Source organism: Coprococcus sp. BIOML-A2, from assembly GCF_009875795.1.
Lineage (GTDB): Bacteria > Bacillota > Clostridia > Lachnospirales > Lachnospiraceae > Coprococcus > Coprococcus aceti.
Genome location: NZ_WWSI01000009.1, coordinates 1 through 57671 on the forward strand (window position 1 = coordinate 1; position 57671 = coordinate 57671).

General features: G+C 45.2%; 50 protein-coding genes and 1 riboswitch (1 of these 51 running past the window's edge). Of the genes, 47 read left to right on the forward strand and 3 right to left on the reverse strand.

Features of this window, described 5'->3' with window-relative positions:
• The first annotated feature begins 242 nt into the window (after window positions 1-242).
• The 35 genes from GT575_RS13880 (at window position 243) to GT575_RS14045 (ending at window position 43195) form a co-directional block, all read left to right on the forward strand.
• Window positions 243-1289 (forward strand): Fic family protein, encoded by a 1047-nt coding sequence (locus GT575_RS13880; RefSeq protein ID WP_161172244.1) that lies wholly within the window; start codon window positions 243-245, stop codon window positions 1287-1289.
• A gap of 149 nt (window positions 1290-1438) precedes the next feature.
• Window positions 1439-2506: a lysylphosphatidylglycerol synthase transmembrane domain-containing protein gene (locus GT575_RS13885; protein WP_022216924.1), complete on the forward strand. Its 1068-nt coding sequence runs from the start codon at window positions 1439-1441 to the stop codon at window positions 2504-2506.
• Between the two features lie 101 nt (window positions 2507-2607).
• Window positions 2608-5301 carry a translation factor GTPase family protein gene (locus GT575_RS13890; protein WP_161172245.1) on the forward strand — a complete coding sequence of 898 codons (2694 nt, stop codon included), beginning with the start codon at window positions 2608-2610 and terminating at the stop codon, window positions 5299-5301.
• A 336-nt stretch (window positions 5302-5637) separates the two neighbouring features.
• Window positions 5638-7125, forward strand: a complete 1488-nt coding sequence (gene glpK / locus GT575_RS13895) for a glycerol kinase GlpK (RefSeq protein WP_161172246.1) — start codon at window positions 5638-5640, stop codon at window positions 7123-7125.
• Between the two features lie 58 nt (window positions 7126-7183).
• A complete protein-coding gene (locus GT575_RS13900; protein WP_055273877.1) occupies window positions 7184-8149 on the forward strand; it encodes an ROK family protein in 966 nt (321 codons plus the stop codon).
• Window positions 8150-8248: 99 nt separating this feature from the next.
• The gene (locus GT575_RS13905) at window positions 8249-9667 is read left to right on the forward strand and encodes a glycoside hydrolase family 1 protein (RefSeq protein WP_022216919.1); all 1419 of its coding nucleotides are present in this window, start codon (window positions 8249-8251) and stop codon (window positions 9665-9667) included.
• A gap of 422 nt (window positions 9668-10089) precedes the next feature.
• Window positions 10090-11064 (forward strand): aldolase catalytic domain-containing protein, encoded by a 975-nt coding sequence (locus tag GT575_RS13910; protein WP_015534020.1) that lies wholly within the window; start codon window positions 10090-10092, stop codon window positions 11062-11064.
• A 297-nt stretch (window positions 11065-11361) separates the two neighbouring features.
• Window positions 11362-12318 (forward strand): Gfo/Idh/MocA family protein, encoded by a 957-nt coding sequence (locus GT575_RS13915; protein WP_117874817.1) that lies wholly within the window; start codon window positions 11362-11364, stop codon window positions 12316-12318.
• Window positions 12315-13064: a lysophospholipid acyltransferase family protein gene (locus GT575_RS13920; protein WP_055147142.1), complete on the forward strand. Its 750-nt coding sequence runs from the start codon at window positions 12315-12317 to the stop codon at window positions 13062-13064. Before GT575_RS13915 ends, GT575_RS13920 begins: the two co-directional genes overlap by 4 nt.
• On the forward strand, window positions 13039-13923 hold the full coding sequence (locus GT575_RS13925; RefSeq protein ID WP_055147145.1) for a diacylglycerol/lipid kinase family protein: 885 nt from the start codon (window positions 13039-13041) through the stop codon (window positions 13921-13923). The genes GT575_RS13920 and GT575_RS13925 overlap by 26 nt, the downstream gene beginning before the upstream one ends.
• Before the next feature lie 105 nt (window positions 13924-14028).
• Window positions 14029-14547, forward strand: coding sequence for a pyridoxamine 5'-phosphate oxidase family protein (locus GT575_RS13930; RefSeq protein ID WP_015534017.1), 519 nt, complete (start codon window positions 14029-14031; stop codon window positions 14545-14547).
• Between the two features lie 145 nt (window positions 14548-14692).
• Window positions 14693-16369, forward strand: coding sequence for a glutamate--tRNA ligase (gene gltX, locus GT575_RS13935; protein WP_015534016.1), 1677 nt, complete (start codon window positions 14693-14695; stop codon window positions 16367-16369).
• Between the two features lie 245 nt (window positions 16370-16614).
• A complete protein-coding gene (gene argJ / locus GT575_RS13940) occupies window positions 16615-17859 on the forward strand; it encodes a bifunctional glutamate N-acetyltransferase/amino-acid acetyltransferase ArgJ (protein WP_161172247.1) in 1245 nt (414 codons plus the stop codon).
• Between the two features lie 29 nt (window positions 17860-17888).
• Complete coding sequence (locus GT575_RS13945; protein ID WP_055147151.1) at window positions 17889-18956, forward strand: macro domain-containing protein; 1068 nt, start codon at window positions 17889-17891, stop codon at window positions 18954-18956.
• A 198-nt stretch (window positions 18957-19154) separates the two neighbouring features.
• Window positions 19155-19832, forward strand: coding sequence for a vWA domain-containing protein (locus GT575_RS13950; RefSeq protein WP_161172248.1), 678 nt, complete (start codon window positions 19155-19157; stop codon window positions 19830-19832).
• Window positions 19833-19999: 167 nt separating this feature from the next.
• A complete protein-coding gene (locus GT575_RS13955) occupies window positions 20000-22768 on the forward strand; it encodes a glycoside hydrolase family 3 protein (RefSeq protein WP_161172249.1) in 2769 nt (922 codons plus the stop codon).
• A gap of 73 nt (window positions 22769-22841) precedes the next feature.
• Window positions 22842-22925: riboswitch (NiCo riboswitch) on the forward strand.
• Window positions 22926-23100: 175 nt separating this feature from the next.
• Window positions 23101-24033, forward strand: a complete 933-nt coding sequence (locus GT575_RS13960; protein ID WP_015534011.1) for a cation diffusion facilitator family transporter — start codon at window positions 23101-23103, stop codon at window positions 24031-24033.
• A gap of 396 nt (window positions 24034-24429) precedes the next feature.
• Entirely contained in the window at window positions 24430-25179 is a 750-nt protein-coding gene (locus GT575_RS13965) for a DeoR/GlpR family DNA-binding transcription regulator (RefSeq protein WP_015534010.1), read from the forward strand.
• Complete coding sequence (gene pfkB, locus GT575_RS13970) at window positions 25179-26081, forward strand: 1-phosphofructokinase (protein ID WP_161172250.1); 903 nt, start codon at window positions 25179-25181, stop codon at window positions 26079-26081. The genes GT575_RS13965 and pfkB overlap by 1 nt, the downstream gene beginning before the upstream one ends.
• 103 nt (window positions 26082-26184) lie before the next feature.
• Window positions 26185-28251 (forward strand): PTS fructose transporter subunit IIABC, encoded by a 2067-nt coding sequence (locus tag GT575_RS13975; RefSeq protein WP_161172251.1) that lies wholly within the window; start codon window positions 26185-26187, stop codon window positions 28249-28251.
• Between the two features lie 401 nt (window positions 28252-28652).
• Window positions 28653-28916, forward strand: coding sequence for an HPr family phosphocarrier protein (locus GT575_RS13980; protein WP_022216909.1), 264 nt, complete (start codon window positions 28653-28655; stop codon window positions 28914-28916).
• 135 nt (window positions 28917-29051) lie between these two features.
• Window positions 29052-30755 carry a phosphoenolpyruvate--protein phosphotransferase gene (ptsP, locus tag GT575_RS13985; RefSeq protein WP_117874804.1) on the forward strand — a complete coding sequence of 568 codons (1704 nt, stop codon included), beginning with the start codon at window positions 29052-29054 and terminating at the stop codon, window positions 30753-30755.
• A gap of 309 nt (window positions 30756-31064) precedes the next feature.
• Window positions 31065-31370, forward strand: coding sequence for a hypothetical protein (locus GT575_RS13990; protein WP_022216907.1), 306 nt, complete (start codon window positions 31065-31067; stop codon window positions 31368-31370).
• A gap of 234 nt (window positions 31371-31604) precedes the next feature.
• The gene (locus GT575_RS13995) at window positions 31605-32492 is read left to right on the forward strand and encodes a sulfide/dihydroorotate dehydrogenase-like FAD/NAD-binding protein (RefSeq protein WP_117551339.1); all 888 of its coding nucleotides are present in this window, start codon (window positions 31605-31607) and stop codon (window positions 32490-32492) included.
• The gene (gene gltA, locus GT575_RS14000) at window positions 32492-33892 is read left to right on the forward strand and encodes an NADPH-dependent glutamate synthase (protein WP_161172252.1); all 1401 of its coding nucleotides are present in this window, start codon (window positions 32492-32494) and stop codon (window positions 33890-33892) included. The genes GT575_RS13995 and gltA overlap by 1 nt, the downstream gene beginning before the upstream one ends.
• Window positions 33893-33975: 83 nt before the next feature.
• A complete protein-coding gene (locus tag GT575_RS14005) occupies window positions 33976-34335 on the forward strand; it encodes a hypothetical protein (RefSeq protein ID WP_004851321.1) in 360 nt (119 codons plus the stop codon).
• Between the two features lie 175 nt (window positions 34336-34510).
• On the forward strand, window positions 34511-35326 hold the full coding sequence (locus GT575_RS14010; protein ID WP_055147172.1) for a Cof-type HAD-IIB family hydrolase: 816 nt from the start codon (window positions 34511-34513) through the stop codon (window positions 35324-35326).
• A gap of 247 nt (window positions 35327-35573) precedes the next feature.
• Window positions 35574-36068 carry an Lrp/AsnC family transcriptional regulator gene (locus tag GT575_RS14015; protein ID WP_015534003.1) on the forward strand — a complete coding sequence of 165 codons (495 nt, stop codon included), beginning with the start codon at window positions 35574-35576 and terminating at the stop codon, window positions 36066-36068.
• A gap of 248 nt (window positions 36069-36316) precedes the next feature.
• Window positions 36317-37678 (forward strand): NADP-specific glutamate dehydrogenase, encoded by a 1362-nt coding sequence (gene gdhA / locus GT575_RS14020; RefSeq protein WP_022216903.1) that lies wholly within the window; start codon window positions 36317-36319, stop codon window positions 37676-37678.
• 316 nt (window positions 37679-37994) lie between these two features.
• On the forward strand, window positions 37995-38681 hold the full coding sequence (locus tag GT575_RS14025) for a polyphosphate polymerase domain-containing protein (protein ID WP_161172253.1): 687 nt from the start codon (window positions 37995-37997) through the stop codon (window positions 38679-38681).
• A 93-nt stretch (window positions 38682-38774) separates the two neighbouring features.
• A complete protein-coding gene (locus tag GT575_RS14030; protein ID WP_055224592.1) occupies window positions 38775-39455 on the forward strand; it encodes a DUF4956 domain-containing protein in 681 nt (226 codons plus the stop codon).
• 42 nt (window positions 39456-39497) lie between these two features.
• Complete coding sequence (locus GT575_RS14035) at window positions 39498-41063, forward strand: carbohydrate-binding domain-containing protein (RefSeq protein ID WP_243147911.1); 1566 nt, start codon at window positions 39498-39500, stop codon at window positions 41061-41063.
• Between the two features lie 3 nt (window positions 41064-41066).
• A complete protein-coding gene (locus GT575_RS15255) occupies window positions 41067-41420 on the forward strand; it encodes a hypothetical protein (RefSeq protein WP_243147912.1) in 354 nt (117 codons plus the stop codon).
• Window positions 41421-41564: 144 nt separating this feature from the next.
• The gene (locus tag GT575_RS14040) at window positions 41565-42095 is read left to right on the forward strand and encodes a histidine phosphatase family protein (RefSeq protein ID WP_022216900.1); all 531 of its coding nucleotides are present in this window, start codon (window positions 41565-41567) and stop codon (window positions 42093-42095) included.
• Between the two features lie 23 nt (window positions 42096-42118).
• Window positions 42119-43195, forward strand: a complete 1077-nt coding sequence (locus GT575_RS14045) for a putative manganese transporter (RefSeq protein ID WP_161172254.1) — start codon at window positions 42119-42121, stop codon at window positions 43193-43195.
• Window positions 43196-43312: 117 nt separating this feature from the next.
• Here the strand turns inward: GT575_RS14045 and GT575_RS14050 are convergent, their stop codons facing one another.
• Both GT575_RS14050 and GT575_RS14055 read right to left on the reverse strand, forming a co-directional pair.
• A complete protein-coding gene (locus tag GT575_RS14050) occupies window positions 43313-43561 on the reverse strand; it encodes a hypothetical protein (protein WP_015533997.1) in 249 nt (82 codons plus the stop codon).
• A 114-nt stretch (window positions 43562-43675) separates the two neighbouring features.
• Window positions 43676-44404, reverse strand: a complete 729-nt coding sequence (locus tag GT575_RS14055; protein WP_055147186.1) for an SDR family NAD(P)-dependent oxidoreductase — start codon at window positions 44402-44404, stop codon at window positions 43676-43678.
• A gap of 148 nt (window positions 44405-44552) precedes the next feature.
• On the opposite strand from GT575_RS14055, the gene GT575_RS14060 reads away from it, so the two are divergent.
• The 8 genes from GT575_RS14060 (at window position 44553) to guaA (ending at window position 54323) form a co-directional block, all read left to right on the forward strand.
• Complete coding sequence (locus tag GT575_RS14060; RefSeq protein WP_055147189.1) at window positions 44553-45143, forward strand: LytR C-terminal domain-containing protein; 591 nt, start codon at window positions 44553-44555, stop codon at window positions 45141-45143.
• Window positions 45144-45586: 443 nt separating this feature from the next.
• On the forward strand, window positions 45587-46699 hold the full coding sequence (locus tag GT575_RS14065) for an ABC transporter ATP-binding protein (protein WP_004851294.1): 1113 nt from the start codon (window positions 45587-45589) through the stop codon (window positions 46697-46699).
• Window positions 46700-46895: 196 nt separating this feature from the next.
• A complete protein-coding gene (locus GT575_RS14070) occupies window positions 46896-47984 on the forward strand; it encodes a PucR family transcriptional regulator (RefSeq protein WP_055224350.1) in 1089 nt (362 codons plus the stop codon).
• Between the two features lie 236 nt (window positions 47985-48220).
• Window positions 48221-48907: a cell division ATP-binding protein FtsE gene (gene ftsE / locus GT575_RS14075; protein ID WP_022216898.1), complete on the forward strand. Its 687-nt coding sequence runs from the start codon at window positions 48221-48223 to the stop codon at window positions 48905-48907.
• Window positions 48897-49805: a permease-like cell division protein FtsX gene (ftsX, locus tag GT575_RS14080; RefSeq protein WP_015533994.1), complete on the forward strand. Its 909-nt coding sequence runs from the start codon at window positions 48897-48899 to the stop codon at window positions 49803-49805. The genes ftsE and ftsX overlap by 11 nt, the downstream gene beginning before the upstream one ends.
• Before the next feature lie 183 nt (window positions 49806-49988).
• On the forward strand, window positions 49989-51224 hold the full coding sequence (locus GT575_RS14085; protein ID WP_161172255.1) for a murein hydrolase activator EnvC family protein: 1236 nt from the start codon (window positions 49989-49991) through the stop codon (window positions 51222-51224).
• A 64-nt stretch (window positions 51225-51288) separates the two neighbouring features.
• Complete coding sequence (locus tag GT575_RS14090) at window positions 51289-52521, forward strand: S41 family peptidase (protein WP_055147201.1); 1233 nt, start codon at window positions 51289-51291, stop codon at window positions 52519-52521.
• 260 nt (window positions 52522-52781) lie between these two features.
• Window positions 52782-54323, forward strand: a complete 1542-nt coding sequence (guaA, locus tag GT575_RS14095) for a glutamine-hydrolyzing GMP synthase (protein WP_161172256.1) — start codon at window positions 52782-52784, stop codon at window positions 54321-54323.
• Between the two features lie 225 nt (window positions 54324-54548).
• Here guaA and GT575_RS14100 read toward each other — a convergent pair whose 3' ends face one another.
• The gene (locus GT575_RS14100; protein WP_015540712.1) at window positions 54549-55085 is read right to left on the reverse strand and encodes a helix-turn-helix domain-containing protein; all 537 of its coding nucleotides are present in this window, start codon (window positions 55083-55085) and stop codon (window positions 54549-54551) included.
• Window positions 55086-55419: 334 nt separating this feature from the next.
• Between GT575_RS14100 and GT575_RS14105 the strand changes: the two genes are divergently transcribed.
• The 4 genes in view from GT575_RS14105 to GT575_RS14120 are tightly spaced (each overlapping or abutting the next) and all read left to right on the forward strand, a layout consistent with a single transcriptional unit that may run on beyond the window.
• Complete coding sequence (locus tag GT575_RS14105; protein WP_015540713.1) at window positions 55420-55608, forward strand: hypothetical protein; 189 nt, start codon at window positions 55420-55422, stop codon at window positions 55606-55608.
• Window positions 55608-56699: a site-specific integrase gene (locus GT575_RS14110; protein WP_117739262.1), complete on the forward strand. Its 1092-nt coding sequence runs from the start codon at window positions 55608-55610 to the stop codon at window positions 56697-56699. Before GT575_RS14105 ends, GT575_RS14110 begins: the two co-directional genes overlap by 1 nt.
• Complete coding sequence (locus GT575_RS14115) at window positions 56689-57024, forward strand: plasmid mobilization protein (RefSeq protein WP_015540715.1); 336 nt, start codon at window positions 56689-56691, stop codon at window positions 57022-57024. The genes GT575_RS14110 and GT575_RS14115 overlap by 11 nt, the downstream gene beginning before the upstream one ends.
• On the forward strand, window positions 57014-57671 hold the 5' portion of the coding sequence (locus tag GT575_RS14120) for a helicase RepA family protein (protein WP_117845757.1). The gene runs 485 nt beyond the window's last position; 658 of the gene's 1143 nt are visible here — the first part of the coding sequence; it begins with the start codon at window positions 57014-57016; its stop codon lies beyond the right edge, outside the window. The genes GT575_RS14115 and GT575_RS14120 overlap by 11 nt, the downstream gene beginning before the upstream one ends.

A 57671-nucleotide genomic window follows, 5' to 3' on the forward strand; every position in this document is an offset into this window, starting at 1 on the left:
CCGCACATTTTGTACGGTCGTTCATCAGCACCTCATTTTAGATATTTAACCTGTCTACTTGACAGGGGGCATATCATTTTGATGTGGTGGCTTTTTTTGAAAGTACCCTTAATTAGCTGCATAAATAGTATACAATTGGATAACCTTAAAACTGATAGAACTTTGAGGGGAAATGCCCTTAATTGGGTTGACTTTCCCTTAAAATGTGCTAATATTTAAGGGAAAAGGAGCAAATTAAGGGAATGAGAACTTTTAATTACAGTAAAATAAAAGAAGAAAAATGGGATTCTGAAGTGCTTGGACTCATAGCTGCAATATATAGATATGCAGGTAAACAGGAACTGTATTTAAGACAGCGTCCGGATGAACTGGATAAGCTTGTTGAGATAGCAAAGATCCAGAGCACGGAGGCGTCCAATGCCATAGAGGGTATAGTCACAACAAATACAAGAATAAAGCAGTTGGTTGAGGAGAAGACCACACCGAAGAACAGAGCCGAGGAAGAGATAGCAGGTTACAGGGATGTGCTGGGGGTTATACATGAAAGCTTTGATGCAATACCTATAACTCAGAATTATATACTTCAGCTGCATAAGATGTTGTACAGTCATATGAATAACCCATTTGCAGGAAGAACAAAGACGGTGCAGAATTATATCAGCGCAACTTATCCTGATGGGAAAACGGAAGTCCTGTTCACGCCGATGGCTCCATTTGAGACACCGGAAGCGCTGGACAGGATATGTGGAGAATACAACAGGGTGATCGGTAATTTCGAGGTGGAGCCGCTGATCGTCATTCCTGTTTTCATACATGATTTTCTGTGCATACACCCGTTTAATGATGGCAATGGCAGAATGAGCAGACTGCTCACAACGCTTCTGCTATATAGAAGTGGATTCTATGTTGGAAAGTATATTTCTCTTGAGGCAAAGATAGCGGGGAATAAGGAGTTATATTATGAGTCGCTTGGGAAAGTCCAGGCAGGCTGGCACGAGGGCACAGAGGACGTGATCCCGTTTATAAAGTATCTCCTTGGAACGATACTTGCTGCTTATAAGGATTTTGAGGAGCGCTTTGAAATCGTAGAGGAAAAATTACCTGCAATTGAGATGGTAAGAAAAGCAATACTGCTGAAAATAGGAAAGTTTACAAAGCAGGATATAATGGAACTTTGTCCGACTCTCAGCATCAGTTCGGTAGAGGGAGCACTCAGAAAACTCGTAAAAGAGGGCGATATAGGCAGAGGCGGTACAGGTAAGTCTACCTATTATGTCAGAATGAAATAACATATGCTTGTATTTTTTCCATTAGCTTGTTAATCTATTGTACGAAACATGAGATCAGCCGCTAATTGCCGGTGCATTTGAGATGGTGGGCAGATTGGGATAAGACTGATCTGAATGAATTGATATTAGGGGAAAAGGGATATAAGACTATGAAAAAACTATCAGATAGACAGAAAACACTTATAAAATGGTTGTGTGTGCTGGTGCTGGTCGGACTTATCATATATGTGTTCCGTGACATGGCAGGCCCTATAATGTCGCAGCTTGTAAAGACAAGTCCTGTGGTCGTGGCAGCTATTCTCGGAGCGACGCTTTTATACGGAGTGATAGAGAGCTGCATAACGTTTATCCTCATGCGACAGGTGGAGAACAATATGACATTTTTCGATGCAAATATTATGACGTATTTTGTGTCATTTTACAGGGTGTCAACGCTTGGGAGCGGTACCATAGTGGCATCCACATTGTTCATGAAACACTGCAGAATACAGCCGTCGAAAGCGCTTGGTCTGTACTCTATTGATTATGCGATACACAAGATGACCATATGTGTTATGGCGGTGGCATTGTTTCTTGCGAACAGAGAATATATGCTTGGAGTATTTGGCAAATACAGTTCATATGTTGTCCTCGGCGTTATAGCGACCATACTCATAACGATGGCGATAGTGCTTTTTGCGTGCTGGCCGCCGTTTCACAGATTCCTCAGATGGCTTCTTGAAAAAGCTGATGCTTTGTTTAAAGGACGATTTGCAAAGCAGATTGACAGTTTAAGTGGGCAGACAGCTATGATGGAGGATGCCACCAGGGTTGTACTTAAGAAACCGTGGCTTATAGTGGTAGTCATGCTGCTTGATATATGCAAGTTCGCGTGTTGGTTTGCCATACCTTATATAGTGTGTCACAACTTGTGTGATATGAATATTGTCACGTCAATAGGTATAACAGCCATGAGTGTCATGCTGGCGGCAGTCATTCCTATGCCGGGAGGAATCGGATCAAGTGAGCTTGTTATGACAGCGATCTATTCGGGACTTGTTGGTTCTGCTGCAGCCGGAGCCATGGCACTTCTCTATAGATTTGCCACATTCATGTTCCCTTTTATCATAGGTGCATTTACAGCCATATTCTTCAAGAGGTTCAAGAGATATAAGGCGGCGCAGAATGAAAAACAGGGAATCCCGGATGGTGATAGCATGGCGGATACAGACTCATAGCTGAACCGATAAATGAGTTTATAAAGAACCGATATATATCAATGGTCAGCAAGATGCATGGCAGGTGATATATATCGGCTGGTGAAGGGAAAAAGATACATATGAAGAACATAGTCGCGGGCATACTGGCCCACGTTGATTCGGGTAAGACCACCCTGTCGGAGGCGATGCTATATCAGGCAGGACAGATAAGAAAGCTTGGGCGGGTGGATCATCAGGATACATATCTAGATACGGACAGTCAGGAAAAGGACAGGGGGATCACGATATTTTCCAAGCAGGCAGAGCTTGCATATGCTGATATGCATATAGCTTTGCTTGACACTCCGGGACATGTGGATTTCGGAACAGAGATGGAAAGAACATTGCAGGTTCTTGATTATGTGGTTCTGGTCATCAACGGTATGGACGGAGTGCAGAGCCACACGGAGACCCTGTGGAAGCTGCTTGAGAGATATGGGATTCCTGTATTTATATTTGTCAATAAGATGGACATGACTGGCTATGACAGAGATTACCTCATGGACAATATCAGACACAGACTGAGTGATGGCTGTGTCGATTTTTTATGTGAAGATTCAGGAGAGCAGATCGCCATGTGCGATGAGGCCATGCTTGAACATTTTCTTGAGACTGGGGCAAATGATGAACAGGACGTGGTAAATGCCATTGCGGGCAGAAAGCTGTTCCCATGTTACTTTGGCTCTGCACTCAAGAATGAGGGCGTGTCAGAGCTTCTTGACGGCATGAACAGATATGTAGTGGAACCTGTGCGCGGGGAAGAATTTGGCGCCAGAGTGTTCAAGATAGGACGTGACGATAAGGGCGAGAGACTTACCTACATGAAGGTCACTGGAGGAGTGTTGAAGCTCAAGGATGTGCTGACGCTCAGAAACAGTCAGGGGGAGGAGAGCCATGAGAAGGTCAACCAGATAAGGGTGTACTCCGGTGCAAAGTACGACATGGTAACCCAGGTTCCCGCCGGATGTGTCTGTGCTGTTCCGGGACTGGTGAATACCTACGGCAGACAGGGAATCGGTGCCTGCCCGGATGGAGAGCTCCCAAGTCTGGAGCCGGTTCTCAGCTATAAGGTCATGTACCCGACTGATGTGGATGCGGTCACGATGGTGTCAAAGCTCAGATTGCTTGAGGAAGAGGATCCCCAGCTTCAGGTGCAGTGGAATGAGACTGCAGGAGAGATATACATCAAGGTCATGGGGCAGGTACAGCTTGAGGTAGTGGCTCAGATGGTAAGAGACAGGTTTGGAATTGCCATCACATACGGACAGGGCAGGATATCATACAAGGAGACGATCGCGGCTCCAGTCATGGGTGTAGGACATTTTGAACCGCTCAGGCACTACGCAGAGGTACATTTGTTGCTTGAACCTATGGAAAATGGCAGTGGAATGTGCTTTGACAGCATTTGCAGCGAGGATGTACTGGATAAGAACTGGCAGAGACTGATACTCACCCATCTTCAGGAGCGTGAGTTCAGGGGAGTGCTTACGGGATCGCCAATCACGGATATGAAGATAAGCATCACTGCGGGGCGCGCACATCAGAAGCACACTGAGGGTGGAGATTTCAGACAGGCGACATACAGGGCGGTGAGACAGGGCCTTATGATGGCGGAAAGTATCTTGCTGGAACCTGTGTATGCATTTAAAATAGAGGTACCACAGGAGTATGCCGGAAGGGTTCTTGCAGACATAGTGAAGATGAGCGGAACTATGGATGGTCAGGAGATATCCGGTGAGACGACAGTCATCACGGGACATGCCCCGGTATATACCATGAGAGAGTATTACAGTGAACTCACAGCATTTTCCAGAGGTACAGGCAGGCTTCAGGTGGATATAGACGGCTATCAGCCGTGCCACAACACCGAAGAGGTTCTGGCTGAGAGACACTATGATCCTGAGCTTGACAGGTTTAATCCATCTTCATCGGTATTCTGTGCCCATGGTGCAGGCTATCTGGTGGACTGGTATGATGTGTATGAGAACATGCATGTGAAGGAGGATCCGGGATTTGAGATCTCGGGCCAGCTTGGCTACACGGAAGATGGCTATGCTATGGATATTCCGGTGAACAGGCCGGGAAAGAGTGTATCGGAGATGTCCATAACAGATGAGGAGCTCAGCGAGATATTTGCAAGGACATTTGGCGGAGATTACAAGGACAAGGATGTGGCACTGAACGGAAGATTCAGGAGAACTACATCTGAGTATAAAGTAAATGGACAGTATAATAAGAGTCAGTCCAGAGACAGACAGCCTGGGAATGGGCCTCTTGTGGGCAGCAGACCAGCCGATAGAGGGATAGCAACACCTGGAGCATTCAAGCGCAGAAAGAGTGGCGAGGACTATGTCATAGTGGATGGCTACAACGTCATATTTGCGTGGGATACACTTCGGGAACTGTCGGAGCACAACATAGACTCCGCCAGAGGTAAGCTCATGGACATACTGTCAAACTATCAGGGATATATGAACTGTAAGTTAATAGTGGTATTTGACGGCTACAAGGTGAAGGACAACAAGGGCGAGAGATTCCCTTATGATGATATAGAGGTGGTGTACACCAAGGAGGGTGAGACCGCGGATGCGCATATAGAAAAGCTCACACATGAGCTTGCGAGAAAGCACAAGGTCACTGTGGTCACATCGGACGGACTGGAGCAGATAGTCACCATGGGCCAGGGTGCAATCCGCATGTCCTCAAGAGACTTCAAACTAGAGGTCGAGAGAGTGAACGAACATTTGAGAGAGAATTATCTGAAAATCGATTGAGAAAATTTGATCAAAACAATTAAGCTGAACTATTTGATTCTGGCTTATTTGATAGATACTTAAAAGGAAGAAGGTTAAAAGGTTTGTCAGGGCAAAATTGCCCGACGGACCATACATAATTACGGAGAACAGCGAGGCTTAACAGTGTATATAAACCAAGCTGATGGGTATGCCTTCGCAGGGGCATTTGAGCCCGCCGGTCCTTAGATGGTGCGCTAAGCAGCATCTTAGTACCGCTGCAGGGCGAAACGAGCGGGAGCGTCCCCTGAGAAGGCATACCCATCAGTTTGGTTGCAAAACACTAGAACCGAGCGTCCGTGTTAATAGGAGGGCAATTTGGCAGATTATATAATGGCGCTGGATCAGGGAACGACCAGCTCAAGGGCGATAATATTTGATAAGGAAGGCAGGATATGCTCAGTGAAACAGAAGGAGTTCACCCAGCATTTCCCGAATAACGGATGGGTGGAGCATGACCCTATGGAGATATGGGCAACCCAGATGTCGGTGATGATGGAGGCGAGGGAGACCATGGGAATCCGCACCGAGGACATAGCCGCAATAGGAATTACCAACCAGAGAGAGACAACCATAGTGTGGGATCGAAAGACCGGCAATCCGGTGTACCATGCCATAGTGTGGCAGTGCAGGAGAACTGCGGACAGGATAGAGCAGCTTAAGGCTGAAGAATATGACAAGGTGATAAGAGAGAAAACGGGACTGATAGTAGATCCGTATTTCTCTGCAACGAAGATAGAGTGGATACTTGATAATGTGCCTGGAGCCAGGGAACGCGCAGAGGCGGGGGAGCTGATGTTCGGAACCGTTGACACATGGCTTATATACAAGCTCACAGGCGGAAGAGTTCACGCAACGGACTACACAAACGCGTCGCGTACCATGCTTTTCAACATTCATACACTGGAGTGGGACAAGGAATTGCTTGCAAAGTTCAACATCCCGGAGAGCATGCTTCCGGCAGTGAGAAATTCCAGTGAGATATACGGATACACGGACAGGGAGATATTTGGCGGTGAGGTGCCTATAGCGGGAGTTGCCGGAGATCAGCAGGCTGCGCTGTTCGGACAGTGCTGCTTTGAGGCCGGTGATGTGAAGAACACCTACGGAACAGGTTGTTTCCTCCTCATGAATACGGGGGATAAGGCAGTTGACTCGCAGCAGGGACTTCTCACCACTATAGCCATAGGACTTGACGGAAAAGTCAGCTATGCGCTTGAGGGAAGTGTGTTTGTGGCTGGAGCAGCCATCAAGTGGCTCAGGGATGAGATGAAGCTCATAGACAATGCAGCGGACACTGAGCGCATTGCTCTGTCTGTGCCGGACAGTAATGGTGTATATGTGGTACCTGCATTTACGGGACTTGGCGCTCCTTACTGGGATGCGTACGCCAGAGGGGCAGTGTTCGGCCTTACAAGGGGAACAAATAAGGCGCACTTTGTCAGGGCGACAGTCGAATCGCTGGCATATGAGACATCGGATGTTCTTGCGGCTATGGAGATGGATGCAGGACTTCCTATCACAAGCCTTCGAGTGGACGGCGGCGCCAGCGCCAACAACTTCCTGATGCAGTTCCAGGCAGATATAGAGAATGCCGAGATAGTGCGGCCTGTGATCACGGAGACAACGGCTCTGGGTGTTGCATATCTGGCTGGACTTGCTGTTGGCTACTATGACAGTCTGGATGAGATCAAGGGCTACTGGAAGGCCGACAGAAGATTTGAGCCGGGGATAACCGAAGATAAGAGGGAGACGCTCCTTGCAGGCTGGAAGGACGCAGTGGAGAGAACGAGAGTGACAAGGTGAATATAAAAATATATATAGAAAGAAAAAGCAATGGGTAATGAGAAAACAGGAGGGACTTATGTATTTAGTATTTGATGTAGGGGCAACATTTATAAAGTATGCGTTAATGGACGATGAGGGCAATATATCGGGAAAGGGTAAGACTCCAACCGACAGATATGCCGAGGCTGGAACTCCGGCATTTGTGGCGCAGATCAAGAAGGTGTATGACGAGAAGGTACTGGACTGTGACATAACAGGAATTGCCATGGGGCTTCCTGGACAGATAGATGTCGAGCGCGGCATAGTGTACGGCGGTGGCGGGATCAAGTATCTTGATGGTGCACATCTTGGTGATCTCATATCAGAGGCATGCGGCGGTGTGTCTGTAGCCCTTGAGAACGATGGCAAATGTGCGGCTCTCGCAGAGTTGTGGCTGGGCAATGCCAGTACGGCTACAAATGCAGTAGTCGTTGTCGTGGGTACAGGAATCGGCGGTGGAATAATCATTGATAGAAAGATCCACAGAGGCAAGAGACTTCTGGCAGGTGAATTGTCATATGCCCTCATGAACATGACAAGGGAAGAAGCTGATAATGTCAGATGCTGTGAAGAGCTGACTGTTGAGGAGACATTTGAATATAACCCGTTCATGGTAACCTCAACATGTACTGCAAGCTCCATTACATACAAGGCATCCAAGATAATGCATATGAAGCCAGAAGAGGTGACCGGTGAGATGGTATATCAATGGATAGATGAGGGCAATCAGGAGATCATAGATATGGTTGAGGACTCATACTTCTCCATAGCAAAGCTCTGCTGTAACCTGTACATGACGATAGATCCGGATGTCATACTTATCGGAGGTGGAATGAGTGCCAATCCGAACTTTGTTCCGGGGGTTAAGAAGTATGTGGACAAGATAAGAAAGATTACAAAGACCTACGATGGCATGGTTATCGACACATGCAAGTTCCGCAATGATTCGAATCTTCTTGGCGCGTTGTACAACTATAAGCAGAAGTATGAGGGCGTGAAATAAAATCGCAATAAAACAAACGTAAGATGGAGATGAACTGGAACAGATGGTTCATCTCTTTTATAAATACTATTGAAAATGTAAATCCATGGAGGGAAAATTATGATAATCACAAAGAAACATGGACTTCCGGAGAATTTCCTCTGGGGAGCATCAACAAGCGCATATCAGGTTGAGGGCGCCAATCTGTCACACGGCAAGGGCCCAAGTGTGCAGGACATCAAGACAGTTCCAGCGGGAACAAGTGAGCTGGATGTGTGTGCTGATTTTTATCACAGATATGCAGAGGACATAGCCCTCATGGCTGAGATGGGATTCAAGACATTCAGATTCTCCATCGCGTGGAGCAGAGTCCTCCCAGAGGGAACCGGCAGAGTCAACCAGGAGGGAATTGACTTCTACAACAACGTGATAAATGAGTGCCTCAAGTACGGAATCGAGCCGCTTGTCACAATGTTCCATTTTGATCTTCCTGCGGCTCTTGAGAAAAAAGGTGGCTGGTCGAGAAGAGAGAGTGTTGACGAGTTTGTTGAATTTGCAAAGCTTCTCTACACAAATTATGGCGACAGAGTAAAGTACTGGCTGACGATCAATGAGCAGAACATGCTCACACTTGTGGGTGACGTGATTGGAACCTGCAACATGGAGGGCGTGACAAATAAATACAAGAAGCTTTATCAGGAGAATCACCACATGCTCCTTGCCCAGGCAAAGGCCATGAAGCTTCTCCATGAGATGTGTCCTGGTGCAAAGATTGGTCCTGCACCGAATATTTCACTGGTATATCCTGCCACATGCAAGCCGAAGGATGTCCTGGCGGCACAGAACTTCAACGCGATAAGAAACTGGCTTTACCTTGATATGGCAGTGTATGGAAGATACAACGACCTAGTGTGGAAGTTCCTTGAGGAGCATGATGCCATTCCAGTCATCGAGGACGGAGATATGGATATCATGGAGCAGGCAAATCCTGATTTTATAGGTTTCAATTATTATAATACTGCAACGGTTGAGTGGGATGACAGTCCGGTTGCTGTGACGGACTCAGAAAAAAAGGACCAGCAATCAGCTGGTATTGAGCCGGGGGTATACAAGGCGTATCCAAATCCAAATCTTCTTCGCACAGAGTTTGGCTGGGAGATAGACCCTGACGGCTTTAGGGCAACTATAAGAGAGATGTACAGCAGATATCACCTTCCTATGATCGTGACAGAGAATGGTCTTGGCGCATATGACAAGCTCACAGAGGACGGCAAGGTACACGACGACTATCGTATAGAATACTTAAGAAAGCATATAGAGCAGATCAAGCTGGCAGCAGATGAGGGCGCAGAGATGATGGGTTACTGCCCATGGTCAGCAATCGACCTCGTGTCAACTCACGAAGGAATCACCAAGAGATACGGCTTTATATATGTCAACAGAGATGAGTTTGACATGAAGGATCTTGCGAGATACAGAAAGGATTCCTTCTACTGGTACAAGAAGGTCATCGAGACTAACGGCGAGGATCTGAGCTAAAAATTATCCAGAAATCAACAATTTAGGCCTAAAAGATACAAAGTTCCAGAAAGTTGTATCTTTTGGGCTATATTTCGCTTGTTTAGGATAAAATTATCCTAAGACTTTGATTTCCCTGCGAAAAAGGATAAAAACAGAATCACCAAAGATTGCATTTTTGAATAAAGTCCTTGCATTAATTTATTTATGTGCTATACTAAATAAAGCCACTAACATACACCAACGCGTTAAAGTGACGTAAGTTTAAATTGAGAAAACTGAGGAGAAATATCTATAGGATACAAACTGGAAGACAGAGGTGTAGTAAATAGAATCAAACTGGAAAACAGCTTTGCAGTAAATAGACTCAGAAATATCAGAGAGAAAAACCAAAAGAGAAAAAGAGAAAATCAAAACAAAAAAACAAGAAGGAGGACACTATTATGATAGGCGGAGATCTGATCACCTACAGACCTGACATTCAGGTACTTGACGCAACAATAAGAGATGGAGGACTTGTCAACGATTTCTATTTTACTGACGAGTTTATAAGAGCCCTCTATGAAGCGAACATCAAGGCGGGGGTTGATTATATGGAATTCGGCTATAAGGCCTCCAAGGAAATGTTTGATGTGAACAAATTCGGCAAATGGAAGTTCTGCAACGAGGAGGATATAAGAGCCATCGTTGGAGAGAACAATACAGATCTGAAAATTTCAGTTATGGCTGATGTCGGAAGATGCGACTACAAGAAGGATATCATCGACAGAGCCGACAGTGTTATCGATCTGGTGAGGGTGGCGACATACATCAACACCATGCCTGCAGCCATCGAGATGATTGAGGATGCACATGCAAAGGGATACGAGACTACATGCAATATCATGGCAGTTTCAAAGGATCAGGAGTCGGATATCGATCTTGCCCTTGAGCTGCTTGGTAAGAGCAATGTAGATGGAATATACATTGTTGACAGCTACGGCTCACTGTACCCTGAGCAGATCAAGAAACTCGCGGAGAAATATGTCGCAGTTGGAGAGAAGTATGGCAAGAAGATAGGAATACATGCACACGACAACTTAAAGCTTGCCTATGCCAACACTGTTGAGGCAATGAGGAGTGGTGCGAGCATGCTCGATGGAACTGTAAGCTGTATGGGCAGGGGCGCAGGAAATTGTGCGCTTGAGCTTCTTCTTGGATTCCTCAGAAATCCAAAGTACAACCTGTACCACATCTTGAAGTTCATAGAGCAGTACATGGTTCCGCTCAAGGCAAAGGGAGATGCAGTATGGGGCTATGATGTGCCATACATGCTGACCGGAATGCTGAATCAGCATCCAAGGGAAGCCATCGATTTCATCAAGAATGAGAGACATGATTATGCAGATATGTACAGCTACCTTATGTACAGAGAGTAACATGCGGATTGTGGAACAACATATTTTACACTGTAGAATATGTGTAGCCGATAGAGATGCATAGTACAACATATATAGTGGGTTGGGTGCTTATTATGGTGCTCAAGATAAAGGGGAGGACTCCTGGTGTCAGTTATCGCTGGCATCAGGAGTTTTTCTTCTATTTTCCCGTCTGTGTGTTATAATCTGATATGTAGTGTCAAAATATGTCGAAAACAAAAAGAGATGTACTTTTGAAGATATATATGCAGTGTCAGCGCTGGAAAACAGATAGAAAAAACGGGAGGATGACAGCATATGAACATAGGAATATTAGGCGCAGGCAAGATTGCCGGTGTCATGGCAGATACGATAAATAAGATGGATGATGTGGAGCTGTATGCGGTAGGTTCAAGAACTTTGGAAAAGGCAAATGCATTTGCCAGGGAATTTGATATAGATAAGGCTTATGGAAGTTATGAAGAACTGGTAAGTGATGACGCGATAGATCTTATATATATTGCAACGCCGCATTCACATCACTATGAGCATATGAAGCTCTGCATAGAACATGGAAGAAATGTACTCTGCGAGAAAGCATTTACCTACGATGCTGCGCAGGCTGAGGAGATCGCAGCTCTGGCAGCGGAGAAGAAGGTGTATGTGGCTGAGGCAATATGGACGCGGTATATGCCGTCCAGACAGATAATAAATGAAATTCTTGAATCAGGTGTGATAGGGGATATCAGGACAATGACCTGCAATCTGTCCTATCCGATATCAAAGATAGAGCGCCTGATCAGACCAGAGCTGGCAGGGGGTGCCCTTTTAGACGTGGGAGTTTACGGGCTGAACTTCATTGTCATGCATATGGGAAAGGATATCTCGGATATTGAGTCCTCTGTTATGATGCACGAGACTGGAGTAGACGGACAGGAGAGTATAACCGTCAAATACAGAGACGGCAGGATGGCAGTGACAACCCACAGCATGTACGGAAGATCAGACAGAAAAGGCATCTTTTACGGTGAGAAGGGATACATGATAGTCCAGAATATAAATAATCCACAGTGGATAGATGTATTTGACTGCGAGGACAGACTGATAAGACATGTGGATGTGCCAAAGCAGATAAGCGGCTACGAGTACGAGGTCATGGAAAGCCTTGATATGATCAGACAGGGACAGTTCCAGAGTAAATCGATGCCTTTGTCAGAGTCTATATATATGATGAAGCTTATGGATGACATTAGAAAAGGGTGGAATAAAAAGTGATAATTATATATATACTTGGCGGAATCATAGCCATATTTCTGATGTACATACTTTTTCTCTTCGTGTGCAGTCTGTTCGTGAGAACTGACAGGCAGTATACGGAGGACAGCAGGTTCTACAGGCATCTGCTGTATGGTGCCACCGGATTTGCCATGTGGTTTCTAAGAGTGAAAATGCATGTGACTGGCATGGAGAAGATTCCAGTGGATGTCAAACCACTCTTTGTGGGAAATCATCTGTCAAATTATGATCCGCTGATAGAATGGCATGTATTTAAGAAGTGGGATGTGGCATTTGTATCCAAGCCGGAGAATTTTAAGATACCGATATTCGGCAGGATCATCAGAAGATGCTGCTTTATGCCGATAGACAGATCAGATCCGGGTAAGGCATTGTCTACGATCAAGACGGCTACCGAGATTCTCCAGAAGGGAGATATGGCAGTTGGAGTATACCCGGAGGGAACGAGAAACAGACAGGGCGGACTTCTGCCATTTCACACGGGTGTTTTCAGGATAGCCCAGAAAGCGCATGCGCCGATAGTCGTCATGGCGATACACGGAACGGAGAATATCTACAGGAATGTGCTGAGGCGCAGATCTGACGTCTATATAGATGTGGTGGATGTGATACCTGCCGATGAGGTAAAAGCAATGAAGAAGAATGAGATCAGCGACAGGGTGAGACTTGTCCTTGAGAAAGATGAAAAGGGTAAAAACTATGGGAAAGAAGTACATTTTATATAATTCACTGGCGGGCAACGGCAAATGTATGTATGACGTGCAGGCACTTGCAGATACATATCCTGATGCGATACTCAAGAAGATGACAGAGATCGCTTCATATGCGGAGTTCATGGGATCGCTTGCAGAGGATGACGAGGTTATCCTGTGCGGCGGTGACGGAACGCTGAACATATTTGTGAATGACATAAAGGACATGGATGTGAAGAATACCATCTACTATTATGCCTCCGGAAGCGGCAATGACTTTGCAAAGGACATAGGACATAACAGTCATGACACTCCGGATTACCAGATAAATCAGTACATACAGCATCTGCCGGAGGTGACGATCAACGGCAAAAAGTGGCTGTTCATGAACAATGTTGGATTCGGAATAGACGGTTACTGCTGTGAGGAGGGCGACCGCCAGAGGACAAAGAATGAGAAAACTCATAAGAACAAGCCTGTGAACTACACGGCTATAGCTATCAAAGGCCTGCTCTACGCATTCAAACCGAGAAATGCTGTGGTGAAAGTGGATGGAGTCCGTCATGAATATAAAAATGCCTGGCTCGTGCCAACCATGAATGGCAGATATTATGGCGGCGGAATGATGGCTACCCCCGGGCAGGACAGACTGAATCCGGAGCATACAGTTTCGGTTATGGTGTTCCACGGCAAGGGCAAGCTTGGAACCCTTATGATTTTTCCTTCTATATTCAAGGGGGAGCATGTCAAGTACGAAAAGCATGTTGATATATTCAACGCAAAAGAGGTTGAGGTTGAATTTGATCGTCCGACACCACTTCAGATAGACGGTGAGACGATACTTGGAGTTACATCATACAAAGTTAAAGCGTGGAGCCTGGATCAGAAATAAAAAAGTTTTGAAAATCCGAATAATATAAAGTTCAAAAAACTTGCAAATATGCTGACGTCATTTATACTATTTTAATAGATTGTACGCTGAAAAAGGAGGTATTGTATGCGGGAGATGCGGAGAAGTGACAGGATGATAACAGATCGTGAAGAGATAGTGGATGTACTTGATTCGTGTAAGGTGTTCCGGATGGCGGTTCACGATGAAGAGGGAATGTACATAGTTCCGCTGAATTTCGGTTATACCTACGAGGAGGATGTTCTGAAGCTTTATTTCCACTCTGCCGGTGAGGGCAGGAAGGTGGATGCTCTGGCAGCGGATCCGAAGGTGGCCATAGAGATGGACACAGATCACTATCTGGTTGAGGGACCAAATGCCTGCAGCTTTGGTTATCTCTACAGCAGTATCATGGGAAATGGCACAGCCAGAAAGCTGACAGATCCTGAGGAAAAGTGCGAGGCACTCAACTGCCTTATGAATCATCAGCTTGCGAGAAATACCGAGAATATGAGATCGTTTGACAAGGTAGAAAAGAAGAAGTATAACTACTCAGACCAGATGCTGGCAGCGGTAAATGTGTATGAGATAGTTGTGGAAAATTTTACGTGTAAGTCAAGGCGATAAGTATATGGAATCTATGCAATTGCCATTGTGGTTTAAGGAATTGACGTAAAACATAATACAAATTATAATCAGACAGGATATAATGAAGCGATCATCAAGCAGACTCTTGATGATAAGTGATATAGCAGAAAGGTGAAAACAGGAGATGGATTACAACAAATTAGCGGATTTGATATTTGCAGATATAACAGATACAGTGGATGACCTTGAGAAGAGATTTCCGGAGAGAGATCTTCCAGAGGGAGCAAGGGTAACAAGATTTGCGCCAAGCCCTACAGGATATATGCACATCGGTGGACTGTATGCAGCCATGATCTCAAGAAAGCTTGCAAAGCAGAGTGGCGGCGTGTTCTACCTCAGAATAGAGGACACTGACAGAAAGAGAGAGCTTGAGGACGGTGTAAATGAGATCATCAATTCGCTGAAGAAGTTTGACCTTGGATTTGACGAGGGACCATTTGAGGGCGGTGAGACTATATATGGTCCATATAAGCAGAGTGAGAGAAAAGAGATATATCAGACATGTGTCAAGAAGCTTATGCAGGAGGGATATGCATATCCTGACTTCACAACAGCCGAGGAGCTTGATGAGATCAGGGCAAAGCAGGAGGCTGCAAAGGTTGACATAGGATATTACGGCGAGTATGCAGTAGGAAGAAATCTGACATATGAGCAGATAGAGGAGAAGCTTGCAGCGGGCGAGCCATATGTTGTGAGACTCAAGAGTCCGGGCGAGGCAGGAAAGACTGTTATCTACAGCGATCCTATCAGGGGCAAGATTGAGATGCCTGAGAATATCATGGATGTGGTACTTCTGAAGTCAGACGGAATACCTACATACCATTTTGCACATGCAGTTGACGATCATTTCATGAGGACAAATCTTGTCATCAGAGGTGACGAGTGGCTTGCATCATATCCACTTCACAAGCAGCTCTTTGATCTGTGTGGATTTGCGCTTCCAAAGTATGCGCACATCGCACCTATCATGAAGCTTGAGGTTACAGTGGACGAGGAGGGCGAGCACCAGAGAAAGAGAAAGCTCAGCAAGAGAAAGGACCCGGAGGCTGCGGTTGGATTCTATGCAGAGCAGGGATTCCCATCAGTCAGCGTGCTTGAGTACCTTATGACAATAGCAAACTCCAACTACGAAGAGTGGCATGCAGCACATGCAGACAAGACAATAGACGACTTTACATTATCACTCAAGAAGATGCCTGTCAGCGGCGCACTTTTTGACATGGTGAAGCTCAATGATGTCAGCAAGGAGATGATCTCAAAGCTCACAGCCGAGGAGTGTTACGACCTCATCATGGAGTGGGCAAAGGAGCATGACGAGAACATATACACATTTGGCACACAGGATAAGGACGGCTTCATGAAGACCATCAATCTGTGGAAGATGTCAGGCAAGAAGGTCCGCAAGGATGTCGGCAAATGGTCAGATCTGCGCGCTATGTTCGGTTATCTGTACACTCCCGAGGACGAGCTGGATCTCCAGTATGAGATAGACGAGAAGTACACACCGGAGATGATCACAGAGGTTATCGAGGAGTACAAGAAGGATCTCTTCCTTGACTCAGAAGACTGGTTCTCAAGCATGAAGGTCATGGGCGAGAAGATCGGCTACTGTCCAAATGTCAAGGAGTACAAGCAGAATCCTGACGGATACAAGGGTAGCATCACAGATGTATGTACCATAGTAAGAGTTGCCATAACAGGCAAGCAGAACTCACCTGACCTGTTCACCATCATGAACGTGATAGGAAAAGACAAGACCGTGGGCAGACTGGACAAGTTCCTTGCGTGGGTGAATAGATAGGATGTATCAATTGGATGTGCACATTAAGTTGACATAGTCTGTATCGTGTTTGACATAACCATGCAGGAGCGCTCCCGCTCAACTCAGGCTGCAGCGGCACTAGCGCTCGCAGGCTCACTGAGAGCCGGCGCCTTCGTATGTCCTGCATCAGTTAATGTCAAAACGATTACAGATTGTACTATATACTTGTGCACATCCAATTGATGAAGATTGGTTAAAATATATTTAGAAGGGATTGGATTACTATGAACAAGAAGATATATGACGGTTATACATATGTAGACGGTGGCGTGTGCGCGGCCAAGGGTTTCACGGCAAATGGACTTAACTGTGGACTGAACCCTGATAAGAACAAGAATGATCTCGGAATGGTATTTTCAGAGGTGCCATGTGTGGCAGCAGGCGTGTATACACAGAACAAGGTGAAGGGCGCGCCGGTTACAGTTACCAAGGAGCACCTGAAGAAGTCTGGCAACAAGGCACAGGCAGTCATTGTGAACTCCAAGAATGCCAACACATGCAACGCAGATGGAATAGAGAAGGCTGAGAAGATATCCCAGCTTGCAGCGGATGCCCTGGGTATAGATGTGAACCTTGTCATCAATGCTTCAACAGGCGTCATCGGACAGATCATCCCTATCGAGCCATTTGAGGAGCATATGAAAGAACTTGCAGACGGTCTCTCGGCAGACGGCAACGACAAGGCGGCAAATGCTATCATGACGACAGATACAGTGGATAAGCAGGTTGCTGTTCAGTTTGATATAGACGGTGTGACATGTACTTTAGGCGGTATGGCAAAGGGAAGCGGAATGATCCATCCAAACATGGCGACAACGCTTAACTTCATCACATCAGATATAGCGATCACATCAGAGCTGATCCAGAAGGCTCTTTCAGAGATCGTAAAGGTGACATATAACTGCCTCTCCGTAGACGGAGATCAGTCCACAAATGACACCCTTACAGTCATGGCAAATGGCCTTGCTGGCAACAAGCTCATCGACACGGAGAACGAAGCTTATGAGAAGTTCAAGAAGGCCCTCTATATAGTTATGGAGTGCATGACCATGATGCTTGCATCAGACGGCGAGGGCGCAACCAAGATGATCGAGTGTACAGTTGCAGGGGTACCTGATCTTGACACAGCCATCATCGTGGCAAAGAGCGTTATCCGTTCCCCACTTACAAAGTGTGCTATGTTCGGCGAGGATGCCAACTGGGGACGTATTCTCTGTGCCATCGGATATGCGGAGGCTGACTTTGATATAGACAAGGTTGCAGTAGATCTCGAGTCGGAATTTGGCGTGGTTCCAGTATGCCGCAACGGCGCAGGCGTACCATTCTCAGAGGAGAAGGCAGCCAAGGTATTGAGCTCAGATGAAATCCACATCAACATAGATCTCGGAATCGGCGATGTTACAGCCAAGGCATGGGGCTGTGACCTGACATATGATTACGTGAAGATCAATGGGGATTATCGTTCATAATATATCAAACAAATCAGGGAGACAGCCGAATGCCATTTAAGATTATTAGAAGTGATATAACAAAAGTTCATGCAGATGCAGTAGTAAATACGGCAAATCCGCACGTTGCCGTGGGAGCTGGCGTGGACTCTGCAATATATGCGGCTGCGGGGCGTGACAGGCTTCTGAAGGCAAGGGCAAAGGTTGGAACTCTGGCGGCTGGAGAGGTTGGAATCACAAAAGCATTTGATCTTCCGGCGAGATACATCATTCATTCAAGCGGACCTGCCTGGGTGGATGGAAGACATCAGGAGCCGGAGCTTCTCAGAAGGTGTTATGACAAAGCATTAGTTATGGCATATGCACACAGATGCAAGTCGATTGCATTTCCACTGATGGCTACGGGCTCTTACGGCTTTCCTAAAGAGCTTGGAATTCAGATCGCAATTGATGCATTTACATCATTTCTGCAGGAGCATGAGATGGACATCACGCTTGTGGTGTTTGATGATCATTCATATCATGTATCAGGAAAATGGTATGATGATGTGAAGAGTTTAATAGATGACGAATATGTTGCTGAAAAAAATCTGAGTGAATATCGTACTTTGTCATCGTATGATGAATGCCAAGACACTGCAAGGTTCGATGAAGAATATCTTTGCGGTCAACATAGACCTCAGTTTATGGAATATGGAACACTGGCACAGTCAGGTAAGAGTTCGGGAATACATGAAAACAACTCAAATGGTTCTTTGGACGACATGCTTAAGGGCATATATACGGACAGCTTTGAAAAACATCTGCAGCAGTTAATCAACAAAAAGAAACTTAAGAATTCAGAGGTCTACACTGCGGCAAATATAAGCAAGCAGTATTTCTCAAAGCTCCTGAAGGGCAGGATAAAGCCGTCGAAGGAAAAAGTTCTGTCACTGGCAGTCGGGCTTCGCCTGAATCTTGATGAGACTGTTGACTTCCTGGGGCTTGCCGGATACGCACTCTCACCGATCTCTCAGACGGACAAGATCGTGGAGTATCATATAGTACATAAAGAATACAGCGTCATAAAGATCAATATAGTTCTGTTCGACTATGGACTTGCCTCGCTGTCAGAATAAAACAAAGTAAAATGAGAAGGTCGCCTGCGGGGTGACCTTTTTGTTTGTTATACAGGTTATTATTAACTCATATTAAGGGAAAGCAGAGTGGACATGCCAAGGTTAATTTCTAAAACGCACGTGCATGCAGATTGTTTACACATTTGCATTTCCTGATACATAAAAACACTAAGATAAAAGAATGTGAGGTTGATGATTATGAAAAAAGGACTTACGGAGATAGTATTTATTCTGGACAGAAGTGGTTCAATGCACGGACTTGAGGCTGACACGATAGGTGGATTCAATTCAATGATGGAAAAGCAGAAGAAAGATAGCGGTGATGATGGAGAGGCGTACGTTTCGACTGTGCTCTTTGACGACTTCAGCAGAGTACTGCACGACAGGATTCCTATTGAGAATGTACCAGAGATGACGGACAATGACTATTACGTGGGTGGCTGCACAGCACTGCTTGATGCGCTTGGAGATGCGATTCACCATATCGGCAATATCCACAAGTATGCAAGAAAAGAGGATGTGCCTGAGAAGACATTGTTCGTGATAATCACAGACGGAATGGAGAACGCCAGCCGGAATTACAGCTATGAGATGATACAGAAGATGGTTAAGCGCCAGCAGAAAAAGTATGGCTGGGAATTCATCTTCATCGGAGCAAATATCGATGCTGTCATGGAGGCAGGACGCTTTGGAATAAGACCGGAGCGGGCGGTGAATTATGTGTGCGACGAGGCTGGAACAGAGAATGTGTATGGAGCTGTAGGGAATGCGGTGCATGCGATGCGCTCATCCGAGCCGATGGCGGGGGCTGCCGCCCTCGATGACAGGGAATGGAGTACAAAGCTTGATGAGGATTATATAAAGCGTGGCAGATGACAAACAACTATATCTTCCGTTTCCGGCAGTATGAATGGGGAGCAAACTGTCTGACTCACTTGCGTTTTGCACAGCAAAAAGTAAAAGTTTTCCATATCAAAGTTTACTTGTATGATGTACAATATCACCATATGGAATTGAGCAAAGATATATTGGGAGGTAGACAGATGGAAGATAGAGTACTTGACTGGGAGGTCTATGAGAAGACAGCCCGTGAGATGGCTGCAGAGGGACTGGTTCTGTTAAAGAACGACAACAAAGCTCTGCCACTTAAGCAGGGAGAGACGGTTTCTGTATTTGGACGTATGCAGAACCATTATTATAAGAGTGGAACCGGTTCAGGTGGCATGGTGAATGTTGCCAGAGTGGTAGGAATCCTTGATGCACTTAATGAGTGCAAGGATGTAAATGTCAATCAGAAGCTGGCAGAGACTTATGCCGCATGGGATGAGGAACATCCTGTGGAGCTGGGACTTGGCTGGGGACAGGAGCCGTGGTCACAGGCGGAGATGCCGGTTACAGATGAGCTCGTGCAGGAGGCTGCCGGCGAGTCGGATTCGGCCATAGTGATAATCGCTAGGACGGCAGGTGAGGACAAGGACAATACACTTGAAAAAGGAGCATTTATGCTCACTGATATAGAGACTGATATGCTTAGACTTGTCAGAGAGAATTTCCAGAAGATGGTCGTTCTCTTGAATGTCGGCGGTCTTATAGATATGTCATTTCTTGACACGATTTCCCCAGATGCCTGCATGTATGTATGGCAGGGTGGAATGGTCGGAGGATATGGAGTGGCTGATGTCCTCGTAGGAGATGTCAGCCCTTCAGGAAAACTCACAGACACGATAGCCTACGATATCAAGGCTTATCCTGCGTATGACAATTTCGGCGGCGAAGAGAGAAACTTCTACGCTGAGGATATCTATGTGGGATACCGTTACTTTGAGACATTTGCAAAGGATAAGGTCAGATATCCGTTTGGATACGGATTGTCATACACAGACTTCAAGATCGGCGTAAAACATGCAAGTCTGGATTTTGAAAAAGGCGTGGCGAATATCTGTGTCAAAGTCACAAATATAGGAAAGAGACTTGGCAAGGAGGTTGTCCAGGTGTACGGTGAGATGCCACAGGGCAGGCTTGGCAAGCCATCCAGAGTGCTCATTGATTTTTCGAAGACAAAGGAGCTTGTTCCGGGACTCAGCGATGAGCTGAAGTTTGAGATCCCGCTTGACCGTATGGCATCATTTGACGATTCGGGAGTCACGGGCCATAGAAACTGTTATGTGCTTGAAGCTGGAGACTACACTATCCATGTAGGAAACAGCATAAGAAATACAACAGAGTGTCTGCTCTTTGAACTTGCCGAGACAGTGGAGCTTCAGAAACTTCAGGAGGCACTTGCACCATATGAGAAGTTTGACCGCATGAAACCATTCTGTGATGAGAACGGCAGGATGCTTATAGAGTATGAGGAGACACCTCTAGTCACTGTTGATATGTATGACAGGAGAGAGCAGGAGCTGCCGGAGGAGATACCGGTTACCGGTGACAAGGGAATTATGCTTCTTGATGTAAGGGAAGGCAAGGCCACCATGGATGAGTTTATAGCGCAGTTTGATGATGAGGATCTGGCATGCTTTGTCCGCGGCGAGGGAATGGGAAGTTCTCTTGTGACGGCGGGAACAGCGTCAGCATTTGCCGGGGTATCGCCCAATTTGATCGCACATAAGATTCCGTCGGTGTGCTGTGATGACGGACCATCGGGAATGAGACTCGACTCAGGTATGAAGGCATTCTCACTTCCAAATGGCACTCTGTGCGGATCTTCATTCAACCGGGAACTGAATACAAGGCTTTACGCACTTCTCGGACTTGAGATGACAGCAAATAAGGTTGAGGTTCTTCTCGGACCGGGAATGAATATCCACCGTCACCCGCTTAATGGACGAAACTTTGAGTATTTCTCCGAGGATCCATACCTTACGGGTTCCATTGCAACTGCACAGTTAGAGGGACTTAAGTCCAGCGGCGTGTCCGGAACGATCAAGCATTTCTGCGGAAATAATCAGGAGTATCACCGCCATACAACTGACTCGATCATCTCCCAGAGGGCACTCAGGGAGATATATCTGAAGGGATTTGAGATAGCTGTCAAGTCGGGATATGCCGACTCTGTTATGACAACATATGGTCTGGTAAATGGTCTCTACACCGCAGGAAGTTATGATCTGAATACCACGATACTCAGAAATGAGTGGGGATTTACAGGCGTGGTCATGACAGATTGGTGGGCATCCATCAACCGCAGGGGTATGGAGCCGGATGCAAATGACTTTGCGACTATGATACAGGCACAGAATGACATGTATATGTGCTGCCCGGACGGCTCGAAGAACATGGGCGGAGATAATGTCATAGAGGCACTTCAGGACGGACGTATATTGAGAGCTGAGCTTCAGAGAATTGCAAAGAATGTGTGTAACTTTGCCATGAATACGAATGCATTTAAGCGTCTTGTGGGAGAGCCTGTAGAGGTAGAGATAATAAACCGTCCAAAGCAGGCGGACGATTTTTCAATTGATGATGTGGAATACATCAATGTCGACAGAGACATACTTATAGATCTGACAGAGAAGGCCAGCACCGCCGACACGAATTATGTCATAGCACTTGATGTTGAACATCCGGGAGAGTATGAGGTGAGCCTGAGGGGAAGCTCGACACTCGAAAAGCTTGCCCAGCTGCCGTGTACCCTGTTTTTCAACGGATTCCCTGTGAGCAATTTCACATTTAACGGAACTGACGGCAAGGATGTTGTGATCAGGAAAGAGGTCAAATTTTACGGCAGATTCAATGTGCTCCGACTGTATGTGAAATCGAATGGACTTGATCTCAAGGATATTAAGTTTAGTTTTGAAAAAGAATTTTGATCTGAAAATAAATATTGACATAGACTGCCATAGATGGTAACCTAAATTAACTCTTTGCACTGCATATAAATCTACAGTACAAACTGAGCAGACCATTGGTGTAAGCCAAGGAGTCGGGCCATCATGGCAGTGGAATCTTTACATCCACGGGACAGTAGTTACTAATACTGAGTCGTGGGTGTTTTTTTATACTCTTTTAGACATTCTATAAAATCTCCCACATATATTTAGTGATAAGAGCTTTCTGAAATTTATTGATCGCACAGCATCGGTCTTTTGATTAAGGTGATTATCAATAGACTGGTGTTCATTAGGAAAGGATGGCTGATTATATGGAAAGCGCAAACAAAATAAACACGATGGCGGCATCTGCCGTATCAGAGGATGAGTTTAAAAAGGTTGCAAATAAAGTATCGTTTATAACGATAGTACAGAACGTACTGTTGTCAGTATTCAAATTATTTGCGGGAATATTTGCACATTCAAATGCAATGATAAGTGATGCGGTACATTCAGCATCAGACGTGTTCAGCACCATAATAGTCATAATTGGGGTGAAGCTGGCGTCGAAGGAATCCGACAAGGAGCATCCTTACGGCCATGAGAGGCTTGAGTGTGTGGCAGCGATCGTGTTGTCTATAGTGCTGCTGTATACCGGTATCAAGATCGGCTCGCAGGCGGTTAAGGACATAATCGGTGGCAATTACCAAAGCCTGCAGAAACCGGGGATGCTGGCACTGGTGGCGGCTGTTGTATCCATTGTCACAAAGGAGATAATGTACTGGTACACAAGACACTATGCGAAGAAGATAGATTCAAGCGCACTTATGGCAGATGCATGGCATCACCGATCAGATGCGCTGTCATCGGTCGGCGCGCTTGTCGGTATCGGTGGTGCGATGATGGGATTCCCGGTTATGGATTCCATTGCAAGTATTGTTATCTTTGTATTCATAGCTAAGGCGGCATACGATATCTTCAAGGATGCCATGGATAAGATGGTGGATCACTCATGCGATGAAGAGACAGAGAAAGAGATGAGGGATTTTGTGCTCGCCCAGAAAGAAGTTCTCAGTGTTGATCTTCTTCACACAAGGATATTTGGCAACAAAATATATGTAGATGTGGAGATAGGTGTAAACGGTTCGTATACATTAAGACATGCGCATGAGATAGCGGAAGAGGTCCATGAGGGAATAGAGAAGAATTTTCCAAAGGTAAAGCATGTGATGGTGCATGTCAATCCTGCGGATGTGGCAGAATAATCATAGATTGATAACGCAGAGTAAGGCACGGATCAGATTTGGTCTGTGTCTTATTTTTGTGTGTTGGAAGCTGCAAAACGAGTACCAAACCTGCAAATAGTCAAAAACAATCAAAATAATTCAGAAATCTTCAAAAATATGCAGAATAATGATTGACAATCTTCATTTACGATGATATTATGCATATAGATTGATTGAAAGTGACTGAAATCAAGTGAAAACCACCTTGAAACAATCACAAATAATTGAAAACAGTCAAAAAATATGTTATCCTAAAGAAAAGTTAAAAGCACCGGATGCAGATATATGCATTCTGAAAAGCCACGAAAAAAGAAAATACACAAACACGAAAACACATATACAGGAGACATACTTAAAAGACAGGAGGCAATTATTATGATGACCGAGGATAGATACACAGCGATTTTAGATGCACTGAAAGAGAGAAAGTCTATGACAGTTGCAGAGTTCACGGAGATCACGGGAGCGTCAGAATCTACTATAAGAAGAGATTTGATAGCTCTGGACGATATGGGTAAGATCAAGAGATTCCATGGTGGTGCCAAGGCGATCGAGCATGAATATATCACCAATGAGGCACCGGTTTCAGCCAAGGCACAGCTCAACGTCGAAGAGAAAAGTGCCATTGCAAAATATGCGGCAACGATGATCAATGATGAAGATTTCATATTTATAGATGCAGGAACCAGCACGGAGCTCATGATCGACTATATCGGCGAAACAAATGCCACATTTGTCACCAATGGAATAGCACATGCCAAGCGGCTTCTCAAGAAGAACCTCAGAACGTATATGATAGGCGGACTTGTAAAGCCGATCACAGAGGCGATCATCGGAGCCGAGGCAGTCAATTCCATGAAAAAGTTCAATTTCACAAAGTGCTTTCTTGGAACGAATGGAATCCATATGGATTACGGATTCACAACGGTTGATGTGGAAGAAGCTATGGTGAAGATGGAAGCGGTGAACAGATCTTATGCGAGCATAGTCCTTGCTGACAGCAGCAAGTTCGACAAGGTGACGGCAGTGACATTTGCAGCAATCGAAAAAGCCTGTATTATCACGGACAGACTTGTAAATGATAAGTACATAGACGCCACAGTTGTAAAGGAGGTACTCAGATAATGATTTATACGGTGACATTCAATCCGGCGCTCGATTATGTTGTCAAGATGGACAGCCTTGAGCTTGGAATGGTGAACAGAAGTAAGTCAGAAGCTATATTCTATGGCGGCAAAGGTATCAATGTCTCCACCGTACTTAAGAACATAGGAGTTGATTCCGTAGCTCTCGGTTTTGTTGCCGGATTTACCGGTAAGGAGATTGAGGACGGAGTCAAGGCCATGGGAGTTAAGACAGATTTTATCCAGCTGAAGAATGGTCTCAGCAGGATAAATGTCAAGATCAAGGCAGAACAGGAGACGGAGATCAACGGACAGGGACCCGACATTAAGAAAGATGAGCTTCAGCAGATGTTTGACAAGCTGGACAAGCTCCAGTCGGGAGATTGCCTGATACTTGCGGGAACCATCCCTGCTTCACTTCCATCTGACATATACGAGCAGATCATGGAGAAGCTTATGAACAGGAACATCGACATCGTGGTGGATGCGACAAAGGATCTTCTGCTCAATGTATTGAAGTTTCGTCCATTCCTCATCAAGCCAAATAATCATGAGCTTGGCGAGATGTTCGGAGTAGTCTTAAAGAGCGACGACGAGATCGTTGAGTATGCGAAGAAGCTTCAGGTCATGGGTGCACGAAATGTACTCATATCCATGGCAGGGGATGGAGCAATACTTATCACAGAGACAGGAGAGGTTCACAAGATCGGAGTTCCAAAGGGAACAGTTGTGAACTCAGTAGGGGCAGGTGATTCTATGGTGGCAGGTTTTACAGCAAGCTACCTGAAGGATCACGATTACATGGAAGCGCTGAAGAGAGGAACAGCAACCGGAAGTGCCACAGCATTTTCAGAAGGCCTTGCCACAGCGGACAAAGTAGAAGAACTCTACAAGCAGTTATAGTAAAACGTACGTGTTCCGTCGTGAGAGGGAATACTTAGGAGATTCAGATATCGCACAGCAGCATATGTGGATGCGGCTGATTATTTAAGAGGAGGTTACGCTTATGAGAATCACAGAGCTTTTATCAAAGGAAAGCATTGCTCTGGGTGTAAAGGTAGATTCAAAGGATGCAGCGATCGACTACCTTGTAAACCTGCACGATGCAGCAGGCAACATCTCAGACAAGAAAACATACAAAGAAGGAATACTTAAGAGAGAGGAAGAGGGCTCAACAGCTATAGGAGAAGGAATAGCAATCCCTCACTCCAAGAACAAGGCAGTCAAGAGACCTGGACTTGCAGCTATGACAGTTCCAGATGGAGTTGATTACGACTCACTTGACGGACAGCCATCAAACCTGTTCTTCATGATCGCAGCACCGGAGAGCGGATCAGATGTACATCTTGAGGTACTTTCAAGACTGTCTATGCTCCTCATGGATGAGGACTTCAGAGCAGAGCTTCTGAAGGCAGCAGACAAGGATGCATTCCTTGCAGTCGTTGACAAGTATGAGAACGCAAAGTTCCCAGAGGAGACAGCAGAGAAGCCTGAGGAAAAGGCAGTTGAGAAGGCTCCTGAGAAGAAAGGCTTTAGAGTGCTTGCCGTTACAGCGTGTCCTACAGGAATAGCTCACACATATATGGCAGCCGAGGCACTTGAGAAGGCCGGCGCCAAGATGGGATATGCCTTAAAGGCTGAGACAAATGGCTCAGGCGGAGCAAAAAATATACTTACTGATGAAGAGATCGCAAACTGTGATGGTATCATAGTTGCAGCTGACAAGAGTGTTGAAACAGCAAGATTTGATGGAAAGCCAGTTCTTTTCACAAGAGTGGCAGACGGAATACACAAGCCTGAGGAGCTCATACAGAAGATCGTGGATGGTCAGGTTCCTGTTCACCACGAGGAGGGTGGCAGAAAAGAGTCAAGCAGTGCAAATGGCAGTGTAGGAAGCAGAATATACAAGCATCTTATGAACGGAGTATCACACATGCTCCCATTCGTAATCGGCGGTGGTATCCTCACAGCTCTTGCATTCCTTATAGATACACTTTGCGGATTTGGTGCAACAGGTGGATCCAACTTCGGTTCCATGACCCCGCTCTCAGCATTCTTCAAGTATGCCGGTGGCCTGGCGATGGGCGTGATGGTTCCGGTGCTTGCAGGATTTATAGCAGAGTCTATAGCAGACAGACCTGGACTTGCGGTTGGTTTCCTCGGCGGTATCCTGGCATCTTCCGGAAATGCAGCCTTGTCCGGTTATGTATGGGCAGGAGATAACCTTGGCGGCTTCCAGTCATTTATATCAAAGTTTGGATTCGTCGCAGAAGGCGGCGGAAATACAGTATCAGGTTTCCTCGGCGGTATCGCAGCAGGTTTCCTTGCAGGATATGTAGTTCTTCTTCTTAGAAAGATCTGCTCCAAATTCCCTAAGTCACTGGAGGGAATCAAGCCAACACTTATATATCCACTTGTTGGTATGTTTATAGTTGCAGTACTTATGATATTTGTACTCAATCCGATTATTGGATTGATCAATACAGGACTTTCAGATATGCTGACAGCCCTTGCAAATAAAAATCTTCTCATCCCACTTGGAATCATCCTCGGCGGTATGATGGCGATAGACATGGGCGGTCCTATAAACAAGGCAGCTTATGTATACGGAACAATGGTTCTCGCAACAGCGTCAGAGCTTGTCGCAGGCGGCGCACAGCTCTCAGACCCGGCAGTTCAGGCATGCTATATCTCAATGGCATCAGTTATGGTAGGTGGTATGGTACCTCCACTTGGAATTGCTCTTGCATGTATCTTCTTCCCTAAGAAGTTCACAAAGGCAGAGAGAAACTCAACAGTATCAAATATTGTAATGTCATGTGGATTCATCACAGAGGGTGCAATACCATTTGCAGCTGCAGATCCACTCCACGTAATACCATGTACACTCGTAGGCGCAGCAGTTGCAGGTGGAATGTCAGCAGCATTCAAATGTACACTGATGGCACCTCACGGCGGAATCTTTGTATTCGCAACAGTAGGCAACTGGTTACCATACATCTTCTCATGGCTTGTAGGATCAGTGATCACATGTATCATGCTCGGTCTTATCAAGAGAAACGTGCAGGAGTAAAAAATGCACAAAAGTAATGCACAAAAAACGACAGAATGTTATAATTTATACAATTGGGGTTTGCGAAAGAAATCTGATAAAAATATGGATCAAGTAAAGATGGCAGGTCATCTGGCTGTGATACCATATGGTTAGAATGAAACAGGATTATTTCACGAAATTCCACAAATATAAGATTTTATTAAGAGACAGGACCACGCACAGAATAGATTGGCTGCTGGATACTGACACATCCTTTGAAGGGAATTTGAGACCGCCGGTCCTTAGGTGGCGCGATAAGCGGCACCTTAGTACCGCTGCAGGTCGAAATAAGCGGGAGCGACCCTGAAAAGGATGTGTCATTAGCCCAAAGCTTCATAATGAATACCGGTGGTCCGTCCGTAAAAGAAGGAGAAGAAATTATGGTAGCACAGACAGTAAAAGTAGTAAATGAACAGGGACTTCACATGAGACCAGCAGGAGTATTTGCAAAGGAGATGACAAAGTTCTCATGCGCAGTAACTCTCGATGTAGCAGGCAAGAAGATCAATGCCAAGAGCGTAATGCTCATCATCGCAGCATGCATCAAGTGTGGTGCTGAGGTTACAGTAGAGTGTGACGGTGCAGACGAGAAGGAGGCTCTTGCAAAGGCAGTTGAGCTCATCGAGTCAGGATTCGGCGAGTAGGACATGTAGATGTTCTGACGTCGCAGCAGGGAAATGATAAGTGAAATCTGATATCAGACTTCAGTAAATGTTACGGACAAATGGTACTCAGATTGAGTACCATTTGTTGTATAGAGAATAATTGGAGGTTTTCTTATGAATAAAGGAATCGCGGGTTCAGCCGGCTACGGCGTTGGAAAGGTTGTGATCATATCTGACGCAAAGCCGGAATATGAGAACAGAACAATCACAGATACAGATGCAGAGATTAAGAGATATGACGATGCAGTTGCAGCATTTACAGAGAAGACACATGCCATGGCAGAGGCCATGAAGGAGAGTGTCGGAGAGCACAATGCGGAGATCCTTGAGGGGCACATACTGCTCCTCACAGATCCGGGGATGGATGAGATCACAAAGGGCGCGATTATGAGCGGAACCTGTGCAGAGGCTGCATTTGAGAGCACATGCGATATGTTTGCCGGAATGTTCCAGATGGCGGATGATGAGCTCACAAGACAGAGAGCAACGGATATCGGCGACATCAAGGTGAGAATGCTCAAGATACTTACTGGCACGCCGGACATGAACATATCAGAGGTTCCAGCTGGAACTATCCTTGTGGCTGAGGATCTCACCCCTTCCATGACAGCAGGAATCGTCAAGGAGAATGTGGCAGGAATCATCACTGCGGTTGGCGGCAAGACATCCCACTCAGCTATTCTTGCGAGAGCACTTGAGATACCGGCGGTACTCAGCGTGGATGGAATAGTTGACATGGTTTCAGATGGAATGACAGCAGTAGTTGACGGATGCGATGGAATCTGCATACTTGATCCGTCCCAGGAAGAGGTAGATGAATATCAGGCAAAGAGAGAGAAGTACTTAAGTGACAAGGCTCTTCTTGAGGTATATAGAGGCAAAGACACAGTCACAGCTGATGGCGCAAAGGTACATTTGTATGGCAATATCGGTAATCCGGAGGATGCAAAGCAGGTTGCTGCATGTGATGGAGAGGGCGTTGGCCTTTTCAGAACAGAGTTCCTGTTCATGGGCGCATCGGAGCTCCCATCTGAGGAAGAGCAGTTCCAGGCGTACAAGGCGGCTGCCGAGACCATGGAGGGCAGAGAAGTCATCATCAGAACCCTTGATGTGGGTGGTGACAAGGATATCCCATACCTTGGACTTGAGAAAGAGGACAATCCGTTCTTAGGTTTCAGAGCAGTGAGATATTGTCTGCGGAATAAAGATTCATACAGAGTACAGCTGAGGGCACTTCTCCGCGCAAGTGCATTTGGCGATATCAAGATCATGGTACCGCTTGTCACATGTGTTGATGAGATCAGAAGCGTGAAGGCTCTTGTTAAGGAGCTCATGGCTGAGCTTGATGCAGAGAATATAGCATACAATAAGGATATCCAGGTCGGTGCAATGATAGAAACGCCTGCGGCAAGTCTCATAGCAGACCTGCTCGCAAAGGAGGCAGACTTCTTCAGTATAGGCACAAATGACTTGACACAGTACACCATGGCGGTCGACAGAGGCAATGCAAAGGTTGCGTATCTGTACTCGTCCTACAATCCTGCAGTTCTCCGCTCCATGAAGAATATCATCGAGGCGGCAAATGCAGCGGGCATCATGGTAGGCATGTGCGGTGAGGCGGCAGCAGATCCGTTGCTCATACCTCTCCTCATATCATTTGGACTGGGAGAGTTTTCAGTCAGTGCCACTTCAGTCCTTGCGACAAGAGGAACGATAGCCAAGTGGTCGAAGGCTGAAGCAGATGAGTTGGCAGCAAAGGCACTCTCACTTGCAACAGAGACGGAGGTTGCGGAACTTCTCAAAGCAAATGCAAGATAGATAAAAGTGCACAATATGGCTTGGTAAAAATATGAGTACATTTTTGTATGGTTCATGTGTTTGAGAAATCAATAATGAACAAAAACCATGACTCGTAGTGACTATTTTCACGAAAATAAAAAAAGTCGGCATTTTTAACTGGAAAAAGTGCCGATTTTTTTGTTACAGTATAATTAGTAGCAGGAAGAACACATAGTGAACAGAGTCAGCCTTGCAGATCGAAACAGACAGGTGCATCATATCGTAATTTTAGTGAGTTTGTTTTAACAGTATTGTAGATGGAAATAATATGGATAGGAGGATGTAATAATGTTTGAGAATGAAAAAGTAAACCATGTGAAGTTTGGTGAAGGCAGTGTGATGGAATGTGATGGAAGCCATATAAGAATTGTATTTTCTTATAATAATGTAGAAAAGACATTTGCCTATCCGGGAGCATTTGACAAGTTTGTCACCTTCCAGAGCAAAGAGGCACAGCAGGCAGCGGAGAGCGAGCTTGAGCAGATAAGGCTGAACCAGAAAAAGCTGGAGGGAATGAAGAAGCTTATAATTCAGGAGAACGAGAGACGGAAAGAGGAAGCGCTCAAGGCCAAGGCGAAGAGGAAGAGACAGTAATATAAAGTAAGATATAATAGTCCCTGCCAGAGAGAAAATTTTCTCTTTTGGCGGGATTTTTTGCACCTGAGGATCATTTTTAGAACAGTGCTATTTTTACATATACCTTGATTTTGTTGATATTTTTTGCTAAATTAAGTACGTACGTGTATAAATAGGGGCGTTTGCACCCATTTACAGAATAAAATGATCATAACAGTCAGAATTTGGCTGTCGGAAAGGACGGAGCACAGAGTGTATAAGATTACTAAGGTTGAACAGTTGACAGAGACCATATACCTCATGGACGTGGTTGCACCACGAGTTGCAAATAAATGTCTTCCGGGACAGTTTGTAATTGTCAGAGGTTCTGAGGATGGAGAGAGAATCCCTCTCACTATCTGCGATTACTCAAGAGAGGACGGAACCATCACTATAGTATTCCAGGTAGTTGGAGCTGCTACAGAGATGATGAAGAATAAGAAGGTTGGAGATTCATTTGCGGATTTCGTTGGACCACTTGGATGTCCATCAGAGTTCTGCAAGGAGGATATAGAAGAACTCAAGAAAAAGAAGATCCTCTTCGTTGCAGGTGGTGTTGGAACAGCACCTGTATACCCACAGGTAAAGTGGCTCCATGAGCAGGGCATCGATGCTGATGTCATCATCGGAGGAAGAAACAAGTCACTCATCATTCTTGAGGACAAGATGAAGAAGGTAGCCGGCAACCTGTATATCACAACAGATGACGGTTCATATGGAAGCAAGGGTGTCGTTACAAATGAGATACAGAAACTTGTAGACGCTGGCAACAAGTATGATGTGTGTGTTGCCATCGGACCTATGATCATGATGAAGTTCGTATGTAAGCTCACAAAGGAGCTTGAGATCCCTACAGTTGTCAGCCTTAACCCTATCATGGTAGACGGAACAGGTATGTGTGGTGCCTGCCGTGTGACAGTAGGAGGAGAGGTTAAGTTCGCGTGTGTAGACGGACCAGAGTTCGACGGTCACAAGGTGAACTTTGAGGAGGCTATGCAGCGTCAGCAGCTCTACAAGACTGCAGAGGGCAGAGCATTCCTTGCAGCAAAAGAGGGCGATACACATCATGGCGGATGTGGAAACTGTGGAGGTGACAAGTAATGGCTATAGAAGTAGATGTTTGGAAGAGAGTGCCGGTTCGCGAGCAGGAGCCACAGGTACGTGCAAAGAATTTTGAAGAGGTTTGTTACGGATATAATGAAGAGGAGGCTATGGCTGAGGCTTCAAGATGTATAGGATGTAAGAACGCCCCATGTATGAATGGCTGTCCTGTATCTATCAATATCCCTGGATTTATAGCTCAGGTCAAGGAAGGCAACTTCGCTGAGGCATTCAAGATCATCAGCGAGTCATCAGCACTTCCTGCTGTATGTGGCCGTGTATGTCCACAGGAGACACAGTGTGAGCAGAAGTGTATCAGAGGAATCAAGGGCGAGGCGATATCCATCGGTAAGCTTGAGAGATTTGTTGCTGACTGGGCCCGTGAGAACGGAATCAAGCCAGAGCCTGCAAAGGAGATGAATGGTCACAAGGTGGCAGTCATCGGATCAGGCCCTTCAGGTGTGACAGCAGCCGGAGATCTTGCAAAGATGGGTTACGATGTAACTATATTCGAGGCACTTCATCAGCCGGGCGGAGTTCTCGTATACGGAATTCCAGAGTTCCGTCTTCCAAAGGAGAAGGTAGTTGCCAAGGAGATCGAGAACATCAAGTCACTTGGTGTTAAGATAGAGACAAATGTAGTAGTAGGAAAGTCAGTCACAATCGACTCACTCCTTGAGGATGAGGGATTTGACGCAGTGTTCATCGGATCAGGTGCAGGACTTCCTAAGTTCATGGGTATCCCAGGCGAGAATGCCAACGGCGTATTCTCAGCAAATGAGTACCTCACAAGAAGCAACCTCATGAAGGCATTTGACGAGAATTCAAATACACCTATCATGAGAGGTAAGAAGGTTGCCGTTGTCGGTGGTGGAAATGTTGCTATGGATGCAGCAAGAACAGCACTCAGACTTGGTGCTGAGACGCATATCGTATACAGACGTTCAGAGGAGGAGCTCCCAGCCAGAGTTGAGGAGGTTCATCATGCTAAGGAAGAGGGAATCATATTTGATCTCCTCACAAACCCAACAGAGATCCTTGAGGATGAGAACGGCTGGGTATGCGGTATGAAGTGTGTGAAGATGGAGCTCTGTGAGCCAGACGCATCAGGCAGAAGAAGACCTGTTGTGATTCCAGATTCAGAGTTCACAATGGACGTTGACACAGTAATCATGTCACTTGGAACTTCACCAAACCCACTTATCTCATCTACAACAGAGGGACTTGAGACAAACAAGTGGAAGTGTATCGTTGCAGAAGAGGCAAACGGACAGACAACCAAGGAAGGCGTATATGCCGGTGGCGATGCCGTAACAGGTGCTGCAACAGTTATCCTTGCAATGGAAGCTGGTAGAGCTGGTGCAAAGGGAATTGATGAGTACATCAAGAACAACAAGTAATAATTATATAGAGTCATAAAACGAGGCTGATGTGTATAGAGAATACTTCACATCAGCTTTGTTTTATATACGGGGGATTAGTTATGTATGATGAATTTGCAAAATGGTTAGACAGAATTTTAGATGAGAATATGCCGCTGCCGGGGGTGGCGATCAACTTCAATATATATGAAGAGGTGGACTTGCATTGGTCGATCCAGTTGATAAGTTCAACTTATTTTGACGAGGAGGACGAGGACTGGAATTGTTACGAGGAGTTCACGACAGGGGAAGATCTGTACGAATGGCAGCAGGGTGTAGGCTGGGAGAAGATACTTGATATTTCCTGTGAGATGATCAGAAAGTATCTCACAGAAGGAAAATATGCTGAGAAACTTAAGAAGTACGAGGCTGTTGCCGCTGGATTCGTGGACGGCGATGTGGAAATCCTGTACAGAAGATAGAGTGTTATGGAAACTAGTATGTAGTAGAAAATTGAAAATCTAGTGGGTAGTAGGAAATCGAGTGAATTGTGGGAAAACGAAAGCATTATAAGAAATAATGCACGTTGTATGAAAATGTGTGAGTTGTAGAAATATAGTATGTATTGCAGAAAAATTGTGATAGGTGGGTGACAACATGAAAACTTTATATGTATCAGATCTGGACGGTACGCTTCTTCGCAGCGATGAGACCACATCCGAGTATACAAACAGTGTAATCAATAATCTGACAGATAGAGGAATGATATTCTCTTATGCCACGGCGCGCTCCCTTATCACAGCTAAGAAGGTGACAAGCGGACTGCGGGCAGAAATTCCACTGATCGTATACAATGGGGCGTTTATCGTAGACAATGTTACCGGTGAAGTCCTTGCTGCAAATTACTTTGATGAATCGGTAGGATCAGTGCTTGACGATCTGTTCGGTAATCAGATATTTCCGATAGTGTATGCGCGGATAGATGGCAAGGAGAAATTTTCGTATGTTCCGGAGCTGTGCACAGATGGTATGAAGAAATTCCTGCTCAGCAGGCAGGGGGATGTCAGGACAAATATCGTAAAGTCAGCAGAGAACTTGAAAGTGGGAGATATTTTCTACATAACCTGCATTGACAGTCCGGAAAAATTAAAACCGTTGTACGATAAGTATAAGGATAAATTTCACTGTGTATATCAGAAAGACATTTATACAGATGAACAATGGCTGGAGATCATGCCGTTTGCAGCATCTAAGGCAAATGCAATAAAACAGTTGCAGGAACTTCTGGAATGCGACAGGGTGGTTGCCTTTGGAGATGGCAGGAATGATATAGATATGTTTGAACTTGCTGACGAAAGCTACGCAGTGCAAAATGCTGATGAACAGCTAAAAAGGTATGCCACATCGGTTATATCATCAAATGATGAGGATGGGGTGGCGCATTGGCTTGAGGATAATTATATCGTAAAATGACGAAAACTTATGGGTAAAAATCCAGGTTGGGTATAACGGTAAATATACATAAAAATCAGGTTGTAATTTGCGCAGAGCAGGGTATATAATGACACTACACATTTATAATCTTAAGTAAATATGCTAATATGATTGTGAAACACAAGTCGCACCACGAGATAAGGTGCTTGAATAGGGAAAAGGACAATTGCGGTTATGTAGGATAATATTGTAATTGCCTTAGAAAGTGAGAAGGAGAAGACATCTTATGGAAAAGAAAGAACTGATATACTACAGACTGGATGAGGTGGATGAGAAGATACTTGCCATGCTTCAGGACAATGCACGTGTATCACTCAAGGATATAGGCGCTGAGGTGTCCATGTCACCTACAGCAGTTGGAACAAGAATAGACAGGATGCTTGCCGAGGGCGTGCTTGAGGGATTTACGACCAAGCTCAACCCGGAGGCTATGGGTCATTATATCAAGGCATTTATCAATCTGGAGGTTTCACCTGAGCAGAAGGCTGAGTTCTATCCATATATAGACAGCGTGTTAAATGTTGTGGAGTGCAACTGTGTGACAGGAGATTACTCAATGCTCATTGAGGTACGTTTCAAGACAACAGCAGATCTCGATCATTTTGTTGGTGAACTTCAGAGATTTGGCAAGACAAAGACTCAGATCGTATTCTCCACAAATGTAAAGCACAGATGCAGATACTGGAAGAATGATCTTCACCACGATGAGGAGAAGAAGTAAAAAGTGAAAACTGTGTCGAAAAGACTTTAGACGTTTAACTCAGCGGGAAATACCCCAAAACAAGAAGAATGTTTATAAATAATAAGCTTAATTGATAAAAACAGGGGAAAATTAAGCAAAAACAAAAAAATACTTAGATTTCACAAGTTTTTTCTTTACAATCTTAATTTCCTATACTATAATAGGGAGCGTGGTCAGGAAATAATTAACAGGTCACGATATATAATCAGTTTAGGAGGATTTTTACTATGTCATATGTTGATGAAGTACTCGAGATAGTACAGAAGAAGAATGCAGATCAGCCTGAGTTCTTACAGGCAGTAACAGAGGTTCTTGATTCACTCAGACCTTGTATCGAGGCAAATGAGGAGCTTTACAGAAAGAATGCTATCCTCGAGAGAATCACAGAGCCAGATAGACAGCTCATGTTCAGAGTACCATGGGTAGATGACAACGGACAGGTACAGGTCAACAGAGGTTTCCGTGTACAGTTCAACAATGCCATTGGACCATACAAGGGAGGTCTCAGACTTCACCCATCAGTAAACCTTGGTATCATTAAGTTCCTTGGTTTCGAGCAGGTTTTCAAGAACTCACTTACAACACTTCCAATCGGTGGTGGTAAGGGTGGTTCAGACTTCGACCCTAAGGGTAAGTCAGACAGAGAGATCATGGCATTCTGCCAGAGCTTCATGACAGAGCTTTGCAAGTATATAGGTGCTGATGTCGATGTTCCAGCTGGAGATATCGGAACAGGCGCTAGAGAGATCGGTTTCATGTTCGGTCAGTTCAAGAGAATCCGTGGATCATACGAGGGAGTTCTCACAGGTAAGGGACTTACATATGGTGGATCACTTGCTCGTACAGAGGCTACTGGTTACGGACTGCTTTACCTTACAAACGCACTGTTAAAGGATCATGACATTGATATCGCAGGCAAGACTTGTGCAGTATCAGGTGCTGGTAATGTTGCAATCTACGCAATCCAGAAGGCACATCAGTTAGGTGCTAAGTGTGTTACATGTTCAGATTCTACAGGTTGGATCTACGATCCAGAAGGAATCGATGTTGCACTTCTTAAGGAAGTTAAGGAAGTTAAGAGAGCACGTCTTGATGCTTATGCTGCTGCTAGACCATCAGCTGAGTACCATGTAAAGAAGGATGCAAATGATCACGGCGTATGGTCAATCAAGTGTGACCTTGCTCTTCCATGTGCTACACAGAACGAGCTTAACCTTGACGATGCTAAGATGCTTGTTGCAAACGGCGTTATCTCAGTAACAGAGGGCGCTAACATGCCTACAACTCTTGAGGCTACTAAGTACCTTCAGGAGAATGGTGTTCTCTTCGTTGGTGGTAAGGCTGCAAATGCAGGTGGTGTTGCTACATCAGCTCTTGAGATGAGCCAGAACAGCGAGAGACTTTCATGGACATTCGAGGAAGTTGATGGCAAGCTCAAGGGAATCATGGAGACAATCTACGCTAACATCTCAGATGCAGCAAAGAGATACGACATGACAGTTGGCGGAAACGCAGACTATGTTGCAGGTGCTAACATCGCCGGCTTCGAGAAGGTTGTTGACGCTATGCTTGCTCAGGGTGTTTGCTAATCATAAGCATTTGACGAGAGCCACATCTTCAAATCAACTAGACATAAGATTATAATATAAGACTATAGACGTCCATCTGTGGAGTGATCCGCAGATGGGCGTTTTTGCGTTGCAGTTGTCTTCGGTGACTCCTGTTGGTGTAATCTCTATGTTGTATATCCAATCGGTCGCCGGCACTACCGATTGGATATACAACGTAGAGAATACACACCAACAGGAGTCACCGAAGACAATTTTTTATATTTAAAGTTCGTTTAAGTTTTACAGGCTATTATAGCATCATCAAGAGGAGATAAGACAAGAAAGGATGATGCTTATGGCAGACAACACGTTTAAAAGATATGAACTTAAGTACATGTTAGATAGAGAACAGTACGAGCAGATAATGAGCGAAATGATAAGGTATATGCAGCCGGACAGGTTTGCGCATAGCCAGATCATTAACATATATTTTGACACTCCTTCCCACAGGCTCATCAGAGACTCCATAGAAAAGCCGGTTTACAAAGAGAAGCTCAGGCTCAGAAGCTATGGAGTCCCGAATGACGATTCAGAGGTTTTTATCGAGCTCAAGAAGAAATACAAATCTGTTGTGTACAAAAGGAGGCTGGAGGTGCCTGAACAGGAGGCCATGGATTATCTGGTGGGCGGTCAGCCGCTGCACGAGGATTGTCAGATAGGAAGGGAGATAGATTACTTCATGCAGGTGTACAAGGATCTGGAGCCTGCGGTGGTTCTCTCGTATGAGAGAGATTACTACAAAGGAATAGATGATCCGGAGCTCAGGATCACGTTTGATTACAATATACTGTGGCAGAATGACGATCTGACACTTCAGAAAGAACCATATGGGCACAAGGTCATACCAGAATATAAGGTGTTGATGGAGATCAAGATGTCAGGCGGGTTCCCGCTGTGGCTGTCACATCTGCTCACAAAGTATGGAGCATACAAGACGTCATTTTCAAAGTATGGAGAGGCGTATAAACAGATGGTAGGCTGACATAAGTGGATCATATACATTTAAAGCCAGAAACTAAAAAAGACGAATTATTTAAATGATAAAGTGGCAAACATAGACAGGAGGAGATAGAAGATGACAGGATTATTTGACAGTATATTTGGAACGGCGACAACGATAACGGTGCAGGAGTTTCTGATCTGCATAGCGGTATCTCTTGTGATAGGCGTATTCCTTGCAGGGGTGTACGCGTTTAGGAGTAAATATACACAGAGCTTTTTGGTGACATTGGCACTTATACCTGCGGTTGTGTGCGTGGTGATCATGATGGTAAATGGCAATGTTGGCGCGGGTGTTGCTGTGGCAGGTGCATTCAGCCTTGTAAGGTTCAGATCGGTTCCAGGTTCGGCAAAGGAGATATGCGCCATATTCCTTGCGATGGGAGCTGGACTTGTGACCGGAATGGGATTTATAGGATATGCAGTATTATTTGCCGCCATACTAGGCGGAGCGATGTTCATTTGCAGCCTTACTGGATTTGGCGGCGGAAGGGATGAAGAGAGAGCCCTGAAGATCACCGTGCCTGAAAATCTCGACTATACAGAGGCATTTGATGAGATACTTGCCGACTGTACAGACAGTTACAGACTGATAAATGTGAAGACGACCAACATGGGAAGCCTGTTCAAGCTTACATATGTGGTGAAGCTTAAGAAGCACACAAATCAGAAGGATATGATAGATAAGCTCAGAGTGAGAAATGGCAACCTTGAGATCATGCTGGCACAGGTGGATTCGGGGGACATGACATTGTAGAAGTCAGTTGATAAGGCAGATACTTAGTAAGGAGATGATCGTATGAGGAAGAATAAATATATGAGACATAGAGCGGAAATCCGCAAATGTCTGGCTATAGGGTTGACAGCGGCCATGTGCATGGCAATGCTTGCCGGATGTTCAACCAGCCAGAGCACAAGCTCGACTTCTGATACTGAGGTGACAAGTGATGTGAGCACAGAGACGGACGCTGATAAAGAATGCCCAAATGGCAGTGCGGATGCAGAGAATACCAGTGTAAAGACAGAGATGACTGTGGAGGAAATGCAGGCGGCTATAGATGAAGCCATGAGCGATGCGGCTATAGATATAACAGATATGTTCACGAAGCGGGATCTGGCGGGAAACTATGATGAGAGCGAGGCTGTAAAGATAACATTATCGGGAAAGACAGCCGCATGTAATAGTTCAAATGTTCAGATCGAGGATGGAGTGGTGACGATCAAAGCGGCCGGTGTATACGTTCTGTCAGGGACATTCACAGACGGCACCATCGTGGTGGATGCGGGCGATGACGATAAGGTTCAACTTGTACTTGACGGAGTATCGATCACGGCTGCGGACTATGCGGCTATATATGCAAAGAACGCTGACAAGGTATTTGTTACGTTGGCGGAAGGGGCAGGGAACAGTCTTACGGTATCCGGAGACTACGTCCAGACGGATGACAATAATGTGGACGCTGTGATATTTGCCAAATGTGATCTCACACTTAATGGCACTGGAAGCCTGACGGTCAAGGATAACACGGGACATGGAATCGTGTCCAAGGATGACCTGGTGGTTACAGGCGGCACTTATACCATATACAGTCAGGATCACTGCCTGAACGGCAAGGATAGCGTGAGAATTGCGGATGGAACATTTAACCTGAGTTGTGATGAGGATGGTATACATGCGGGAAATGACGACCAGCAGGATGGATATGTATATATAGAAGGCGGAGACATCAACATATCGGTTGGGGATGACGCGCTCCATGCGGAGGGACTTCTGATAATAACTGGTGGAGATATAGATGTATCTAAGAGTTGTGAGGGGGTAGAGGGGTATAAGATCCTTGTGACTGGCGGTGATATAGATGTGATATCCAGTGATGACGGCTTCAATGCAGCTGGAGGCAGCTCAGGCTCGGGAGACAACCATGATGGTTTTGGAGACGGCCCAGGTATGGGCGGAGTGGACATGGATGCCGACAATGATGCATATATTCTTATAACAGGAGGAAGGATAAATATAAATGCCAACGGTGATGGAATAGATTCCAATGGCTGCATTGGAATTACAGGAGGCAGCGTATATGTACTCGGCCCGTCGGACAATGGCAATGGCGCGATGGACTACGGAATCTGTGCGGCGATAACAGGCGGTGAGATCGTGGCTGTGGGTGGTTCCGGTATGGCTCAGGGATTTGGAGATGAGTCCACACAGTGCTCGGCTCTTGTTAACTTTGATGAGTGGGTTGACGCCGGCGAAACGATCACACTTACTGATTCAGATGGCAAGGAGGTGTTCAGCTATAAGGTGGATAAGAAATTTAACTCGGTTGTTATCAGCACATCAGACATGAAACAGGGGGATAACTAAACTTTGACTGTCGGTGACCAGAACAGTACATTTACACTGGACGATATTACATACAGCGAGGGCTCAGGCGGAATGCAGAGACCGGGCGGCAATTTAGATAATGGCGGAATACAGAGACCGGGCGGCAACTCAGATGATGGAAATATGCAGAGACCAGGTGGTAATTCAGACGATGGAAATATGCAGAGACCAGGCGGCAACTCAGATGATGGAAATATGCAGAGACCAGGTGGCAATTCAGATGATGGAAATATGCAGAGACCGGATGGTGATTCAGATAATGGGCAGAATGACAGCGCAAATGGCAGTTCACAGAACAAAGACAATAGTTCGAGCTCAGACAGCATGAGCATATAGAAGATAATTACAGACGCTTTAATAGCCGAAAACAGTTGATTAATTTGCAAAAATGCTTAATATTATAAAGACATGAGATTTTTGTAGTTAATACACAGTTGGGAGAAAGAGCAGATATTCAATATGACTGGAAGGAGAAAACATATGAAGTTATATGTTGCAAGACACGGAGAGACGGAATGGAACAGACTTAATAAGGTCTGTGGCAGGACAGATTCCCCTCTTACAGATAAAGGACTTCAGCAGGCACAGCTCCTTGCAGAGAGATTGGATAGCTGCTCTATTGACGTGATAATAGCATCGCCGCTCTCCAGAGCACAGGAGACAGCACGAGCGGTGGCGGAGAGAAAGCATTTGCCGGTACTTACGGATGAAAGGCTTATAGAACAGGATTACGGTGTGTATGAGGGTGTCCAGAGGGACGACAGGGATTTCCTGAACAATAAAAGAATGTTCGCATACAGATATCCTGGTGGAGAATCCATGATGGATATTGCCAGGAGAACGTACGATCTTATAATTGAAACCCGCGAGACCTATCCGGATTCGTCGGTACTGTTTGTCTGCCATAACGGAATATGCAGGGTGATATGCAGCTATTTCATGGATATGACCAACGAGGAGTATTTTGGATTCAGTCAGGACAATTGTGGGTACAATATCTACGAGTGCTGATCTGAGAAGGAGTGTTTTATAATATGAAGGAATTGCTTATAGATTCATTTAAGGATGCACTGTTTGATACGGTGAAGCTCATCCCGTTTCTGCTCATCACCTATGTGGTCATGGAGTGGCTTGAGAGAAAAACTGCAGGCCGACAGGCACATGTGCTTGGAAAGGCAGAGAAGCTTGGGCCATTGATTGGCGGAGTGCTGGGAATAGTGCCACAGTGCGGATTTTCACTTATGGCATCCAACCTGTACAGCGGAGGCGTGATAGGGGCGGGCGTGCTCATAGCCGTGTTCATGTCAACCTCGGACGAGATGCTGCCGATCATGCTGTCAAATGACGCGATAAGCGCGGGGACAATAGTGAAGATCCTTGCGACAAAGGCGGTCATAGCCGTAATAACAGGCTATATAGTAGGATTTGTGCTGGACAGACTGAGAAAGCCGGTCCAGGTAAAGAAGATAGATCCAGTCCACAGACATGGCGGACATGATGAACACGAACACCATGGCGGACATGTGCACAGTGACACTGCAAAAGTGGCAGAAAGCTCCATACATACACAGAATATAGTGTATAAGGATGCTGCTGAGAAGAAAGGAAAGGGACATGTGCATGACTATGTCCATGAGCACAGTCACGACCACGGACATTTGGGAGAGAAGAATATCCATGAGGTGTGCGAACAGGAACACTGCGACTGCGAGGGTGGAATATTCAGATCTGCTCTGGTGCACACTGCAAAGATTGCGATATTTATATTTATATTCTCACTTGTGATAAATGTGATCATAGAGGCTGTAGGAGAGGAATCCATAGCCCGCATATTCAATGATGTGCCTGTGCTTGGAGAGGCGGCAGCAGCGTTGGTGGGTCTTATTCCTAACTGTGCGGCATCAGTCATAATAACCGAGCTGTATCTTCAGGGAATACTCAGCGAGGGTGCTATGATGTCAGGACTTCTGGTGAGTGCAGGAGTAGGACTTGTGGTGCTCTTTAGGATGAACAGGCATAGACCTGTGGAGAATATAAGGATAGCAGTGGTGCTGTATGCTGCAGGACTTGCGTGGGGACTCATAATAAATGCTCTTGGAATCACATTTTAGCAGAGTGTAGAAAAAATAAATGTAAGCGATGCGCAGTGACTGCATTGCAATAAAGTAAAAAAGGGCTGCGAAAAAACTCAATCGAGTTTTTTCACAGCCCCTTGTGTGTGTGTGTTGTTACTTTGTACGTTTCTTACCGCAGACAGGACAGATATCCTGATCCGTAGGCTGTCCGCATCCCCAGCAGATCCAAGTGTCCCCTTCACTGGATGGTTGCTCCGCCAACTTTTGTGTCGGCTTCATCTTGAAGTTTTTGGAAACAATCTCCACATTGCCGTCCTCGTCAAGAGTAGTCTTGATATCTGCGGCGGCGGGAGTTGTGTCCGATGAAATATTTTTCTTCTTTTTCCCAAATCCAAATCCCATTTTATAACCCCGATTCTATAACATATATAAAATATTCTAATGCAATATATACAATTAAGCAATAGAAATTTGGACGAAATTGCCTATACTGTTGTAAAATTTGATGAAAAGCACCTATTGCCATGCGCCATCAAATGTGATCACCTGACCATTCAGGTATTCTCCACACTCGGCAATGTGCACAATGAAATCTGCCGCTTCAGAAGGTATGGCCATTCTTCCTGCAGGTATTTCATCCTCCAGCATCTGGCGTTCCTCCGGTGACAGATGACCGTTCATGGAGGTGTCAATTGCGCCAAATGCTATGGCGTTGACAGTTATACCGCTTGGAGCAAGCTCTTTTCCAAGAGCCTTTGAGAAGGAATTTACAGCACCCTTGGAGGCTGAATATGCGACCTCACACGACGCACCGACATTTCCCCACACGGATGAGATATTGATTATGTGTCCTTTGTGGTGCTGGATCATGTGAGGAACCACGAGTCGGCAGCTATTGAAAACCGAGTACACATTTGACTTCATGGTTCTGTCAAAATCCTGTGCGGTCATATCGTTTATAAGCCCCACATAAGATATGCCGGCATTGTTGATGAGGAGATCGATGTCGCTGCCGAGATGATCTATGGTATTTTGTATAAACTTCTCCATAAATTCCATATCCCCGGCGTCTCCGGTCTCACAGTAACAGATGCAGCCTTTTGCCATAAGTTCGTCTCTCAGAGAGAGAAGCTCTTCTTTGTGTTTGAATGAAGTGATAGATATGCTGTTATATTTGCCTGAAAGCGCCAGTGCTGTCGCCCTTCCGATGCCTGTCGAGGCGCCAATTATTATCGCTGTTTTCAAATCTGTACCTCCGCTATTTGTGAACAAAAATTTAATTCTAGTATATCATGCGAATTAAATGTTGAAAATAAAAAAGCACTTTGGTATACTCTAGTTGTTTTTGTTAACAAATGAGAATATACATTTATATTGAGATGGAGGCTATATAATGGGTAAGAAAGTAATGAAATTATTCTTAGATACAATGCTCAGAGCAGCGGTTATCATACTTGCAGTGGCTATAGTTGTCATGCTCGTACTGCTTGCACGAACCGTCAGCAAGAGCAAGAAATCAGACGCATCGGACACGGGCAATAAGACAAGCATCGTGACTGAGGAGTCAGATCCGTCAGATCCTACATTTGGAGGTTCAGGCGATGCTGCAGACAGCTCAGACACATCAGCGGATGACAGCTCACAGGACGCTTCAACAGAGGATGCAAATGCAGGAAATGGCAAGAATGCAAAAGTAGTAGTGCTCAACGCATCAGGCGTGTCAGGTGTGGCAGCTACATGGCAGACAACACTCACAGCGGATGGATACACATCAGTAGATATAGGAACATATGACAACGGAGATCAGTCAACAACAGTTATCTACACATCAGATTCATATGATGTGAGCGGACTTGTAAGCCTTCTGGGTGGAGCGGCAACGGCTGACAGATCAGATATTGACTCATCTGTTGCTTCAGATGTCGACATTTCAGGTGCAGACATTGTCGTAGTAATAGGTGTGGACAACGCAGCCAACAACTAGATATAGAAGAATATGTAGAAAATATATAGAAAACTCTGCTGATATCGGAATAGAAAACACCGATATCAGCAGAGTTTTTTTACTGTAGTACAAAATGTTACAGATTTTGCCGGCTGTTCTACATTTTTCTGGTTTGTCAAGTATATATATGAGTAAAAACAATAGGCAAAAGTAATAAAATATACCGAAAACGTGACGAAAAACCCTATTGACATAAATGAGTATGGTGAAGGTTTCACAAAAAAGGAAGTTTAAACCAAGGGAAAACGGTTCGAAAACCGTCAAAATGTTGCAAAATTTGTGCACGTATACAATTTAGACAAAAGTTCAAAAATTTTTTTGAGCAATAATCACATAGAATGAAAAATGCCAATGATGTAGAATAACAATAGTTTTTAGGGTGAACAAAAACAAGATTATATACACTACGGAGGTAATTTCAAATGGCAAGTTTATCACTTAAGAACATTTACAAGGTATATCCTAACGGATTCAACGCAGTTAAGGACTTCAACCTTGAGATCGAAGACAAGGAGTTCATCATCTTTGTTGGACCATCAGGATGTGGAAAGTCAACAACTCTTAGAATGATAGCAGGACTTGAGGATATCAGCTCAGGTGAGTTATGGATCGGCGACAAGCTCGTAAACGATGTAGAGCCAAAGGACAGAGATATTGCGATGGTATTCCAGAACTACGCTCTGTACCCACATATGTCAGTATATGATAACATGGCATTTGGACTTAAGTTAAGAAAGGTTCCAAAGGAGAAGATCGACAAGGCTGTACATGAGGCAGCTAAGATTCTTGATATCGAGCATCTTCTTGACAGAAAGCCAAAGGCTTTATCAGGTGGACAGAGACAGCGAGTTGCTATGGGACGTGCAATTGTCCGTGAGCCAAAGGTATTCCTTATGGACGAGCCTCTTTCAAACCTTGATGCTAAGCTTCGTGTACAGATGCGTGTTGAGATCTCAAAGCTTCATCAGAGACTCCAGACAACTATCATCTACGTAACACATGACCAGACAGAGGCTATGACACTTGGTACAAGAATCGTAGTTATGAAGGATGGTATCATCCAGCAGGTAGATACACCTCAGAACCTCTACGACAAGCCATGTAACCTGTTCGTTGCCGGATTCATGGGTATGCCACCTATGAACTTCATCGATTGTAAGGTTGTTAAGTCAGGTGCTGACGTTCTCCTTATGTTCGGTTCACATTCAATCAAGGTTCCAGACAGCAAGGCTGAGAGACTTATCGCACTTGATGCTATCGATAAGGAAGTTGTTCTTGGTATCCGTCCAGAGGATATTCATGATGAGCAGCTCTTCATCGAGTCATCACCAGAGAGCGTAATCGATGCAAGAATCAACATCTACGAGATGCTTGGTGCCGAGGTTTACTTATACTTCACAATCGACCAGTTCGATATCACCGCAAGAGTAAATGCTCGTACAACAGCTAGACCTGGCGACACAGTTCAGTTCGCATTTGACTTAAGCAAGATTCATATCTTCGATAAGGAGACAGAGGAGATCCTTGTTAACTAGTCTTAGATAACACATAGAACTTACAATTACACTCCAGATAACTGGAAACAGTAGTTTAATTCTTGAAAAATTGAGAAAATGCAGAAAATACATATAAAAAATCTGCATTTTCTCTTTTTTTTTCTACAATTTTGCTTTAAAATAAGAGTAATGGATTACGGGATAAAACGTATAATGAGTATAAGGAGTGAAAAGAATGATATCAAACCAGATTCTTCAGGATACAATAGACGGATTAAAAGGTATAACAAGAACTGACCTGTGCGTGTTGGACACAGAGGGAAAAGTGCTTGCGTCAACACTTAAGGATATAGATGACTGCGAGGATTCAGTTCGTGCATTTGTTGATTCACCAGCAGAGAGCCAGGTTGTAAGAGGTTATCAGTTCTTCAAGGTGTTTGACGATAACCAGTTAGAGCATATTCTCATGGCAAAGGGCGAGACCGATGATACATATATGGTCGGCAAGATTGCAGCATTTCAGATCCAGAACCTTCTGGTCGCATACAAGGAGAGATTTGACAAGGACAACTTTATCAAGAACCTTCTTTTAGACAATCTCCTTCTGGTTGATATCTACAACAGAGCAAAGAAGCTCCACATAGATACTGATGTGAGAAGAATCGTATTTATCATAGAGACAAAGAATGAGAAGGATACCAATGCACTTGAGACAGTACGTAATATCTTCTCAGCCAAGACAAAGGATTTCATCACTGCTGTGGACGAGAAGAACATCATTCTTGTCAAGGAAGTCAAGTCCAACGAGACATATGACGACATGAACAAGATTGCCAAGGTCATCGTTGACATGCTCAATACCGAGGCGATGTCATCTGTACATGTATCATTCGGAACAATTGTCAATGAGATAAAGGAAGTTTCACGTTCATACAAAGAGGCTAAGATGGCTCTGGATGTTGGAAAGATATTCTATGAGAACACAGATATCATAGCATACAGCAATCTTGGAATAGGACGACTTATTTACCAGCTTCCACTTCCTCTGTGCAAGATGTTCATCAGAGAGATATTTGACGGCAAGAGCCCTGATGAGTTTGACGAGGAGACTTTGTCAACTATCAACAAGTTCTTTGAGAACAGCCTGAACGTATCAGAGACATCAAGACAGTTGTACATCCACAGAAATACTCTGGTATACAGACTTGATAAGTTGCAGAAGAGCACAGGCCTTGATCTGAGAGTATTCGAGGATGCCATCACATTCAAGATCGCTCTTATGGTTGTAAAGTACATGAAGTACATGGAGTCACTGGATTATTAAAATGTCCGGTGGACAGTTATCTGGAATATAGATTGCATAGAAGCGGCAGCCTTACATATGGATATATGAAGACTGCCGCATCGTGTATTAATTTTAATTCACAAACTATACACAACAAAACAATCAATATGTAGTATAATGAAGCGTGGATGAAATGAATCAGAATCATCCGACTATGGACAAATGTAAGATAATGTACAGTTTATGCCGTAAAGAGGCAATATAGGAGACATGAGATGATAGAGTTAGAGAACGTGAGTATGACATACCCTGGGGGCAATCAGGCGCTCAAGAATGTGAACATCAATATAGAAAAGGGCGAGTTCGTATTTATAGTTGGAAGCAGTGGATCAGGCAAGACCACTCTGTTTAGGCTTCTGCTCAAGGAGCTCGATCCTACGGAGGGCAATATCACTGTTGCCGGATACGACTATGGCAAGATAAAGAGAAAAGATATACCGAAGGTCAGAAGAAGGATTGGAGTCGTATTCCAGAACTTCAGGCTTCTGAAGGACAGGACTATATACGAGAATGTTGCATTTGCACAGAGAGTTATCCAGACTCCGGCGAGATACATCAGAAGACGTGTTCCGGCCATGCTGACGCTGGTTGGACTTGCAGACAAGTACAAATCATATCCAAAAGAGCTCTCAGGTGGTGAGCAGCAGAGAGTTGCCATGGCGAGAGCACTGGTCAACAATCCTGACATCATACTGGCGGATGAGCCTACAGGAAATCTCGATCCTAAGAACTCACTGGATATCATGAACCTCCTTGAGGATATCAACAAGAGAGGAACCACAGTTGTCGTGGTAACCCACAACAAGGATATCGTCAATGAGATGAAGAAGAGAGTTATCACCCTGAAGAAGGGTGTAATTATCAGCGACGAGAAGGAAGGAGGATATATAGATGAAGATTAGTACATTTTTCTATATCCTCAGACAGGGCTTTGCAAATATAAGAAGAAATATTCTGTTCTCACTTGCATCACTTGGAACCATCATATCATGTCTGTTCCTCTTTGGAATCATATATGCGGTAGTTGTAAACTTTCAGTCCGGTATGCAGGAGCTTGAGAATACAGTTACAATATCAGTGTTCTTTGACGAGGATGTGTCGGACGACACGATACAGCTTATCGGATCACAGATAAGAACTCTGGATTATGTAAACACGATGGATTACGTGTCGGCGGATGACGCATGGAATAAATTTGTTGAGCAGAACTACGATGATCCACAGGCGGCAAAGAATGCATTTGGCGAGGACAATCCACTTAAGAATTCGGCCTCATATGAGGTTACGCTCAAGGATGTGGCCAGACAGCCGGAGTTCGTGGCATTTGCCCAGGGGCTTTCAGGAGTCAGAAAGGTCAAGAGCTCTGACGTGACTGCGGACAGCATCACGACACTGTCATCCCTTGTCGGATATGCATCCATAGGAATAGTTGTGATACTGATGCTGGTATCTATCTTCCTTATAAGCAATACTATCACCATAGGTATCACGGTGCGAAAGGAAGAGATAGGGATCATGAAGCTGATCGGTGCGACAAATGTATTTGTACGGGCGCCGTTCATCATAGAGGGTGTGATCATAGGTGCGGTCGGTTCGGCTATACCTCTGGTTCTTCTGTACTACATGTATGATAAGATACTGACATATGTTGCCGGAAGATTTAAGGTTGTCACAACGCTGTTTGCATTTGTGAGCCAGCATGACCTGTTCAAGACCATGATACCGGTTGGACTTGTGCTTGGTATCGGTGTTGGACTGGTAGGAAGTATCCTTACCACGAGGAAGCATTTGAGAGTATGATATAATGAGCATTGCGACGGATGCGCTTGCGCAAGACGTCATAATGCGAATGCCCTCATTGAGCCGGCAGGCGATATAATATAAAGAAGCACGCTGATGCGTGCGCAGGTCATCGCGCTCACGCACGACGACATAAGATATACTAGTTAATTGTTAGATGGGGATAACAAGGAGTAGTAGATTATGAAAAAGAAAGTCAATGTAAAAGGGAATATCAGAAGGATGGCATTGCTTGTTGCGGGATGTGTAGTCATGGGGGGCATGGCTGCGTCTCAGACCGGGGGAAATATGGCATATGCCATGACGAAGGAAGAGGCTGAGCGTCAGAAGGATGATGCCAGTGAAAACGAGAAGAATGCCAAGGACGTTCTGGATTCTCTGGAGGAACAGCAGAATAAGATCGTTCAGGACGTTGCGGATCTGGATGCCAAGATGACATCCGTCCAGACTCAGATAACGAGCCTGCAGGAGCAGACAGACGAGCTCCAGACGGAGATAGACACAACTCAGAAAAGTCTGGATGAAGCTCAGAAGGCAGAGGATGAGCAGTATGAGGCGATGAAGCAGAGAATACAGTATCTGTATGAGGAGGGGGAGACGGAATATGTCGATGCCCTGCTCAAATCCATATCATTCAGCGATCTCCTGAACAAATCAGAGTATATAGACCAGATATCGGAATACGATCAGAGGCAGCTTGCAAAGCTGATCAAGACCAAGACAGATATTGCCAATTATGAGGCGCAGCTTGAATCTGACCTCAGACAGGTGGAGTCGGTCAAGACGGATCTGGAGAGTAACGAGGCTGAACTGCAGACCATTATAGATCAGAAGCAGGAAGAGATCACCAGATATGATGGTGATATAGAAGCCCAGAAGTCGTTGATGAACAAGTTCACTGTGGCCCGTGAGGAAGCCGAGAGACGTATCGCGGAGATATCCAGACAGGAGATGGGCAAGGCAAATGCAAATGGTACGGGTGCGTATACGAAAGATGGAAAGGTATACGACACCTCCAAATATAAGGGCAAATTCATGTGGCCGGTATCGACCGGAGGTGTTATCACGGATGAATTTGGTTACCGAGATGCTCCTACAGCGGGAGCAAGTACATATCATCAGGGACTTGATATAGGCTGTGATTATGGAACAGATATTGTTGCGGCGGAGGCCGGCACAGTCGTGATGTCCTGCTACAATGGCGGCGGTGGCAACATGGTCATGATCAGCCACGGCGGCGGAATATGTACGGTATATATGCACAACTCACAGCTATGTGTAAATGTTGGCGACAAGGTTGTGAAAGGTCAGGTCATAGCAAAGGCAGGAAGTACGGGTGTGTCGACAGGTCCGCATTGCCATTTTGGCGTGTCGATAGACGGAACGTATGTCAATCCGCATGACTTCCTTGGACAGTAGACCGGGCAGGGGATATGGAGAGATTCAGGTATTTGATGGCAATACAAGGTTAGGAGATAATGATATGAGGAAAATGTTGAAGAAGACAGTAGTGACAGCGGTGCTGGCAAGTACGGTGATCGGTCTGACGGGCTGCGGTACATCAGGTGTGTTCAGTGGCACACTCAGCGGCAAAACCGGCAGTTCCACCAAGATAACCTATGATGGCAATTTGTTGGATGCGGACGTACTTGACAAGACAGCGAAGATCGAGAGTATCATAGACAATTATTATTACAATGATATTGACGATGATACGATCAGGGAGGGCATATACAAGGGTATAATGGAATCCCTTGACGATCCGTATGCACAGTATTACACCAAGGAAGAGTATGCCAAGCTGCAGGAGGATGATTCGGGTGAGTATGCCGGAATCGGAGTTACGGTCAGCAAGGATGAGGATACGGGATATGTCCGTGCGGTAAATATCCTTGAGGGTGCACCGGCTGAGAAGGTGGATATACAGCCTGATGACATTATTGTACAGATAGATGATCACGAGATCACTACAGACGATGATCTTGACTACCTCGTATCACTCATAAGAGGCGATGCTGGAACTGATGTTACGCTGAAGATATACAGGGAGCGTGATAAGGCTTACCACGATGTCACCATCACCAGGGAGATCGTTGAGTACAGCACGGTATCATCATTTATGATAGACGACAAGATTGGATATGTGAGGATCACGCAGTTCATAGACAACACAGACGAGCTTTTCCAGAAGGCAGTTGAGGAGCTCAAGAATGAGGGCATGCAGGCACTGATGATCGATGTCAGAAGTGATCCGGGTGGAATGCTCACCACGGTCGTAAACATTTGCGACTATCTGCTCCCAGAGGGAACCATAGTGTCCATCAAGGACAAGACCGGCAAGGTTGTGGACGAGTATAAATCGACAGATGATGAATACCTCGATATGCCTATGGTAGTCCTGACAAATGAGTACAGTGCCAGTGCGTCAGAGATACTTACATCGGCACTCAAGGAATTCGGGGCTGCAACTGTTGTAGGAAAGAATACCTACGGTAAGGGAATCGTGCAGAGCGTTATACCACTTGGTGATGGCACAGCGATCAAGCTCACGACACAGAAGTATTTCACACACGACGACAACGATATCCACAAGAAGGGTGTTGCGCCTGATATTGAAGTGGATCTTCCAGATGATTATACCTATGAGGATTTCCAGGGCAAGAATGACAGCCAGTACCAGAAGGGTATTGAGGTTCTGAAGGAGAAGCTGAAGTAGGGATTAAGATAGAGATTGGTATAAATATAGTTATATAATAGATTTCAATATTGAGTGGGCAGGGCAGATGACGTTACTGCGTTATATAAATTTGTCAGTGAAGTATCTGTTCGAATGCTATCGTATATGTAAAATGCATAAATAATTAAAACAACATAATTTTTAGATAATATGCAGCACAAAAGTGCTGCATATTGTGTTATACTAGGAAATGTTCAGAAATCTGTTATAAGTAATAAAAGGCAACAAAGGAGATATACATGGATAAGGAACTGATTATCGTATTGGACTTTGGCGGACAGTACAACCAGCTGATCGCCAGACGTGTAAGAGAGTGTAATGTATATGCCGAAGTACATCCGTACACATTGCCGCTGGAGAAGATCAAGGAGATGAATCCAAAGGGAATCATCTTCACAGGCGGACCAAACAGCGTATACAAAGACGATTCACCTAGCTGCAGCAAGGAAATATTTGAACTGGGTATTCCTATTCTCGGAATATGTTACGGTTCACAGCTCATGGCTCATCTGCTGGGCGGCAAGGTCAGCACGGCCCCTGTCAGCGAGTATGGAAGAACAGAGGTTGAGGTTGACAAGACATCCAAGCTGTTTGCAGATGTGAATGACAAGACCATCTGCTGGATGAGTCACACAGACTATATTGCAGAGGTACCAGAGGGCTTCAAGAAGACAGCTTACACTCCTGTATGCCCAGTGGCAGCCATGGAGAATGCTGAGAAGAAGCTGTATGCGACTCAGTTCCACCCAGAGGTTATGCACACCGAGGAAGGTATGAAGATGCTCAGAGCATTTGTCATGGATGTATGCCAGTGTGCAGGCGACTGGAAGATGGATTCATTTGTAAAAGATACAATAGAGAGTCTCCGGGCCAAGATAGGCGATGGCAAGGTGCTGTGCGCCCTGTCAGGCGGTGTTGACTCATCAGTAGCTGCGGTTCTCCTGTCCAAGGCGATAGGCAAGCAGCTTACATGTGTGTTCGTAGACCACGGCCTTCTTCGTAAGAATGAGGGCGACGAGGTTGAGGCGGTATTTGGACCGGACGGCCCATATGACCTGAACTTCATCAGAGTAAATGCTCAGGACAGATTCTACAGCAAGCTTGCCGGAGTAACCGAGCCTGAGGCAAAGAGAAAGATAATAGGCGAGGAATTCATCCGTGTATTCGAGGAGGAGGCCAAGCAGATCGGTGCCGTTGACTTCCTCGTACAGGGAACCATATATCCTGATGTCATCGAGTCAGGCCTTGACAAGTCAGCGGTCATCAAGTCCCACCACAACGTAGGCGGACTTCCTGACTATGTAGATTTCAAGGAGATCGTGGAGCCACTCCGTCTTCTCTTCAAGGACGAGGTCCGCAAGGCCGGCCTTGAGCTTGGAATCCCAGAGTACCTGGTATTCCGTCAGCCATTCCCAGGCCCAGGCCTTGGAATAAGAATCATCGGAGAGGTCACAGCCGAGAAGGTCAAGATCGTTCAGGATGCCGACGCCATCTACCGTGAGGAAATCGCAAAGGCAGGCCTCGACAGAAGCCTCGGTCAGTACTTCGCAGCCCTGACCAACATGCGTTCAGTTGGCTGTATGGGAGATTTCAGAACCTACGATTACGCCGTAGCACTCCGTGCTGTAAATACAACAGACTTCATGACAGCTGATTGTTCAGAGATACCATTTGAAGTTCTTCAGAAGGTAATGAACAGGATCATCAATGAGGTTAAGGGTGTGAACAGGGTAATGTATGATTTGACTAGTAAGCCACCTGGAACGATTGAGTTTGAATAAACAAAAATGCTTAGTAAAACCGGCGTTTATGCGGGTTTGCAGCACTTTTAAAAGTCTTTTGATAACAAATTGATAACAGTTGCATGAGAGCCATTATTCTTATAATCCGGTGGTTTTAAGGTTAGAGAATGATTGACAGGTGGTTGTGCAACTAATAAATCCATATTATTTAGAAAGCCCTTAGCTGTGGGTAAAAACTCATGGCTAAGGGCTTTTTTGTCGTATTTATTTATCTGGTTTGAGTTTGTCTTGGAACATTTCGACCAGAGTGTCGCTAAGTGCCTGTGATGGGACTTTTGCCCATGTTTGAGTGGTATCAAACTCCGGGTAGTGGTAACGCCACTCATCGTATTTGTCTTTACTGATTTCTTCAGAAGATAGCTTGTCAGCCTGTTCTTTCCAGGCATACAGCAATTTCCGGAGTTCGTGAGCGTCTTTGCCTTTGGAAGTATCGACTTTCAGACAGATTTCTCCGTCTTCTGATTCACTGACAGTCAGACCGTACAAATCTTCAAGGGTAAACAAAGTGTGCATCAGTCCGATATAGCTGTCAATGTCCGGCACATCAAGGGCATGAGGGGAAACATCCAGAGCCTGTGCCAGTGCAGCAGTAAGTTCCGCTTTCGGTTTTCTTGTTCCTGTTTCATATTGTGCTAAACGTACATCGGCACTTCGCTCAGGAAAGCCGACAATCGTACCAAGATATTTTTGTGTCATCCCACGCAGAATGCGGAAAAAATGGATTCTCTCTCCAATCGCCATAACGTGTCCACTCCTTGTATGTATTTTACAATGAGTATAGCAGATATGTTTAGGAGAAGTCAAGATAATACAAAACAAAAAAGTTTAATATTTTCAGAAAAGCCACTTGACACAAGCAAATATGCTTAGTATAATAAGTTCAAATTAAGCAAATAAGTTTAATAAAAACAAAATGACCGTCCGAACAGTATAAACCGCCAAGACCTTGCCAGACGGCAAGCGAGCGCCTGATCTATTACGGTATATCGGGACAGCACAGTGCCGAACAGGGAATACCTGCTGGAACTTCATTCGGATAGAACGGCAATCAAAAACGAAAGAAAGGACTGATTATATGAAAAACAGATTTATTTGTGCCGAAGAAGTGGCACAGGAACTAAGCGTATCAAAGCCGTATGCTTACAAGCTAATCCGTCAGTTGAATGAGGAACTGAAAGAAAAAGGCTTTATTACTATTTCAGGACGGGTAAACCGCCAGTATTTCTATGAAAGGCTCTACGGAGCAGGAAAGGAGGATGAATAATGCCGGTATTCAAAAACGAGAGCAATGGAACATGGTATGTGATGGCGAGATATGTCAACTGGAAAGGCGAGCGTAAGCAGAAATGCAAGCGTGGATTTTCTACCAAGAAAGAAGCACAGGAATGGGAGCGAATGTTTCAGTTGCAGAACTCCTCTGATATGGATATGAGTTTTGAAGCTTTTACCGAACTGTATATCCGGGATATGAAAAGCCGTCTGAAGGAGAATACATGGCTGACAAAGGAGCATATCATCCGCACAAAGATTTTACCTTATTTCGGCAAGTTGAAAATCAGCGAGATTTCTACAAAAGAGGTTATCGCATGGCAGAATGAGATGCTTGCCTATCGGGACGAAAAGAAAAAGCCATACTCACAGACCTATCTGAAAACGCTGCACAATCAGTTGTCCGCTATCTTCAATCATGCGGTGCGGTATTATGAGCTGCGTTCCAATCCAGCCGCTAAAGCGGGAAATATGGGAAGTGAGGAACACAAGGAAATGCTGTTCTGGACGAAAGAAGAATACAAGAAATTCTCATTTGAGATGATGGACAAGCCTGTTTCCTTTTACGCTTTTGAAATGCTCTACTGGTGCGGCATCCGTGAAGGAGAACTGCTGGCACTGACCGCCGCTGATTTCGATTTTGAGAAAGAAACGGTCAGAATCAATAAGTCCTATCAGCGATTACACGGCGAAGATGTGATTACCACACCGAAAACAAAGAAAAGTAACCGCATCATCAAAATGCCGAAGTTCCTATGTGAAGAAATGCAGGAATATTTGCAGATGCTTTACGGATTGAAGAAGAAAGACCGAATCTTTACAGTCACAAAAAGTTATCTTCATCACGAGATGGACAGAGGTGCGAAAGCCGCAGGCGTAAAACGAATCCGTATCCATGATTTACGGCACAGCCACATCAGCCTGTTGATTGATATGGGATTTTCAGCGGTGGCGATTGCAGACCGTGTAGGGCATGAAAGCATTGACATCACTTACCAGTACGCTCATCTGTTCCCGTCAAAGCAAACGGAAATGGCAGATAGATTAGACGATTTAGGGAAAGGAGAGATTGAAAATGTCAGCTAAGAACAGAGATAACAAAAACCGTTGGAGAAACATCACAGTAGGGTTTCGGGTATCGCCCGAAGAAAATGAACTCATTAACAAGGCAGTTGCCTTATCGGGACTGCCAAAGCAGGAATACTGTTACCGCCGCTGTCTGAATCAGGATGTAGTGGTACAGGGCAATCCCAGAATATTCAAGGCACTTAAAACGGAACTTGCCACTGTGCTCACAGAATTAAAGCGGATTGAAGCAGGAAACGGTGTGGATGAAGAACTGCTGAATGTCATTGAACTGATCGCTGTTATTATGGGCGGTCTGAAAGGAGAGGACGAGGATGGAAAATAAAAAAGAAAAGACTGCCCCGGATGTATCTGTTGGCGCAGATACGGAGCAGCCAATTCGTAAAAACACTACAAGTAGTATATCCGAGAATGGTGGAAATATCAAGAGTTTTGAGGAATTGCAGAGAGAAATGCAGTTGCGATCAGACCCGTCCTATCTCCAGACAATCTCCATGAATGAACTGTTTGACACACAGTATCGGAGTAAGCAGCCGTTGATTGACGGTCTGCTCTACCCCGGCACTTATATCTTTGCAGGTTCGCCCAAACTGGGGAAGAGCTTTCTGATGGCACAGCTTGCCTACCATGTCAGCACAGGTACACCGCTTTGGAATTATACCACCCGAAAAGGAACGGTGCTGTATCTGGCACTTGAGGACGATTACCGCCGCTTGCAGGAGCGTCTGTACCGGATGTTCGGGACAGAAAGTACCGATAATCTTTACTTCTCTGTTTCTGCCAGCCAGCTTGGAAATGGACTGGATGAACAGCTTGCAAGATTTGTGGCAGAGCATAAGGACACGAAGCTGATTATCATTGATACGCTTCAGAAAGTGCGTGAGGTTGGCGGCGATAATTACAGTTATGCAAATGATTATCAGATTATGGCAAGACTGAAAAGTTTTGCGGATGCTCACGGACTTTGCTTAC

Bases quoted from the DNA above. Each gene is read 5' to 3' on its own strand.
- GT575_RS13925 (WP_055147145.1), top strand. From the start codon at position 13,039: ATGGGAAAGAAGTACATTTTATATAATTCACTGGCGGGCAACGGCAAA.
- GT575_RS14050 (WP_015533997.1), bottom strand. From the start codon at position 43,561: ATGGGATTTGGATTTGGGAAAAAGAAGAAAAATATTTCATCGGACACA.
- GT575_RS13980 (WP_022216909.1), top strand. From the start codon at position 28,653: ATGGTAGCACAGACAGTAAAAGTAGTAAATGAACAGGGACTTCACATG.
- GT575_RS14115 (WP_015540715.1), top strand. From the start codon at position 56,689: ATGTCAGCTAAGAACAGAGATAACAAAAACCGTTGGAGAAACATCACA.
- gltX (WP_015534016.1), top strand. From the start codon at position 14,693: ATGGATTACAACAAATTAGCGGATTTGATATTTGCAGATATAACAGAT.
- GT575_RS13990 (WP_022216907.1), top strand. From the start codon at position 31,065: ATGTTTGAGAATGAAAAAGTAAACCATGTGAAGTTTGGTGAAGGCAGT.
- guaA (WP_161172256.1), top strand. From the start codon at position 52,782: ATGGATAAGGAACTGATTATCGTATTGGACTTTGGCGGACAGTACAAC.
- GT575_RS14040 (WP_022216900.1), top strand. From the start codon at position 41,565: ATGAAGTTATATGTTGCAAGACACGGAGAGACGGAATGGAACAGACTT.
- GT575_RS13975 (WP_161172251.1), top strand. From the start codon at position 26,185: ATGAGAATCACAGAGCTTTTATCAAAGGAAAGCATTGCTCTGGGTGTA.
- GT575_RS14070 (WP_055224350.1), top strand. From the start codon at position 46,896: ATGATATCAAACCAGATTCTTCAGGATACAATAGACGGATTAAAAGGT.
- GT575_RS13930 (WP_015534017.1), top strand. From the start codon at position 14,029: ATGCGGGAGATGCGGAGAAGTGACAGGATGATAACAGATCGTGAAGAG.
- GT575_RS14110 (WP_117739262.1), top strand. From the start codon at position 55,608: ATGCCGGTATTCAAAAACGAGAGCAATGGAACATGGTATGTGATGGCG.
- GT575_RS14015 (WP_015534003.1), top strand. From the start codon at position 35,574: ATGGAAAAGAAAGAACTGATATACTACAGACTGGATGAGGTGGATGAG.
- GT575_RS13955 (WP_161172249.1), top strand. From the start codon at position 20,000: ATGGAAGATAGAGTACTTGACTGGGAGGTCTATGAGAAGACAGCCCGT.
- GT575_RS13960 (WP_015534011.1), top strand. From the start codon at position 23,101: ATGGAAAGCGCAAACAAAATAAACACGATGGCGGCATCTGCCGTATCA.
- GT575_RS13950 (WP_161172248.1), top strand. From the start codon at position 19,155: ATGAAAAAAGGACTTACGGAGATAGTATTTATTCTGGACAGAAGTGGT.
- GT575_RS14060 (WP_055147189.1), top strand. From the start codon at position 44,553: ATGGGTAAGAAAGTAATGAAATTATTCTTAGATACAATGCTCAGAGCA.
- GT575_RS14010 (WP_055147172.1), top strand. From the start codon at position 34,511: ATGAAAACTTTATATGTATCAGATCTGGACGGTACGCTTCTTCGCAGC.
- GT575_RS13885 (WP_022216924.1), top strand. From the start codon at position 1,439: ATGAAAAAACTATCAGATAGACAGAAAACACTTATAAAATGGTTGTGT.
- GT575_RS13915 (WP_117874817.1), top strand. From the start codon at position 11,362: ATGAACATAGGAATATTAGGCGCAGGCAAGATTGCCGGTGTCATGGCA.
- GT575_RS14035 (WP_243147911.1), top strand. From the start codon at position 39,498: ATGAGGAAGAATAAATATATGAGACATAGAGCGGAAATCCGCAAATGT.
- gdhA (WP_022216903.1), top strand. From the start codon at position 36,317: ATGTCATATGTTGATGAAGTACTCGAGATAGTACAGAAGAAGAATGCA.
- GT575_RS13905 (WP_022216919.1), top strand. From the start codon at position 8,249: ATGATAATCACAAAGAAACATGGACTTCCGGAGAATTTCCTCTGGGGA.
- GT575_RS14090 (WP_055147201.1), top strand. From the start codon at position 51,289: ATGAGGAAAATGTTGAAGAAGACAGTAGTGACAGCGGTGCTGGCAAGT.
- GT575_RS13890 (WP_161172245.1), top strand. From the start codon at position 2,608: ATGAAGAACATAGTCGCGGGCATACTGGCCCACGTTGATTCGGGTAAG.
- GT575_RS13880 (WP_161172244.1), top strand. From the start codon at position 243: ATGAGAACTTTTAATTACAGTAAAATAAAAGAAGAAAAATGGGATTCT.
- gltA (WP_161172252.1), top strand. From the start codon at position 32,492: ATGGCTATAGAAGTAGATGTTTGGAAGAGAGTGCCGGTTCGCGAGCAG.
- GT575_RS14085 (WP_161172255.1), top strand. From the start codon at position 49,989: ATGAAAAAGAAAGTCAATGTAAAAGGGAATATCAGAAGGATGGCATTG.
- GT575_RS13900 (WP_055273877.1), top strand. From the start codon at position 7,184: ATGTATTTAGTATTTGATGTAGGGGCAACATTTATAAAGTATGCGTTA.
- ftsE (WP_022216898.1), top strand. From the start codon at position 48,221: ATGATAGAGTTAGAGAACGTGAGTATGACATACCCTGGGGGCAATCAG.
- ftsX (WP_015533994.1), top strand. From the start codon at position 48,897: ATGAAGATTAGTACATTTTTCTATATCCTCAGACAGGGCTTTGCAAAT.
- GT575_RS13910 (WP_015534020.1), top strand. From the start codon at position 10,090: ATGATAGGCGGAGATCTGATCACCTACAGACCTGACATTCAGGTACTT.
- GT575_RS13945 (WP_055147151.1), top strand. From the start codon at position 17,889: ATGCCATTTAAGATTATTAGAAGTGATATAACAAAAGTTCATGCAGAT.
- argJ (WP_161172247.1), top strand. From the start codon at position 16,615: ATGAACAAGAAGATATATGACGGTTATACATATGTAGACGGTGGCGTG.
- GT575_RS14065 (WP_004851294.1), top strand. From the start codon at position 45,587: ATGGCAAGTTTATCACTTAAGAACATTTACAAGGTATATCCTAACGGA.
- GT575_RS14030 (WP_055224592.1), top strand. From the start codon at position 38,775: ATGACAGGATTATTTGACAGTATATTTGGAACGGCGACAACGATAACG.
- GT575_RS14025 (WP_161172253.1), top strand. From the start codon at position 37,995: ATGGCAGACAACACGTTTAAAAGATATGAACTTAAGTACATGTTAGAT.
- GT575_RS14100 (WP_015540712.1), bottom strand. From the start codon at position 55,085: ATGGCGATTGGAGAGAGAATCCATTTTTTCCGCATTCTGCGTGGGATG.
- GT575_RS14005 (WP_004851321.1), top strand. From the start codon at position 33,976: ATGTATGATGAATTTGCAAAATGGTTAGACAGAATTTTAGATGAGAAT.
- GT575_RS14105 (WP_015540713.1), top strand. From the start codon at position 55,420: ATGAAAAACAGATTTATTTGTGCCGAAGAAGTGGCACAGGAACTAAGC.
- GT575_RS14045 (WP_161172254.1), top strand. From the start codon at position 42,119: ATGAAGGAATTGCTTATAGATTCATTTAAGGATGCACTGTTTGATACG.
- GT575_RS13965 (WP_015534010.1), top strand. From the start codon at position 24,430: ATGATGACCGAGGATAGATACACAGCGATTTTAGATGCACTGAAAGAG.
- ptsP (WP_117874804.1), top strand. From the start codon at position 29,052: ATGAATAAAGGAATCGCGGGTTCAGCCGGCTACGGCGTTGGAAAGGTT.
- pfkB (WP_161172250.1), top strand. From the start codon at position 25,179: ATGATTTATACGGTGACATTCAATCCGGCGCTCGATTATGTTGTCAAG.